This window comes from Halovenus halobia, from assembly GCF_051414135.1.
Taxonomy (GTDB): Archaea; Halobacteriota; Halobacteria; order Halobacteriales; family Haloarculaceae; genus Halovenus; species Halovenus halobia.
Genome location: NZ_JBLKOA010000007.1, coordinates 113204 through 168987, shown reverse-complemented (window position 1 = coordinate 168987; position 55784 = coordinate 113204). Strand labels below are relative to the sequence as shown.

Genomic DNA, 55784 nt, shown 5'->3' with positions numbered 1-55784 from the left:
GATTCTGTCCACGAACTCCCGAAGCTGCGTCGTCGCACCGCGGTGGGTCCCGGTCGGGACGTTCGTCTTCGTCGGCGCGGTGTCGAACGCCTGGTCGACCCGTGCCGGCGTCACTCCCGTATCGAGAACGAGTCGCTTCGCGTCCCACGAAGGGCTATGTTGGGGCGCGGCTAGCCACTTCTCGACGTGTGACTGCCAGTCCGTCCGAGGCCACTCCTCGCCGCGCAGTAGCCCGTCGCCGGAGACGAACTCGACGGCGTTGCCACAGGCCTCTCGGACGCGCTCGTCGCGGCGCAGTCCATATCTGCTGGTCGGTGTCGCCATCGTCCGAACCTGCCACCCGTGGTCGACGAACCGCGACAGCACAGCGACAGGGTCGCCGTAGGCGCAGGTCAGCCCTGGCTGGTCGGGGACAGACAGCGCCTGTACTGCGGCTGAGTTATCAGTAGTGTCGCCAAGAGACCCGGCAGACTCTGGCACATCTCGAACCATCGAGTCAGCGGGCGTGGTAGCGTAGAGTCGCGACAGACTCGTCACAGCTTCGTGGAGGAATCTGATGCGGGCGTCACAGGCGAGGCCGTCCTCGTAGAACGCGGGGTCGAAGACGAACAGCGGACAGACAACGTCGCCGTCGGCGACTGCCTCCGCCAGTGCCCGGTGGTCCTCGACCCGGAGATGTTTGCGGTGCCAGACGACGACGCCGGTCGCATCCGGTTCTGCAGTCACCTCCCCCGGTCTCGGGATATCAGCCGCGAACGGGACGGCTGTCGCGTCGCCGACAGTCGAGTTACGCTCCCCGCTGTGGCCGGTCATCTCTCCTGTTTACCTACGGCCGACAGGCGTTTCAATCCGTCGTAGACGCAGGCCGTCGAACGTGGAGCCAACACCCGGCGGCGTTCGAACTGGGTAGTCTGAGTCCTGTTAGTCGTCTTCGGCTGATGGGCTGGAGCGGCCGTCCACAGACGCTCCGGTCGTCGCTCCCGCCCAGTCGAACCTGCGCTGGAAATACAGCGCGACGTTGACCAGGGCCAGCAGGACCGGCACCTCGATGAGCGGGCCAACGACGGTTGCGAAGGCGACGCCGGAACCAACGCCAAACACCGCGACGGCTACGGCGATAGCGAGCTCGAAGTTGTTCGAGGCGGCGGTGAAGCCGATGGCCGTCGTCGTCGAGTAGTCCGCACCGATACCCCTGCCCATCCCGAAACTCACGAAGAACATCGCCACGAAGTAGATTGTGAGCGGCACGGCGATGAGCAACACATCGCCGGGAGAAGCGACGATGGCACCGCCCTGCGTTGCGAACATCACGACGACGGTAAACAGCAGTGCGACCAGCGTCAACGGGTCGATTTTCGGAATGAACTGCTCGTCGTACCACTCGACGCCTTTGGTCCGGGTGCCAACGTAGCGCGTGAGAAAGCCGCCGGCAAACGGAATGCCGAGGAAGATGACGATGGCCTCGAACACCTGCACCGGTGTCACGTTGAACGTCTCGATACCGGCGACGAGGGTCTCCATCCCCAGCAACGGCGGGAGGAAGAGTCCGAAAAACCAGACGTAGACGCCGTAGGTGACAATCTGGAAGAGACTGTTGAACGCGACGAGGCCGGTGACGTACTCTGTCGAGCCCTCGGCGAGTTCGTTCCAGACCAGCACCATCGCGATACAGCGGGCCATCCCGATGAACACGAGGCCGAGGAAAAACTCCGGCCGCGCCGGCAATCCCGGGACGAGCCCGCTGAAGAAGAACACGGCGAGTCCGAACATGAGTGTCGGCCCGATGAGCCAGTTCTGGACGAGGCTCAACCCGAGCACTCGCCAGTTGCTGAACACCGCACGGAGCTGTGAGTAGTCGGCTTTCGCCAGCGGCGGATACATCATCGCGACGAGACCGATTTCGACGAGGTGGAACTGCTGAATCGGCTGGGTGACTGACGGCGCGACGAACCCGAGTCCCACGCCGACTGCCATCGCCCCGAATATCCAGACGGTGAGATACTTGTCGAGGAAATCCATCGACTGCGGGTCTCCACAGCTCTCACAGCCGCAGTTCGGCCCATGTTCGTGGACGGTTGCGTCACTCATCGGTCTTCTCCAGAGATGGGCTCGCTCACGTCGAGACCCTGTCCTGTCCGTGCGTCAGTCTCGAACGCTCTGACACATGTGGGTGTGTCAGGCACTGGTGGTCACCTCTGCTTCGATTTCGTCGAACAGCGCACTGACACGCTCGCTGACTTCGTCGCGAATCTCCCGAACCCGCTCCATATCCTGTCCGTCGGGGTCCTCCAGTGCCCAGTCTCGAATCTCGACACTGGTTGCGTCGAGTTCGAGCGTCGAACAGCCCATGGTAGCGACGTACGCACAGGATTCGAGTTCTGCCGTCGATACCTTTCGAGGCGTCTTGTCAGACAGGTCGATTCCAGTTTCGTCCATCACCGTCACAACCTCCTCGTGGACGTGGTCCGCGGGGCGAGTTCCGCCGGTGATGACCTCAACCTGGTCGGTGAGTCCGCGCTGCTGGCGTTCGCGTTCGGCGAATGCCGCCGACATCTGCGACCGGCCGGCGTTCTGCACACAGACGAAGCCGACCCGAAGCGGTTCGTCGGTCATTGTCCATCCTCACGAGTCTCGTCGAGTGCACCAATCAGGGCTTCGGCGCGGTCGGTCACGTCGTAGTACCGCCACGTCCCGTCTTTGCGACGAGTAACGAGGCCAGCATCCTGCAGGTCCGAGAGTGCGTGGCTAATCGCACTGTCGCTGATGTCGACGATGGCTGTAATCTCACAGACGCAGAGTTCCCGGTCTGCAGCGTCTAGCAGCCGAACGATGGTGTGGCGGGTATCGTTACCCAGCGTTTTGAGGGCGGTGAGGTCGGCGTCGGGGTTCGACGGGCCTTCTGACTGGTAGGTCCTGAGTGTGTCGAGTCGCTGTTCGACATCACCGTCACAACACTCCCCGAGTTCGTCGGCGATGAGTCGTTCGAGTCGCTCTGTCTGCTGGCTCATACTTGCACGATTGAACATCTCTGCAGATAGTTGTTGCGGTGGCGAGCTGCTGACCGGTGAGCGGACAGTCTACTGACACAACGCGGCGAGCTGTCCTGTCTCAGTTCGACACAGTCACGCCCCGCTGCCTGACTCGTAATCGGGGTTCTCGTCGCCGAGTCGGGCCACGACGACGCCGGCGACGAAACAGAGAGCGCCAACGGTAAACAGCCCAATTCTCAGCCACGTCTGCGAAACCAGCACACCAGCCCCGACGAAGACGGCAAAGGCGATGTGCAGTACTGCGGTCCAGTTCATAGCCGACCGTTGGCGAGCGCCGACAAAAACCCCGCGAGACTGTGCTCGCTCGACTGGCTGTGACCACCAGACCGTTTAATAGCGACTGTGCGGTAGCCTACCTGTGACAACTGCTGTCCCGCCAACAGAATTTAGTGCTCGAATTCAGGCAGTCCGCGAACGACTTGAGAACAGCGAGGCTGACGCTGTTGTCTGGTTCGACGCAACGAGTATCGAGTACATCACTGGCTTCCAGCATATCCAGACTGAACGACCGGTTGTACTCGCACTCACCCGTGACCGGATTTCGATTACCGTGCCACGGTTAGAGGTCGACCGGGTTGGAGGCAACGAGCGCATCGACGATGTGCATAGCTACTTCGACTATCCCGGCGGCGAGCCAATCGCGACGATTGCCGAGATGCTCGATGGAATGGACGCCGACTCCGTCCTCGCGGATATGGACGGTGCCCCGGGTGTGATGGGCTACGAGGGGCCGCCGCTGAGTGAGTTCCTCGATGTCGATACCCAGGAGTGGGTGCCGGAGATGCGCGAGGCGAAAAGCGACGCCGAAATCGACCTTATCAGGGAATCGGCGAAGTGGGCAAATCTCGGCCACCAGTATCTGGCCGACTTCACGGAGGTTGGTGCCCATCCGACGACAGTCAGCCAGCGCGCCTCGATGGAAGCCTCACGGGCGATGCTCGATACGCTGGGCTCTGAGTACGCTGTCCGAGAGCGTGGCGACGGCCCGGTTCATGCTGGCTACATCAGCGGCGAGGAGACGGCGCTGCCCCACGGCCACACGCCAAACGAGCGACTCTCTCGCGGGGATGTGCTCATCACCGGCGCGACGGCAAACGTCGACGGCTACTACTCCGAACTCGAACGGACGATGTTCGTCGGTCGGGTGACCGACGAGCAAGAACACTACTTCGAGTTGATGCTCGAAGCCCAGGAGACTGCCTTCGAGGCAATGGGGCCGGGCGTTCCCGTCAGTGATGTGGACCAGGCCGTCTGGGACTACTTCGAGAAACAGGGAATTACCGACCTCGCACAGCACCACGTCGGGCACAATATTGGCCTCGGTGCGCACGAACCGCCCTACATCGACCGCGGGAGCGAGGCGACGATGGAACCGGGCAACGTCTACACAATCGAACCCGGACTCTACACCGACGAAGCGGGCTATCGACACTCGGACACTGTCGCAATCACCGAGGATGGGCTGGACTTTCTCACCTACTTCCCGCGGGACTTAGAGTCGAATATCATCACCGGCGACGCGTAAATTCCCCATTCTATCCGTCGGCCGACTGCGGCGACTGCGCCACGTCCTCGACAGCAACTGTCCCGGAGAGGCTGTGCTGTGTGGTCGTACTGAGGTCGATTCCAGCCCGCTCACAGCGCTCTTTCACGTCGCGGATGTACGCCGACCGCGTCGCAGAGAAATCCTCGCGGTCAGGGTCAGAGATCCAGATGCGAGACTGGAGCAGGACTGCCGTATCACCGAGGTCGATAATCCGGACGCTCGGTCCGGGGTCGTCCAGGATTCCCTCGGACTCCTCGGCGGCCGAGTGCAGAATGTCCGTTGTTTTATCGATGTCGTCTCCGTAGCCAATCCCGAAGATGTAGGAGATACGGAGCCGTTCGTTACTCATTCGGTTCGTAACTGCGGTGGTCGCGAGTTCGGTGTTCGGCACTGTCACCGTCTCGTTGTCGAACGTTCGGACGCGGGTAACTCTGAAGCCGATGTCGTCGATGAATCCCGCACGGTCGTCCCACTCGATCCAGTCGCCGATGTTGAAGTTCTTGTCCTGGACGATAAACACGCCAGCGACAAAATTCGAGAGCACGTCCTGTGCGGCGAAGCCGACTGCAAGCGTCAGCGCCGCAACGATCAGTGCACCGCCACCGAGAATGCCACTGAACCCGGCCGCGCCGAAACCAATTGCGACCGCTCCGACGACAACCGCCAACCGTAGCACCTTTTCGATGGCGCGTTCGAGCGTTGGCTCGAACTTCCGGCGGGCAAACAGCCACTGCGCTGCTGGCAGCAACACGAACCGTCCGAACAGGTACACGACGAGCGTGACGACGACAAACTCGGTTACCTGCCCGACCAACTGTCCGTACTTTGAGGTGAGGCCCGGAAACCGCGGAAGCGCTGTCATCACGCCAGCCATATCGGCCGCGCCGATAAAATCCTCCTGGTTACTCGAATTCTGGTTCTCTGTCTTCGACGAAGGCAGCCATTCCCTCACGCTGGTCGGGCGTGCCGAACAGACTTGCGAAAGCGCGTTTTTCGTAGTCCAGCCCCGCGTTCTGACTCGCTTCGTACCCCTGTGCAATCGACTGCTTTGCCGTCTGGAGCGCAAATGCTGGCTTGCTAGCTACTTCTTCTGCGAGTTCTGTGGCTCGGGCGTCAAGTTCGTCGTCAGGGACAACCTCACCGACGAGGCCAACCTCCCGTGCACGCTCGGCGTCCAGTCGCTGGCCGAGGTAGATCATCCGGCGGGCTGTCTCGTCACCGACCAGCCGCGGCAGTCGCTGTGTCGCGCCCCAGCCGGGAATAATCCCGAGGTCGATTTCCGTGTTTCCGATGACGGCTGACTCGCTGGCAATCCGTAGGTCACAGGCAATGGCCATCTCACAGCCACCGCCGAAGGCAAAGCCGTTGACCGCAGCGATAGTCACGCCCGGAAACTCCGCCAGTGAGTCTGCGACTGCGTGCCCGAGTGCGCCCCACTCCTGGGCCGCTTCTGTCCCGAGGTCTTTCATGTACTTGATATCCGCACCGGCGATGAAGGCGTCCTCACCTGCCCCCGTAACGACCAGCGCACGGACGCCTGCGTCCTGCGCTTCGGTCACTGCTTGGCCCATCGCTTCCAGCGTTTCGACGTTCAGCGCATTCAGTGCCTCCGGCCGGTCGACCGTGAGTGTCCCGACATTGCCATCTACCTCCAGACTGACTAGTTCTGACTCCATACCCAGATTCTCTACTGGAACGCCAATAAAATCCGGTGGCCAGTTCTGAGTGGGTGTGAGGGTGTATCACGACACTCGGAATACCAATATAGCGTGAGGCCGTACTATCTGAGAATGATGGCCACGACGCACGCGCTGGTGGGGATGGTACTCCTCAGCGCGACGGGACTGTTCGCCCCGGAGTATCTGCCTGTAGCCGTGGCTGGCGCGGCTGTTGGCGGCATCGTCCCGGACCTGGACCTGCTCGGGAACCACCGCCGCACGCTTCACTTCCCAGTGCTTTACTCGGCTGGAGCGCTCGCGCTAGTCGCTATCGCGGCCACAATACCGACAATTCTGACGGTTGGCCTTGCTGCTGTTCTGCTGTCGGCCGCGCTCCACTCGGCAATGGACGCCCTCGGTGGTGGCCTCGAAGTCAAGCCATGGAAAGGAACCTCCGACCGGGCGGTCTACAGCCACTACCACGACCGCTGGATTCGGCCGCGTCGCTGGATTCGCTACGATGGCGCGCCGGAAGATGTCGCCCTTGCTGCGGGACTTGCTGGCGTCCTCATCGTGTTCTTTAGCGGCTGGATACAGACAGTCGCGCTCGCTTTCCTCGTCATCTCGGTGCTCTACGGCCTCAGCCGGAAACCACTCGTCGTGGCGGGTGAGTATCTCGTCGAGCGTCTTCCTGCGCACGTGCTCGACCGGATTCCGTTTCAGTTCACCGAGGACCTCTCCTAACAGCCCTCGCAGTCACAGTACGTCTCACAGACTTGATTCGAACAATCCGGGTCTCGGGCCGAGCAGTAGGTTCGGCCGTGGCGGATGAGGAGCACGTGCAGCGGGTAGGTCAGTTCGTCCGGCACGAGGTCACCGAGCACGTCGTGTGCGCGCTGATTGCTCGCCGACGCGGGGACGAGTCCGAACCGCTTGGAGACGCGTTCGACGTGGGTGTCGACAGCCATCGTTGGCTTGCCGAAGGTGAAGTTGAGGACGACGCTTGCGGTTTTCGGTCCGATGCCCTTGATATCGGTCAGCCACGTCTTCGCCTCGTCGGTGCTCATCGCGTCCAGAAACGCCAGTGAGTACGCTCCACCAGTTTCCTCACGGATGGCCGCGAGCGCCCGCTGGATGCGCTCAGCTTTCTGATTCGGAAGGCCGGCAACACGAATTACTTCGACCAGTTCGTCGGTGTCGGCGGCTTCGATTGCGGCGAAGTCCTCGTAGGTCTCGAACAGCGATTCCGACGCTCGGCGTGTGTTCTCGTCGGCGACGTTCTGTGAGAGAATCGTCGTCACGAGTTGGCGGACGCCCTCGCCGGGGTCCGGGTCGCCGTCGGTGCCGTGGGCACTGGTCGATTCGACTGCCTCGTGCAGGGAAACGAGGTCATCGTGCAACTGTCGGACGCGCGATTCGTCCCACTCCGCGTGTGTCGACATACTCGCCCCAGGGACTGTCTACACTTCAAGACCGCGGGACTGAGTTGTGGTGGCTCTCCGTCAGCGACCGATTGTCCCCTGCCGCGTGACTGGTGCCTCGCCGTTGATTGCAAACACGACAACGGTCGAGTCTTCGGTTGCAGTGACGGAGACATCGTCGTCGGTCACGAGTGCGCTCTCGGTGTACCCGACAGTCTCGTCGCCAACGGTAACCGACCCCTCGAAGACGTACAGATAGCTGTCCCAGCCATCTCGTCCGGGGAGGGTGGTCGTCGTGCCGGCACTGAGTCGGCAGTCGTAGAAATCAACGTCGTTGCGGACAGACAGCGGCGCGTGGGTTCCAGTCGGCCCGAACAGGTGGCGCCATTCGTTGGGGGTTGGCTCGGGAATCGGTTCGTGCTGGATATTTGGCTCCAGGTCGAGACTGTGTGGTCGGACGAAAATCTGGAGCATCCGCAGCGGTGGGTCGTCTGCTAGCGTCTCCTCGGCGTGCCAGAAGCCACTGCCAGCACCCATCACCATCAGGTGCTCGGGGTCAGTGACCAGTTCGTTTCCCTGCCGGTCGTCGTGGCGCATCACGCCCTCGGGTACCCACGAGATGATTTCCTCGTTGCGGTGCTGGTGCATCCGAATCAGCGTTCCGGGGTCCATGAACGATTCGACGACAGTCGCCAGCGGGCCGTAGCCGTGGTCGTCGTGGCCGGGCACTGCTCGTCCGGGGAAGTTGAGATGAATCCGGAATTTTCCCTGGTTCTGGGACACGTCTGTTCGTGGTGCCGTGTAGATACCTGACCCAGTCTGGGTCGGTGAGGAATCGCTCATTGGATCTCTGTACTCGGTCAGCGGCTAAATGGGTTCTGCGGGGTCGTTCTCCGGTACGGCGTGAACTCTACGACTCCCACGATGGCTCGTAGTCCTCAGTTCGGTCCTCGATACGGTACAGCCAGTACACGCCGCCTTGCTCTGGCCGGCGGCCAAACAACAGGAAAATAGCCCAGGCTCCGGTCCAGAACCAGAACGGATAGGCAAGCGGGAAAAAGACGGCAAGCAGCACGCTTTTCGTCGTCACAACCGGCAATATCCCGCGGACAGGGAGGTTTCCAACCGTACCGACGAGGAGCGACACCCAGAATACACCGACGACCAGAATACCGAGAAACAGGAACCAGTCTTCGTTCCGACTGGCGAGCCATCGCCGGTAGATGACTGCGGCTATCATGCCACAGACGAACACCACCGGCGCGTCGACGGGGCTGACGAGACTCATGCAATTACACCTCGCTCCTTGCACCACGTAATGTACTCCCAGAGGCCACGCCGGGGGTCACGATACGTAAACTCAAATCCCAACTCGCGGATTTTTTTGTTGGAGTACCACATGTTATTGGAGAGATATTGCGTAATTGGGGCGTCAATTTTCGGTCGCTTGTCTCGCTCCTGTGCAATTTTGTGAATCCGTCGTGAGTGGATTTCGGCATATTTCGACCAGAGTTTGTACACACGATACGGCGTTGGCAGACGAATGCGGGGCACTCCGAGTGATTCTCCAAGAAAAGACAGTAGCTCGTCTTGATTGATGCAGTCACTCACTGCATTGTACGTCTCACCGATGGATTGCGCACGCTTTTCGGTCAGGAACAGCGCGATTCGGGACAAGTCCTCGACGTGGATGCTCGGAAACCTGAACTGCTTCGAGCGTGGGTAGATCCGATAGATAGGTGCAAACCCAAGCTTCGAAACGACGAGGAGGACGTGGTAGACGCCGTATTGATTTCCCGGACCATAGATCGGTGCTGGACGGATAATCGTCAGCGGGAGGTCCTGTTCGTCACGAACTGAGTGCAATACTCGCTCCTGTTCGACTTTGGACTCACAGTACTCGTTGTGTGGGTTATACGATTCGTCTTCAGATTTCGGCTCATCGAACCCCGCCGCGCCGAGAACGCCAAGTGTGCTGAAGTGAACGAACTGGTCAACTCCGGCCGCTGCCGCTAATTCGGCAACGTTTCGTGCCCCCTCGACGTTCACCGCATGGAGTTGGTCCCAGTCGGCGAAGTAATCGAACAACGACGCGGGATGAAAGACAACGTCGAACTCGTGAGACTCGAAAATTGGCTCTAGCGTTTCTCGTTCGGTAATATCCGCCGGATAGAACGGCACTTCCTCCTGCTCGTTGACGAACGTGGGGTCATACGCTGGGTGTGGCGCGTTGTCGGTTTCAGTGTAGAACTGTCCACGGTCAGCCTCTGTAAGGTCAGTTGCGACCACATCCCAGTTTGCCTCAAGCAATTGCTCGACAAGTTTCGTTCCAGTAAACCCGCAGGCACCGGTGACCAGTGCTCTCTCCGACATAGCCGGTACGTTCGAAGAGCGGTAATAATGTATCTTGGGCTTGGATAGCTGGGTTATAAAAAGAGATTGACAACCGGTATCAACAGCGGCACAGCGTTTCCAGAAATCAAACTCAACATCTTATTCACATCTAATGGCCACGTTGGGGCGTCGCGAAAGGCTCCCCACGCGGGGCCTTTACACTCCTCGAAGTCATCGATGGTGTCCCCAGTCGACGGCGTTCGGTCGAGTTCCCAGTTCCCTCGTTCGCCCTGAAAACGCCTCGCTAACAGCTGTTTGTCGCGTTCCATTTTCACATGCATCGACCAAAACGAGTAGTACCCCCACGCGGCAGCACCGGCTGCGTACGCCATGACGGGCCCGAGAAAGCTGATAAACCAGATTGTGAGCACAAGCGGGTCTGTAAACCCAGCAAGTCCCTCGGATGGAAACTCGAGCCCCCCGATAATGTACAACCGATAGGGGAGATACAGTCCTGCGAGTGTGAGAATAATATTGATTCGGGTGGCGAACAGTCCGAAGTCACGGAAACCGCCGTACCCATCGATATGAAACGGCTCGTAGTGGAGGCCAATCTCTCGATATGCTTGCTTCTCGTTCATCAGCATGTTGAAATATCTGACCAGAATGAAGAATTTGAAGACCACCGTCACGAGGATGGCATTCAACAAAAAGTTCACAACCAGTCCGACTGAGTAGTTCAGGTTCTGCGGCCCGGCTCCAAGTATCCACACGATGAGAAACTGGAGCGCGAATACTGTGCCGAATAGTCGTGAGGGACGAACGAGGCCAAGAATCGGGGTTTCAGTTATCGCGTCGTTCAGGTCGGTCAAAAACCGCCGGTACTCCTCTTGATTGTCGATGATGTCGCCGTCACGTTCACCGGCTGCCACGAACAGATGTTCGATACGGAGCGTCGCTTCGTACAGCATCATCCCACCGACCAGAAGCGTAAGGAGATATCCCGACGTGAGGACGACATTTGGTTCCACCTCACTCGGGTGGTCGGCAGTCGCGACGAGAAATAGCGAAATCAGGATGCCGAGCCCGAGAAAACTCACCAATCCATAGACTGCGCCTGCGCTGGGCACTTCCCGAATCTCGATCACGTCGACGTTAGTTAGCAGCCAAAGCAACACTGGGACGATAGCGAGAAACAGGCCGAACAGGGCAGCGTTGCTGCCGTTGAACTGTGGGAGTAGCGCTGACAACCCGGCAACGTCTGAACCGGGGATGAGTTCCGGACCGGCAAACATAACAATCGTCGAAAGCAGGACCAGCAGCGGCACGTGGCGCAGTAACTGTCGCGGCAACCCACTCACGAACTGAAATTGCACTTCGGTCTCTCCGGCCGTTTCTGTCCCGTCACGAACCGTGTCGAAAGTAGGTGGGTGCTCTCCTTCTTGAGTCGGATGGATGAACGGCCACGACCGAGAGAACTTGACCTGGGGAACAACTTCACAGACGCGATGAAAGTGCAGGTCAGACCCTCCGTCGGTCCACCGTATCCACAACGAATCGAGTGACGCTGGATCTTCTGGCCGATCGGCGTCCCATCCCTCCGCTGTCTTGAATCTCCCAACACTACTCGATGAGTCAGACCCACTTGTGTCGTCTTGATTTGTCCCCGATTTAGTCATCCAACTTGTGGCGATATTCCGTCCACTGATAAAAAATTATCTACGGTATCTCACCCACAAAGGGGGTCCGACGCTTCTGGTGTAACAATTACAACAGCTTCTGGGAATCGAAGTAATGTGCGATAACATAGCCGCCTAGGAAGAGGCCACTCCCGACATTTCCGAGGAGATGGTTCTCCTGGCGAACGTACCAGGCTAGGATTGCGATGCCGCTGACAAGAATGGCGATCCCGAGCACGAACCCGACGGCTCGTTTGGTGTCTTCTGGCGCAATTGACCGGAGTTTTGACAGCGCCATAGAGAGCGACCCATCCGACCCTGGGCTGTCTCCAGTCTGGTTGCCATCTTCGGTGGTTTCAACCTCTGCGGTAGGACCAGCAACATCGTCGACGAACACGCCCGTGGCTGCTTTGTGTGCAATCAGGTATCCTGTCCAGGACAGAAAGCCAGCGACGTAGACGAGTGGGAGTCGCCCCTGTGACGCCCAGATGAATCCCGAAGACATCGACATCGCCGTTATCGCCAGCCCGACGACGACGCCAAGCAACTGTCCAACGGCTGGACTCGTCTGTGTCTCTGACATCGTACTCATCTCAGAGCAACACCCCGTTGAGACCGATGTGGCCGAAAATGTACCCGCTGATGCAGACGACCCCAGAGAGAAAGCCCAGTGCCGGGTCCCACGACGCGATGGTCATCGCGAACAGTCGCATTCCAGCGCCGAGTCCGAGCACGCCAAGACTCACAAAGACTCCACTCACCACCACAACGGCCGTCGCCCGTTCTGAGCCGCTTGATGGCTGTGTCTCCGAATCAGGAGAGCCCGACGGGAGCAGTGACTCGTCTGGGTCTCGATAGGTCCCCGCCTGCGTGATGTGATAGCCAGCGAAGAAAAACGCGAAGCCAATCGAGACAATGATCGTTCTCAGCACGAAATGTGGCTCACCGAGTACCGGAAATGAGGGTGCAAACGCAGCGAGCGTTGCGGTCCCTGCACCAAACCCCACGACAATGTTACCGAGCAGTGCCCAGAATCCTTCTCGCCTCCAGTTGACCATACCGGGTGCTGTCACGGTCTGTGTTGATAAAAGTAGGGAGAAACTGCTCCGGTGGTGCGGTCATCGCTGTTCTGTGACAGTATTTGAGTCCGGCGAGTCACTTCTGTGGGTGGATTCGAACCGCCGTCAGTCACGAACTCGTGGCTCGCCGGTCGGCTCGCCACAGAATTAGTAGTTCCGGGCGTCCGCGTGAGCGAAGCGAGCGCGGGCTCGGAAGCGAAGCTTCCGGCGGATTCGAACCACGGTCACTTCGCTCCCTGCTTCGAATCCGGCCGTGGGACTATTACTGCTCGCTATCGCTCGCAGAAAGTAGTCCCGGGCGAACTGGATGGCTGAGGTTGGGAGTCCAGCGCCCGTCAGCACCGGTCAACGACGGCACGAGGTGACATCTCAGCGGATGGTCTATTCAATCTTGTCGACCCAATCTGTTAACGGCTGCGGAGCACCCGCACCTCACGCCGATTGCCATGAGGTCAGTTCTCCGGCTTTATTGAAGCCCTCCTCCAGTGATAGGTTTCAGCCACCGTGGTGAATACAGCGCGCGTATCGGTCACCGTGTGGTGTCGGAATCAGTGCTGTTCGAATCGGTCGATACAGGGCGCGTACGCTGCAATCGGTCGAAAACTGAGTAGCGTCTTACATACTGCCTTCGTCAGTGTTTGTCGGCGATTTTCTCAACTGCGACGACGAACCGATAGAACAGATACAGTGTGAACAGCCCTATGCCGGTACTAATGGTACCGAACACTATAGCTCCGAGCGGGAGCGCGTCTCCACCGTAGACTAATGTGTAGAGAGCGCCTGCGGTAACAAGGGAGACGATCACTGCGGCAATCCATGTCGGGACTTCAAACTCAGCGTTGCTTGTCGCCATACAAACTTCTTGAATACGTAAGGCATTAAACGGATCTTTGGCTCAAAGAGATATTTGATTAACCATCAGAAACATTTAATCAGTCCAGAATGTTGCAAGCTTAGTTCGTCCGCATGCAGGTAATACGGTGATAGACTCACCCTCTATATTCAGCACGCCGGAACTGACAGTGGTTGAGGGCTTCAATAGAGGTAATCAAACCTGTTGCGGATTACACACCGATTATGTTTGCCAGCAATGATTTCAATAACGCCAGTTCTCCCTGTCAGCAGATGCAGTCGTGTACCCGACCGGCAAGTTTCGGGACGTGGTCATGCATACACTCGGCGTACGCCAGCATCGCCTCGGCCTGCTCGGCAGTCGCACGCTCCTGCTGGTAGTATGTCCCGTTGCGGTAGTTCTGCCAGAGTTCGACCAGTTCGTCTTTCGTCGCCTCGGAGAACACGCCAGCCTGCACTCCGTACTCGAATGTGTCCTCGTGGTTCATCAGCTCCTCTGTCTCTGCCAGCCCTCGGTCGACCACGTAGAACTGTACCGTCCGCTCGAGCGCCGCGAACGACCCCTCGACGACCAGCGTGTAGTGCCGATCGATGTCTCGCAACGCCCGAATGCCATCTAAGATGCGACACGCCTTCCGCAACTGGAGGAGCGCGTCGCCTTCCACGTCCAGTCCCGGTTCCACGGTGCCGCGCTGGGTGAACGCCGCCACGGCGGCGCTCAACTCGTCGCTACATGGATCCTCGTCACTCATCGTCGATCACCTCCGCGGCGTCGACACCGCCCAGCACTACGTCTTTCACGCGCCCCAACGCGTCGGAACCGTCGATCACGACGCCCTCGGCCAGCACCTCGTCGATGCCGTCCTCGGCCTCTCCGTGGCTCACCGCCGACTCCACGGACTCGACCAGCACCTCGAACTCATACCGGTTGCCCTCGTCACCGAACCGCTGCTCGCCGAGGTCGACGGCGATGTCAGTCGCCACGCGCCGCGCCTGCAGGAGGTCGTCGCCGTCGTCGACCAGTATCCAGACGTCAATGTCACTGCGGCGATCGGCCTCGCCGCGGGCGACGCTCCCGAACACGACCAGCGCCGAAAACGACGGAACCTCTTCGCGAGCGCGTTCGGCGAACGCTCGTACCGGTTCGCGGAACTCGTCCTGCGGCAGCGCGAAAAGTGGCTCGTCCGGGATTGTCACCCGCTCGCGGTTCAGGCGCACGCGCTTGCTGCGCCCGCTCTCGTCGACGCGGACGAGTTCCAGCTGCTGGAGCAGGTCGACCGCACGTGATGTCGTCTTCGAGCCGTTGTCCGTGATGTCACGGAGTTGACGCACGGCGAATTCCCTGAACGGGTTTCGAATCAGGAGTTCAAGCACGTCCTCCATCGCCCCGTACCGGAACACCTGCTCCTCACCGAAGGGGAAGGGCACATGCAGTCTGATAGAGTGTTCACCAGTAGTGACCATATACACTCTAAGTGTCCAAAAGCCCGAAAATATTTCGCTCTCTCGAGTCTTCCCGTCGGCACTCCTGACACCAGTATCCGGACATGCCGACATGTGGTCTATCCGTCCTTCTCCCACCGTCTTGTGCGATAATCGATGGCGTTTCCTCTCTCTCTCGTTACAGGTTCCAGTGCGCCAGATAGTAGTCTCCCTGACTGTTTCCGTCGTCCGTCAGGAACACAGCGAACCAGCTTTTCCCGGCCCGGTCCACACCGACGTACATACTTCGCCATCACAGGGATGTGACTTACAGATTGAGGGGTGCGAGCGCACAAAAAGTTGGACTACAAACCTCTGGTGGATAGTCCCGGGCGTCCGCGTGAGCGAAGTGAGCGCGGGCTCGGAAGCGAAGCTTCCGGCGGATTCGAACCACGGTCACTTCGCTCCCTGCTTCGAATCCGGCCGTGGGACTATTACTGCTCGCTATCGCTCGCAGAAAGTAGTCCCGGGCGGATTCGAACCGCCGTCAGAGGCTCCAAAGGCCCCTATGATTGGCCACTACACCACGGGACTACATCTTCTCATTGCTGGGTGCCCTACAAGTGTCTTACTGTCGGTCTCGACGCGTCAAAGAAACGCCTCGGCTGGGTGACCAGCCGACTACTGGCTTAGAATTCGCCGTCTTCTTCGAGCGCTTCCATGATGTCGTCGACGAACGACTCGACGTCATCGTATGGGAAGTCGCCGCCGCTGACGGTCTGGTTAAGCTCCATGGCCGTCATGGAGAAATCGCCAGACTCGAAGGACGTGGACGGACCGTTCGGCAGAGCCGGAACGAGGTCCATTGGGCTGTTGATCGGGTAGTCTGCACCTTCGAACGCGTTGGTGAACTGCTCGCGCAGGTCGTCTTTGTCGACCATACCAGCCTGTTTGTAAGTTAGTACAAAAAGAGTGGTGGTTTCGACTCGAGAAAGATTCGCACACCTCGGGGTGATGGCCGGCCGCCGCGGGCCCGTTACCGGTGGGCCACACTGTCGAGTTCATACCATACGTGTTAGCATATATTTTATTATATAGATCGAACGATATGATATACGTATGTCACAGGACCCAGTCGATAGTCCCCAGCGGCGCAGACTTCTTGCAGGCCTCGGTACAGGAGTCGTCGCCTACGGAGCAGGCGTCAGCGCAACAGCAGCCCAGAGCGACGAATTTGACGAAATCTCTGTGAGATTGAACAATATCGCCACAAACGCGTGGGAGGTTACGGAGGCGAGCGACGACGAGTTCGCCGAGACAGGCGTCGGGAATCCCGAGCTAACCTTCCGCGTCGGCAGCCGATACACGATACAGAACAACGGCTGGAGTGCCCACCCACTCGAATTTCGAGATAGTGACGGTGATCCGCTGTTGAGCCAATCCGCTCAGGGTTCGTACGAGGGCGATTCGGAGACGAACTGGGTCGACAACGAAACCTCCGTCTCGTTCACGGTGACGAGCGAACTGGCTGCCGAACTCAGCAGCTACATCTGCACCGTCCACTCTTCGATGGAAGGAACGATTCGGACCATCGACCAGACTGGCACCGATGGACCGGCAGACGTGACGATGAGCGACCAGTCGACCGACGGCACCTCGGTCGTTGTCGACTCTGTTCGTCTCGACGAAGGTGGGTTCGTTACAATCCACGATAGCAGCCTCACCAACGGCGCAACCCTCGAAAGCGTCCGCGGCACCTCCGAGTACCTCGAGGTTGGATCCGTTCAGGACCTCGAAGTCGAACTCGACGACCCACTCACGAGTGGTGACACGCTCATCGCGATGGCCCACCGTGACTCGAACGACAACGAGACCTACGACTTCGTCTCCTCGGGCGGCAACGCCGACGGCCCGTACTCATTCGATGGGAACGCTGTCATCGACGACGCTGACGTCCAGATTAACACCTCCGCGGCAGTCAAAATCGACGACCAGCAGAGCGACGGCACGTCGGTAACTGTTGACTTTGCCCGCCTCGACGATGGCGGATTCGTCACCATCCACGACAGCACCCTCCTCGATGGCGACGCCCTCGGCAGCGTGCGCGGGACGAGCCAGTACTTCGACTCCGGCACACAAGAAGAGTTCACCGTCGAACTCGACGAGGCGCTGACCGAAACCGAGACGGTAATCGCGATGCCCCACCGCGACACGAACGGCAACCAGACCTACGACTTCGTCTCCTCTGAAGCGAACAACGATGGCCCGTACACGGATGATGACGGGGCTATCACAGATAGCGCCGAGGTCCAAGTTGGCGACGCTGTCGAGGCCTCAGTCACCTTCCCCCGACAGGCAACAGCCTCGCCGACGTTCACGCAGGACGAAGCCACCTCGCCTGGCGTTTCAGTCGCCGTAAGCTCGAATGTCGAAAGCGCCGTCGTCGTCACATACGAAGACGGCGAAAATCTCGTCATCGCGGGACTCGGCGTGTTCGGTGCCGACGAACTCGGCGGCGAGAACCCGGTAACGATTGCCGTCGAAGACGCCGGTGGCTTCCCCGGGTCACACACTGCTCACGCCATCCCAACGAGTGACCTCAGCGGCGAGTACGCACCTGGTGACACCGTCTCGATGGACACGGCCGGTGCGGTTGCCGACAACGACACTGCGGTGGTCCACCAGGCAACGCTTACGTTCGAGGACCAGACTTCCGACAGCCCAGTCGAGAGCGGTGACACGGTCGCGACGGTCGACTCTTCGCTCACTGGCGACGTTACCTACACCGTCGACGTCCACGTGACCGACGACGAAGGTGGACTCGTCGCAGCCGAATGGATCGGCTCGACGAACGTCCTCAGCGGCGACAACGAAGGCTCGGAGATTATTGCCGAGCGAACCCCGAGTGACGGCGAGTTCAACGAACTGCCATTTTCCGGCACCGACACCTTCGTCGCGATGATTCACCTCGCGACAGACGCGAGTGCTGGCGATGCTGCCACCCCCGGCACAGGTCCGGTCGTGCCCAACATCGACGGCGAGTCCGGTGCCGTCCCCGGCGGTATCACTGCCACGGCAGAACTCACCGCCGAGATGGACGATGGCGGCGACGACGGTGGAATGGACGGCGGCGACGACGGTGGAATGGACGGTGGCTCCGACGATGGTGACAGCGGTGGGTCGGACGACGGAAGTTCGGATGACGGCGGTCCCGGATTCGGTCCGATTGCCGGTGTCGCAGGCCTCGGTGGCCTCGCGACCTACGCCTACCGAAAGCTGAATCTCGATAGCGAGCCAGCAACGCCAGAAGACGACGGCCTCGACGAAGACGACGAGTAACGAACTCGGTCGGTTACCGCGTTGCTTTTCGCCACTTCTTTCGGTCGACAACCTCGCCGTCAAGCATCTCCGCCGGTGCTTCTGTGGCGGCCCAGAGGAACTGTGCGGCGACATCCTCGGGGTCGTGGCCCTGTTTTTGGCCAGAGAGTTCTGTTGCCACCTGTCCCGGGTCGACAACACCAATCACTTGCTCCGTATCGGCCCCAAATCCTCTGGCGACCGCTTCGGCGGCGGCTTTCGAGACAGCGTAGGAGCCATACCCTGGGTACGGTTCGCGTGCAACAGAGCCAGAGGCAACCAGAATCCGTGCCTCAGGTGCGAGGTGCGGGATTGCCTCGCGAATCGTGGCAAAGGCCCCGCGAGCGTTCGTTCGCATGTGGTCGTCGAAGGCAGAATAGCTTTCTTCGGCCAACGGCGTTGACCCGGCTTCACCGTGGTAGACGGCGGCGTTCGCGACGACGTGGTCGATTGCACCGCCAATTTCGGCGGCCATCTCCATCAGTCGCTCGACGTCGAACTCGTCGCGGACATCTGTTCGGACTGTCGTCGCCTCGCCGCCGTTGGCGTCGATTTCCTCTGCAACGGTTTCGAGTTCGTTCGTACTCCGCGCGCAGATGACAACGTGTGCCCCCGCCTCCGCGAAGGCGTGTGCAACAGCCTTCCCGATTCCACGGCTCGCTCCTGTCACGACAGCAGTATCTCCGTCCATACCGGCTGTTCGGCCCGCTGTCCCTTAATTCCGACCCCCGTCAGTCGAGTCCCAGCACACTGCGAAGCCCCCCGTTCCCCCGGCGTCGCATCCGGCCACGAACCATCGGCGTGACACCGTCGCGGTGCTCGTAGGACAGCAACTCGAAGCGGTCGTCCTCTCGGAACAGCACGCCGGTTTCACGGTTGAGATGGCAGCCGCCGGCGACGGTGTGCCACGCAGGTGCGAGCAGGTCGTGGGCGTGGCCGAGTGCACCATCTGCGCGGACGTGCTCGAGGAAGCGAAACTCACCGCCTGGTTTGAGGACACGAGCAACCTCGGAGAGTGCGGCCTTGTGGTCGGGAATCGTACAAAACACCAGCGACGCGACCACTGCGTCGAAGGAGTCGTCGTCGTACGGCAGCGATTCCGCGCTGGCGTCCGAAAATTCGACGGGAACGCCGAGCTCTGTTGCCCGCTCGCTCGCCTGGCTGCGCATGTGTGGGTCTGGCTCGACAGCGTGCAACTCGACTCCCTCGTTGTAGTAGGAAAACATCGCGCCGGTGCCAGCGCCGATTTCGAGCACTCGGCCGGAGAGTCCGCCCGCAAGTGCCTCTCGGTGCTCCGGAAGCATGGTTCGCTCCGGCACTGCCATCACGGTATCGTACAGCTTCGCCACCACTGGATGTCCATCGGTCATGCCGTCTCTTCGACGAGCGCGATGAAAAGCAGTCCGGCCTCGCGCTCAGCTGAAGACGGCCGGCGCTATTGAAATTCTCAAACGGTGGTCTGTTTTGGGGACGTGCTGAATACAGGGCGCGTATCCCGCACAGAATCCCCCCAGATTCAATCAGATTGGGTCGGTCAGTACAGGTGAGTCACACTGCAATTTGAAACCGTCAGCCGGAGTATACCAAGACCGTAGCTTCCGACAAAGATTTTACCGACAGAGAAGCGAATTAGAATTAATGAATCGTAGACAGTATTTCTCATCCCTGCTTCTTACGGTACCTCTTTCTGGTTGTACGTTGATTTCCCGTACGAACAATCAGAGTCAGACAAGTGATCCGGGCCCATCTGAAGACATTTTCATATTTATCGCCAATGAGCGAGCAGAGCAGATCACAGTTTCACTCACGGTAATGAACAACGACCGATCAGTCATTGGTGAAGAGAGTACTACACTTAGTTCTAAAGAGACCATCAAGGTATATACTGGCATAACTGAGACCGGTGACTACCCATATGTGTTTTCTCTCAATGGACAACAGCAATTCGAGTACACATACAATGTTGATGACTTTCGGCTTCAAAATGGACTTGATATAGACATCTCAGTAGAGGAAAACGACATACAAGTTAGTGCTGAGGATTAGCCGAACTCAGTATGATTTCTGGTGAAAGGATGGCTACTATAAATTCCTGAATCAATCAATAAGCATCTCTACGCGCCGGTGTATTCAGCCAGTTCTACGATGAAAACAACCTCCGTGTGAATCGGTCTATGACATCTTCGTACACGAAGGTACGGAGCCGACGCTCAGTGACTGGGCAATCAAACAGGGCCTGAAAACACTGGGACAAGCGGTGGCTGACGACGCCGACTGCGTTACTGCCGCTCTGCGACCGCAGCAGCGTAGACGACACCACGGTCACCGTCGACAGTGACTGTCGTCCCGTCTGCAAGCGATTCGGTGATTCCGCCAACGACTGGCACGTCGAGTTCCCGGCCAACCATCGCCGGATAGCCGGTTACTTCATCGCTAGCCGTCACGATAGCGGCGACCGCAGAGAGATTTCCAGAGAGTTCCCCGTCGAACTCCTCAGGGAGGACAACGACGGCATTCTCGGGACAGTCAGTAAGATTGCCGTTCAGGGAAATAAACAGCTCGCCAGCCGCCCGTCCGGAGTGGACGCCACGCCCGCTGGCCAGCACTTCGGCAGCGAGATGGACTTTCAGCGTGTTCGTCGTGTTCGCTCCTTCGAGGTCAGTCATCATCCCCGCGAGTACCAGTACCGTGTCACCGCTTTCGGTGATACCGGCGTCGGTTGCGGCTGTCGCGGAGTCCTCGATAAGTCGTGCCGCACCACCCTCTGGAGAGGGCTGGTAGCGGGGAGTGACTCCCCACAGCAGGGCGAGGCGGTTACGGACTCGCTCGTCAGGCGTCACTGCAACGATGGGGACCTCGGGCCGGTACTTGGCGACTCTGTGTGCCGTGTAGCCGGATTCGGTGACCGTGACAACTGCCTCGGCACCCACGTCCCGAGCGAGATACCGAGCAGAGCGGGCAATAGCGTCGGTTCGCGAGCCCGACGGCGGCGGGACCCTGTGCTCGCGTGACTCGGCGTACTCCTCGCTTGCCTCCACGTCGTCGATAATTCGCGCCATCGTCTCGACGACGCGAACTGGGTGGTCACCGACGGCCGTCTCACCCGAGAGCATCACCGCGTCGGTGCCGTCGAGCACCGCGTTGGCGACATCAGACGTTTCTGCGCGGGTGGGTCGACGCTCCGTAATCATCGAATCCAGCATTTCCGTCGCCGTAATCACGGGGACGCTTGCCTGCCGTGCCTCGCGGATGATTTGTTTCTGGATGAGCGGGACCCGTTCGAGCGGGCACTCGACGCCGAGGTCACCGCGAGCGACCATCACGCCGTCGGCGGCCTCCAGTATCTCGGCAAGATTCTCGACGGCGTCGGCGCGTTCAATCTTGGCGATGACGGGAATGTCTCCGCCGCCGCAGGATTCCAGCACTTCGTTGACCGCGTAGACATCGGCGGCCGAGCCGACGAAACTCGCGGCGACGTACTCCACATCCATCTCGGCGGCGAGTTCCAGTTCCGCCCGGTCAGCCTCGTTGACGACCTCAAGTCCGATATCGACGCCCGGGACGTTGACACCCTTCCGGCCTCCGAGAGAGCCACCAGAGTCGACGGTCGCGTATACATCGTCGCCCGCCACCCGATCGACCGTCAGTTCGATACGACCGTCATCGAGGAGGATACGGTCGCCGGGGGTGACCTCCGACAGTGAGGCAGAGAGGCCGATAACCTCGTCATCGACGCGCTCTCCCTCTACGAGGCGGCGCTGGCTTCCCGTCGGCAGTTCGACTTCTTGTTCGAGTGGCGCAGTCCGAACCTCCGGCCCAGGCACGTCGAGTATGGTCGCGACGGGGACTCCCGTCTGCCGGCTCACGTCTCGGACACGTTCGATAACCGTTGCTCGGTGCTCTGTCGAGCCGTGGCTGGCGTTCAGCCGCGCAACTGACATGCCAGCATCGACGAGGTCCCGAATCGTATTGCGGTCGTCAGACGCCGGTCCGAGCGTACAGACCACTTTGGCTCGAGCCATCTACAGGATGATGCTCTTTTGCTCGACGAACGCCTCGATGGTGTGGCCGATTCCTTCGCGGCCAATACCCGAATCTTTCACGCCACCGAAGGGGATGTCGCCGAGTCCGTGGCTTGGCGCGCCGTTGATGCGAACCCCGCCAGCGCGCAACTGGTCGGCCAGGCGCATCGCTCGGTCGTAATCACTCGTGAAGACAGCGGCGTCGAGGCCGAGGTCACCGCCGTTGGCAATCGAGAGCGCCTCTTCCTCGTCGCCGAAGGTGGTGACCGCGACCACGGGACCGAACTGCTCTTCGTGGACGATTCGGGCGTCATCGGGGACGTCGGCGAGCAGGGTTGGCTCGAAGAATCGACCCTCGTGGCTGCCGCCTCGGACCAACGTTGCCCCCTTCTCGACGGCGTCGTCGACGAGTTCTTGTACCCACTCGGCTTGGGAAGTGGAGATGACCGGACCGAGCGCAGTGTCGGGGTCGAACAGATCCCCAGCCTCCCAGTCGTCCATTTCCTCGTCAATGCGCGCCACCATCTCGTCGTGAATACCCTCGTGGGCAAGGACGCGAGAGACGGCAGAACAGCGCTGTCCGGCGTACTTCAGTGAGCCCGCCGTGGCGGCTTCGGCCGCCGAATCGAGGTCAGCGTCCGGGAACACCAGTTCCGGTGCGTTCCCGCCCAGTTCCATGTGGAGTTCGACCATGCCGCTGACCGAAGCGACGTGTTTTCCGGCACCAGAGGAGCCAGTCATCGCAATTGCACCGAGTCTGTCGTCGCCCGCGAGGACGTCGCCGATCTCGCTGGCCGGACCGGGCATGAAACTGAACGCACCGTCCGGGAGCTCTGGAGCGGCCTCGACGATGATTTCGGCGAGAATCGCGCCAGAAACCGGCGTCTTTGTCGCGGGTTTCAGGATGACAGCATTGCCAGCAGCGAGTGCCGGCGCAACCTGCAGTGCCGTCGTCGAGAGTGGGTAGTTGTACGGCGTGATGCAGAGCACAGTTCCAACAGGTTCCTTGCGGACGATGGCTCGCCAGCCCTCGTGGCCGTCGGTCGTTCCTTCGAGGTACTCACCGTCGAGTGACCGGGCCTCCTCGGCGGCGCGGCGGAACCGCTCTGCTGCGGCTTCGACTTCACCGCGAGCGCTGCTGATTGGCTTGCCAGCCTCACGGACGATGACCGTCGCGAGTTCCTCAGCGCGCTCTTCGATTCCCTCCGCAATCGCCAGCGCCCAGTCAGCACGCTGGACAACTGTCGTCTCGCGCATCGCCGCCTCGGCGTCCTGTGCCGCAGCGAGTGCATCCTCGGCGTCCGCTGGCGTCGCCGCAGCGACACGTGCGAATGTGCCGCCCTCGGCGAGGTCGGTTACCTCGATCGTGTCGGTTGCCGCCGTCCACTGCCCCTCGATGTACAGGTTCTCGTAGTTCGTAGCAGATTTGGCCATACCAGACGTAGACGGCCGCCACACAAAAAATTTACTCAACACCGAATAAAGGTTCAGAAACCCAAATTTGGCCGTAATCGGCCCTGAAAGTGGCGATACCGGAGTCCAACAGTGAATTCGGTACAGCGAGTCGAACGAGAGATTACCAACAGCGGTGGCTCGCAGGATTGACTCTCTCCGTGGAGAAGTCCTCGGTCGGCGATGGAGCGGACTGGTTCAGCAATGAGACGGCGACGGATTCAGGCTGAGTCGATGCCGGGCGGGCCATCTCGTCCAACGACGAGTTCGTATGCCTCGATATCTTCGAGGGCCGCAGCCTGCCCGCCGACATCGACGTGTTCGCCGTCGACTGCCAGCGTGAGCGCGGCAGTTTCGCGGGTGGTGGTGATACCGATATCGACCACCTCACCATCGATAGTCCGAACCTCACCAGTCTCGACGTCGCGCCCGCGAACCGAGGCGTAGAACTCGCCATCCCCCTCCGTGAGGTCACGAACGCAGCGACGGATAGTGGCGTACCGCCGGGGATACGGTCGGTCAGATTCACGCTCGGCAAGTGTCGTCGACGACGGCCAGACGACCGTGTTGAGAAAGCCCAGAACCAGAAAGCCGAGTTCGGAGCGGTTGAAGATGACACCGTAGTTATCGTCCGAGTCGAGCGCCGTCCGGGTCGTGTAGACGGAGTATGCGCCGTCGGCGACGGCGACGATGGGCGTCGTAAGCCCTCGGCGGACCCGAGTGACCGTGGCGACACCCTCGTAGTCGAACTCGTCGGCGTCGGGAACCTCGGCCTCCGGCGAGAGCAGCAACTCGATTGTCACGCCGGCTTCCTGCTGTGTTCGGAGCTGGTCCTCGAACCGGCCGAGCAGGTCTGGCGTCAGCGAGAGCACGAGTTCGTACTCGGCGCTGCTGATGACATCTTCGAGATAGCGGAGGATGGTCTGACGGGAGGAGACCAGCGAGACAGCCTCGGCCTCGCGCGATGGTGCCGTGTAGGCCTGCTCCAGTCCGTCGACGAGGTCGTCGAGCGACGCTCGGACATCGTCGAAGGCCTCGGTCGGGTTGATTGCGAGTACTTCCAGCGGCCGGGAATCCCGGAGTTCGACGAAACCGTTGTCGGCGAGACTCCGGACAGTATCGTACACCCGAGGCTGTGGGATATCTGTCTTGTCGGCAATCTCGGCGGCAGTGAGTTTCCCGTGTTTCAGAACGACGAGATACGCGTCAATCTCGTAGTCACCAAAGTCGAATCGCTCTCCGAACGTGAGAAGATGGTCCGGAAGATCCGAATCGGTCATATGCAGTACTCAGACCGGTGCGTAATGAGTCTGTCTTCTGGCCGGAAGCCAATCGAGCGATAACTCATAGTGTATCGAATTCCACTGCGGTCTTGATTGCTGTGTCGTCGGGATTGAACGCCTCGTGGAACGAGTCGAGCGGGCTGACGGTCGTGACGTACTCCTCGAAGAACCACGCCGGGAGTTCGGAGAGACGGTCGACGGCGGCCCGGAAGTGACGCGGGCCGGAGTTGACGCTGCCGACGATAGCCTTGTTCTGCATGACGAGTTCCTCGTGGAACCGACCCAGGTCGACCTCGGCCGTCCAGGAGTCGGGCACGCCCAACAGCGCCGCGACGCCGTTCGGGGCAAGCGCCTCGACGCTGCTAACGGCGTGTTTCGGGTATCCGGTCGCCTCGTAGACGAGGTCGACAGGTTCGTGCGCGGTCGGCATCTCCGGAACTGGCGTCTCCCGGGAATCGATGTACGTGGCGCCGAGTTGGTCGAGCAGTTCGATGGTGGGGTCGGGTCGGCCCGTGCGCCCGAGACAGTAGACCTCAATGTCGTCGAGCATCGCCACCGTGAGCAGGCCGAGCGAACCGTTGCCGAGAACGAGCGCCCTCTCAAGATTCCACGTGAACGACGAGCGCGACGCTCGGGCGAGTTCCAGTGCTTTTTCGGAGATACTGATCGGCTCGACCAGAAACCCCCACTCGGCGAACTCGTCTGGCATCTCGATGAGAAACTCGGCGGGACTGGTGAAGTATTCGCTCATAAACCCGTGAGCGCCGTCGATGCCCCGTTCGAGTGTCGCGTCGGGCGGTGCCATATCGGCTTCACCGCGCTCGAAATACTCGTTGCTGCCCGATGGTGGTGGCCGCCGGACTGTCGGGACAACCACGTCACCTCGGTCGAACTCGGTTCCGTTCGGGTCCTCGACGACGCCAACCGCCTCGTGGCCCATCACGAGATGCGATTCGCCGGCCGGGAATCCTCCGTGGTTCCCAGCGATAACCTCGTGGTCAGTGCCGTCGACACCGACCCGGAGCGTACGGACGAGTGCCTCCCCTGTCGCCGGTTCGGGCCGTGGAACGTCGAGTACGACTGGCTCGCTTGCCCCCTCCCTGATAGCGATGGCGTCCATACTCCATACTCCTCCCGCATTATTGAAATATTTACCGCGGTTCGAGTAAACAACATCGCCCTCAGTGCTCGCCGAGATACGCCGTCCACCCCCGAAAAATATAAACACAATACCGAGTGAATATCTACAGAACAGTGTATAGTCGACGAAATATATCCGCCTCTGAACCCTCGATTGAATACAGATGTCACAGACCGACTCGGTAGACTCTCTCGACCTCGCTGGTGTCGTCCCACCCACCGTAACAGCATTCGACGAGACTGGAGATGTCGACCTAGATGGGACTGCCGCACACGCGCAGTTCGTCGTTGAGGGCGGGGCCAGCGCCGTCTTTCCGCTGGGAACGAACGGCGAGTTTGCGCTGTTGACTGGCGAAGAACGCCGTCGAGTCGTCGAGTGCGTAACTGACGCCGTCGACGTCCCGGTTATTGCGGGCGTCGGCGCGCCGAGCACGCGAGCGACAGTCGCACACGCCGACCACGCCGCGTCGGTCGGTGCTGACGGGGTCGTCGTGGTGACGCCGTACTACTATCCCCTCGACGACGAGGGCGCACTCACTCATTACCGGGCCGTTGCGGAGGCCGTCGACGTGCCCGTCTACGTCTACCATATCCCGAGCAGGACTGGCAACAGGCTGTCCCTGGAGACGGTCGAGCAGCTGGCTGCTATCGACGGCATCGCTGGCCTGAAGGACTCATCAAAGGACGTGCCGTGGCTCACGCAGGCAATCGACGCCGCTCCGGAACTCGACTTTCTCGTGGGGTCGGACTCCCTGTTGGTCGTGGGACTCGAACTGAGCTGTACGGGACTGGTCAGCGCTGTCGCCAACGTCTACCCAGAACTCGTCGTCGACCTGTACGACGCCCACGTCCGTGGGGACGACGCCGAAGCAAAGCGCTTGCAATCGCGCGTGCTCGACGTCCGGTCGGCACTCAAGCGCGGCCCGTATCTGGCAGGCGTCAAGACTGCTCTCTCGCTTCGTGATGTCGCCTTCGACGTGGGCGGCCTCCGTGAGCCGCTGCGTACGATGAACGACGACGACCACGCGGCGCTGGAGCGTGACCTCCGTGCGCTCGACCTTCTCGATTAAAACAACTCGTTTTTGAATAAATCCTCAAGAGATAAGTTAGTTGCTCTGGAACGGGAGGTATGGGCAGGGATTACGGCTCGTTACACGACCCCAACGCGACCTACACCATGCGGAATCTTTCCGGCGATGCAATGGGTCTCGACAGCGACCGGGGGCCGCGTGACGTTTCTATTACCGACGTACAGACGACAATGGTCGACGGGAACTTTCCGTGGACACTGGTCCGGGTATACACTGACGCAGGAGTCACCGGAACGGGCGAGGCGTACTGGGGCGCGGGCGTCCCGGAACTCATCGAGCGCATGACACCGTTTCTCGTCGGCGAGAACCCGCTCGATATCGACCGCCTGTACGAACACCTCATCCAGAAGATGTCCGGCGAAGGCTCCGTCGAAGGTGTGACAGTCACCGCGATCTCGGGTGTCGAGGTGGCCCTGCACGACCTCGCGGGAAAGTTACTCGGCATCCCAGCATACCAGTTACTCGGCGGCAAGTACCGCGACGAGGCCCGGGTCTACTGTGACTGTCACACCGAAAGCGAGGCCGACCCCCAGGCCTGTGCAGACGAGGCCGAACGCGTCGTCGAAGACCTGGGCTACGACGCCCTGAAGTTCGACCTCGACGTGCCCTCGGGCCACGAGAAAGACCGGGCAAACAGACATCTTCGCCCCGGCGAGATTCGGCACAAGGTCGATATTGTCGAGGCCGTCACCGAGCGCGTCGGTGACCGTGCTGACGTCGCCTTCGACTGTCACTGGTCGTACTCAGGTGACGCTGCCCGACGCCTCGCTCACGCCCTCGAAGAGTACGACGTGTGGTGGCTCGAAGACCCTGTCCCGCCCGAGAACATCGACGTTCAGGAGAGAGTCACCACCGAGACGATGACACCAATCGGTGCCGGGGAGAACCGCTATCGCGTCACCGAACAGCGCCGTCTCGTCGAGAGCGGTGTCGTCGACATCATCACGCCGGATTTGCCGAAGGTCGGCGGCATGCGCGAGACGCGTAAAATTGCTGACGTGGCCAACCAGTACTACGTGCCCGTGGCACTCCACAACGTCTCCTCGCCAGTTGGGACGATGGCAAGCGCACAGGTCAGCGCTGCTATCCCGAACTCACTGGCCGTCGAATTCCATTCCTACGAACTGGGCTGGTGGAGCGGCCTGGTCGAAGAACCCGTCATCGAAGACGGACACATCGAAATTCCGGAACAACCCGGGCTCGGTCTCACGCTCGATATGGACGCTGTTGCCGAGCATATGGTTGAGGGCGAGACTCTGTTTGACGAATCATGAGTAAACTCGTTACCTTCGGCGAGACGATGCTTCGACTGTCACCTCCAGGGGGCCAGCGTCTCTCCCGGGTCGACAACTTCGACGTCCACGTCGGCGGCGCAGAGAGCAACGTCGCCGTCGCGGCCGCAAACCTCGAGGTCGAGTCCACGTGGCTGTCTGCGCTTCCTGACACTGCTCTCGGAGACCGCGTTGTCCACGCACTCCGCGGCGAAGGAATCGAGACGGAGGTCACCTGGACCGATATCGGTCGCGTTGGGACCTACTACCTCGAACGTGGGGGGTCGCCGCGGGGGGACTCCGTCGTGTACGACCGCGACAACACGCCGCTACGGAACGCGACGCCAGATGACCTCCAGACAGCGCCGCTCCGGGCGGCTGAGTACGTCTTCACCTCGGGTATTACACCCGCGCTCTCCGCCCAGTCGGCAGCGACGACGACGGCGCTGCTCGAAACCGCACAGGAATCCGGCGCAACGACTGTCGTCGACCTCAACTACCGCTCGAAGCTCTGGACCCCAAGCGAGGCCCGCCAGACGCTGACAGACCTCTTTGCCGGAGTCGACGTTCTGTTCGTCGCCGAGCGCGACGCACAGATAGTGTTAGGCTACGACGGAGAAGGTGCGGCTATCGCTCGCTCGCTCGCAGACCGATACGACTTCGAGACGGTCGTGCTTACTCGCGGCGACGCTGGTGCGCTCGCAATCGGGGATGACCTCGTCGAACAGCCAGCGTTCGAGACTGACACCGTCGATGCCGTCGGCTCTGGCGACGCCTTCGTCGGTGGCTTTCTCGCACGCCGACTCGATGGCGCAGGCCTCGACGACGCGCTCGCAACTGGGGCCGCCGCTGCTGCGCTGAAACGGACGGTCGTGGGTGACATGGCACAGTTCGACTCAGCAGATATCGCTGCCGTCCTCGACAACGACGACGCTACTATCGACCGGTAGTCGGGCCAGAGGTCGCCCACGAGCGTCACTAAACAGAGTCGACACTGTTTACCGGCAGGTTGGCTATCACTGCTTTGCTGGCTGCTTCGGGGTGACAATTGAGTCAGAACTGCGCTGTTGATGTGTGGTAACATCAGAAAGCGTAACGAACTTCGACGCGCGATAATCGTATGCAGTGAGTTCTCGTCCGTGGACACAGCCAGTGTCGAGGCCAACAGCCCATGGCGTTTCGAATGGCTCAGAGAGAACAGTGTGCCCGAAGAACACTCGTGGTCCCCTGGGGCGAGTCTCGAACCAGTACGGACGGTTGTACCCTCCTTCTTCGGCCAGTGACCGCATATTCAACAACTCGGTGACGGTATGCTCGGAGAGTGGCTTTCGGTGGTTGATACCCCCGTGGACGACAGCAACATCGTCCCAGGAGAGAACGACAGGCAATGACTCGATATAGGACAGATGCTCGTGGTCCAGTTCGGGAAGGTCGGCGTCACCACGGAGTAGCTTCTGTTCGTTGTTGCCCCGAACGGTACGTACATTCGGACGGTTCATAACGAACTCCAGCACCTCGCGGCTGTCTGGGCCCTTCCTGACCAGGTCGCCAACGAAAACGACAAGGTCCTGTTGACCGACCGATAGCTCATCGAGCAACCGCGCTACCGGCGAGAAACAGCCGTGAACGTCGCCAACGATGTAGATGTCGTTCCACTGGTCGGCGTCGATGCGCTGATGGTGGTCGTCTAACTGGTCGCCGAGGTCTGTTGTTATTGACATACATTCCACCATCGATTAGCCCGGGATGAGCCAGTCATCGTGTGAACGGAGGGGCGCCCGGGTTTACAGGTTTTATAATTGTTGTATATACGGCTACATAGAACAGAACAGTCGGAGTTGTGGGATACTCGGGAGTCACCACGGCAACACGCGCAGAGAGCTGTGAGAAAATCTCCGACGAATCTCGTGGTTATTCGTCTGCGTCCTCGCTGTTCTCGTCTGGAATGATGGTCCACTCGAGCTCGACTTCGACCTCGACTTGGTCGTACTCGCCTTTGATTTCGTGTTCAGCTTCGAGTTCTGTCTTGATATCTTCAGTAGAGCCGGGCACAGTTATCGACGCGTTGTTGCCTTCGACTGTTATCTCGTCACCAGACACGATTTCGTCGGCAATCTGACGAAGCATCTCTGCGGCGTCTTTTCGAGACTGTTTCGACTCTACTTCGAGTTCAGTTTTTTCCGCCATAGCTATCGTTGGGTCTGGCCCACAAAAACGAATTCGGTCGGACGCGAAACTGCCCGGATGACACAGCAGTGCAGCATGGACGCTATTTTCGGTCCCAGACCCCGTCCAAGGTCTGTTGCATGAATACTGACTGCGCCCGTATCTCCTCGGCCTCGCCGGGCGTCCGCTGGGTGTAGCTTCCATCAGAGTGCATCTCCCAGCAATCCCGGTTGTCCGTAAGACAGATTTCCAGTATTTCGTCGAGGCGGTTCTGGAGATACGTGTCGTGGATTGGCGTCACGGCCTCGACACGGTTGTCGAGGTTTCGCTCCATCCAATCAGCGGAGCCGATATAGTACCGCTCGTCGCCACTATTGTAGAAGTAGAAGACCCTCGAATGTTCCAGGAATCGCCCGACGATACTGACCACGTCGATGTTCTCACTCACATTCTCGAGGTTCGGTCGCAGTCGACAGATATCTCTGACAATCAGGTCAATATCGACGCCGGCACGCGAGGCACGGTAGAGTTCTCTGATGACCTCCGGGTCTTCGAGTCGATTCAGCTTTGCAACGATTCGAGCCTCGTGTCCCGCACGAGCGTGTTCAGCCTCGCGCTGGATCAAGTCGACGAACTGCTCACGCATATTGCCTGGCGCGATTAACAGTTCCCGGTAATCCTCGTGCAACGAGTGGCCGGTAAAGTAGTTGAACAGTTTCACCAGGTCTCTCCCGATATCTGAATCCGCAGTCAGTAGGCCCAGATCTTCGTAGTGTTTGGCTGTTTCGGAGTGATAGTTCCCTGTGCCGACGTGTGAGTACAGCTCGACCCCATCGTCTTCCTCACGGACGACGAGTGTCGTTTTCGTATGCGTCTTGTACCCGATTGTACCGTAGGCAACGTGAATGCCGTTCTCCTCCAGCGTTTTGGCCCACTCGAGGTTGTCTTCTTCGTCGAAGCGGGCCTTGAGTTCGACCATCACTGCGACCTGCTTGCCATTGTCGGCCGCTTCGATGAGACTCTGGATAATCTTCGACTCGCTCGCAGTACGGTATATTGCGGCCTTTATCGCGAGAACATTGGGGTCGTGCGCTGCTTCGCTGATAAACCGCTGGACTGTATCAGAAAAGGAGTGGTACGGATGATGGACCAGAATATCCTCGCGTCGGATGTCTTTGAAGATGTTTCCTTGCTCGTCTCTGTGACTCGTCAGCCGTGGATGCGGTTGGGGTGTCCACTCTGGAACCGTTAGCTCCGGTCGGTCGAGGTCGGTAAGTTGCTTAAATTCGCGGAAGTCCAACGGCGGCTGTAGTTCGTACACCTCACGTTGGCTCACGTCGAGCTGTGTCGTCAGCAGATCCCGTATCTGGTCGGACATATCCGTCTCGACTTCCAGTCGAACGACCGTGGCGAACCGGCGCTCCTCGATGACCTCCTCCACCAGCCCGATGAGGTCTTCGGCGATATCCTCGTTCCGCCGTACCTCAGCGTTACGCGTCACCCGGAACGTCGAGTGTTCGATGATCTCTGAGTCAGGAAACAATCTGTCGAGGTTCGCAGCGATGATCTCTTCGAGCAGAACATACCGGGTATCGTCTCCGATTTGGATCAGACGAGGTCGGTTCTGAGGAATCTTCACCCGGGAGAACATCGTCTCACTCTCACTGTCCTGCTTCGTCAGCACCGCCATCGACAGCGACAGATTCGAGATATGTGGAAACGGGTGTGCCGGGTCGAAGGTGAGTGGGGTCAGTGTTGGAAACACAGACTCCTCGAAGTAGGTTGTGAGGGTCGCCTGTTCGTCGGCGTCGAGATCGTCATAATCCACAATGTCGACTCCAGCCTCCGAGAGAGCGGGTTTGATTGCTTCGTGATAGCAGTTGGCCTGGGCCTCGAACATGGGATATGCTTTCTCCATCACCTGCTCCCACTGCTGTTGTGGCGTGCTGCCGTCCGGTGTCCGCTCTGTGACGTTTGCTGCGATCTGTTGTTTCAACCCACCGACTCGCTTCATGAAGAATTCGTCCATATTCTGGGTAAAAATCGAGAGAAACCGCACCCGCTTGAGAAGTGGGTTCCGCTCATCTCGTGCCTCGTGGAGGACCCGGTTGTTGAATTCCAGTTTGCTCAGCTCGCGGTTCAGATAATACGTGGGGTTGGTCAGGTCGATATCGTCGTCGGTTGTTTCGGTATCAGACATACAATCCGTCACTCAGATCCGCAACGAGGAGTTGCCACAGTTCGGACACGCGAAGCCACCCTGTCGGTCGTCACCTGTTTTGCCCTCCGTCTCTATCGAGCTGAGAGCGACCTCCGAGGAGCAGTTGGAACAGATCAACACACAATGAGTCATATGTGAAACAGCGAGTATACCTTCTTAAAAGCTTCTAGCAGGCATATGGTCCAGTATATATGAATAAATATTGATATCGCGCCGCGGAACCGTTACAACCCCTCGCTCATCCTTCCGGCCACACCACTCACGTGGATTATCTCTCGGGTGCCTACTGAAACGTACCGTATCCGTACTTTGTGCAGAACAAGAGAATAACGTGATGGGTGTACGCAGCCACCACTCAATCAGTTAGATGTCTCAGCGTTCCGCGCAACCTGTTCAATGCCGACTTCAGCGATATTTGCGCCGTATTCGGCAGTCCGTCGGACACTGTCGAGCATGAGCCCCACAACGTACGCCTCAGTTGGGTCTTCGTGTGCGTACAGTTCTTTGTCCAGATTTTCGAGTTCCGTCCGAAGCTTGTCCCGTTCTGTGAGCGCGTCGAGAGCCGCTTCGAACCCACCACTGGCGAGAATCACGTCTGCAGCAGTATCGATAACGTCTCTCGAACGTGAGGCGAGCGTTTCGAGGCGGTCCTCCATGCTGGTTGGAACAGTCACGTCCGGGTCCACCACGAACCGAGAAATCTTTTCAGCGTGGTCAGCGATCCGCTCGAACTGTCGACTCATGTAGTAGTACTCGAAGAGTTCGTCGCGGCTTGTCTGGAGTTTCTCGACCTCCTGAAGGTCTGTCAGTGCCCGTCGGAAATGGCGGGTTACCATCGCAAATAGCTTATCAGCCTCTTGTTCACGGTCGATGACCCGTTCGGCCAGCGACTCGTCGTCAGTCAGCACTGCCGTCACAGCGTCACGGTGCATACCGAGAACGACCAACCGGAGTCGGAGAGCAGACTTCCGCACGTCAACGTTGTCAGCGTCGATAAGATTTGTCAACCGAATTCTGGTATCGCCTGCCTCTAACATTTCGAATCCAGACAGGCCGCTGAGTGTCTCCTCGATACCACTGCGTCGCTCGGCCGAGTGACCTGCTCTGTCCAGTAGCGTTACCTCGTCGAAACCGACGGCGTGGAACGCCCGGATGCGCTGTCGGACGGCGTCGTCCGAGTCGGTCGAGATATCGACCGTCGTCGTCCGCGTCTCGGCAGACCGGTCTGCCTTCGTCTCGACCAGCAACGAGCCATCACCGTTCGGGTACAGAGTAAGCGTTGAGCCGGCTTCGATACTGTGCTCCTGGGCCCAGGACTTCGGTAAAGAGACCGTGTAGGTGGTTCCACCAGACAGCTGAACCTTGCGCGTTTCCATACTGGGATGGTAATGGAGGAATCTGGTATGGTATTTTATATGAGTGGACTGTTCCTGTACGTCGTCGTACATATTCGTACGTGCCACTCCTGATGGTGGTTCTGTCTGTGCGTCCGAAGATGGGGTCACAATGGTATATAGCCGTCCAGACAGTCTGTGCATCACTGCTAACAGTGGGTGTCGAGATTGTCACGTATGTCCCGTCGAACGTTCCAGCGCTCGCTGGCAGCTGGACAACACGGTCGTGACGCAACCCGAGCACAGGTTGTCGAGGCAATTGACAGAACCACTCCCGAGACCAAAAGAGAACTGGCAGAGACAGTTGGACTCTCCGAGCAGTACCTCTCAGAGATACTGCAAGAACTCAAAGCGGAGGACATAATCAGCAAAAGCTATGTTGTCGACGACCCGGCACTGTATGAGAATTCGGAGTACATCTCGAATTTGTCTGAGTCAGAGAGTGGACCCGAAAACCGGGGAACCGCCGTCCTAACACTACTCGACCGGCTGGAGTCGGTGACAACACAACAGTACGAAGCCGCCCAGGCGGCGTTCATGGGTGAGGAGACGGACCAACCGGCCGGGACGCTGGAGCAACTCACAAACGAGCGGTACTCGGCGGTGCTCTCAGAGCTCAAATCCTACACGTTGACGACAGACTGGCCGGGAAACCGGATCGCTGCAGACCTTTCGACTATCGCCACGAATCTCGAAATCGTCGGTGACCGGGCCTGCTTTATTGCCGATGTGGTCGACGCCGAGAAAATGACTGCAACTGGCGTTGTCAGCGACCGAATGGCAGACATCTTCGCGTCTGGCGCACAGATCAACGCGTACTTTTGCCGGATTCTGTTCGACGGTGAACTGGGCGTCCACCAGCAGCTCCGAGAAACAGAGGAAACGGTCCACCGGGACCTGAACGAACTATTCGAGCTGGTGACGGCATACGACCCCGACATATACGGCTACCTCGCCTCGGTCACCCGCGCGCTCGAACGAGCTATCTACTACTGGGTTGATTCCGCAGAGTTGGCAGTCACACTCCATACCGGAGTTATCCCCGACCACGCCGAGATTTAGCAACGTACTATTCTGCTGGTCTTGTCTCAGGGTCCTCCGGTGCGTACTGGGTGAGAAACGTCTCCAGATCACGAAAGGCTTCCAGTCGTGAAGCGAGCGTTTCGTGATCCCAGTCCCACCACTCCGTAGCTTCGATTCGTGCCGCAATTTCCGCGGAAAACCGGCGGCGGATCGGTTCGGCAGGTACCCCGGCGACGATGGTGTAGGGTGGCACGTCGTTAGTGACGACGGCACCTGCACCGACGACCGCGCCGTTTCCGACCGTAACACCCGGAAGAACGATCGCACCGTGGCCGATCCACACGTCGTGGCCGACCGTCACGGGCTGGTCAGCGCGCCACTCGAAAATGGTCTCGTCGTCATCGCCCACGTTGTACTGCTCTGCTCGGTACGTGAAGTGGTGGGCAGTCGGACGGTCGATGGGATGATTCGTCGGTCCGAGTCTGGCAGCGGCGGCGACACTGCCGAATTTCCCGATGGTAGTGTAATCCAACTGGACGTGGCCCATCAGGTAGGTGAAATCCCCGACAGTCGAATTGTTCACCCGCGTGTGAGGGTGGACCTCCGTCCACGCTCCGATCTCACTGTCGCTGACCGAAACCGGGTCGTGCAACGTTGGTTCCGGACCGAGCGTCCGGGCCCGGTCGGATCGGTACTCCTCGTAGTAGGTCATCGTCAGCGTCGACCCATCGTGGAGCCGATAATATTTCTGGGAACGTTTGCGAACGTCTCGATGATACCGGTCTTCTCGACATTGTCGTCCTCACGCAGCATCGACCGGACGCGCTGGCTGAGGAGTTCGACGGAGCCGGCAAGCAGGAAGATGAGGATGATACAGGCCATCATCTCCGTGTAGTTGAACGTCTGTCGCTGGACGTACAGCTCCAGCCCGAGGCCGCCTGCACCGATAATACCCAGCCCGATCGCCGCCCGGACGTTGTGTTCGAGGTCGAAGGCGATCCACGCGATGAACTGCCGGAACACCTGACTCAGCATACCGAAAGTGACGATCTGTGAACTGCTCGCGCCGGTCGACCGGATTCCTTCGATTGGTCCGTCTTCGATCTCTTCGAGTTCGTCGGTGAACAGCCGTCCGAGATAGCCGGTCGTGTCGACCATGATCGCTAGAGCACCGGTAAAAGGTGTAACGCCCGCCAGCGGAATGAGGATCAGGAACCAGACGAGCCCCGGAATCGCGCGGATGAGGCTCATCGTCCCTCGGAAGAGGAAGTTGAACGGATACGGAATCACTCGTTCGCTGGACATCACACCGAAAAACAACGCCAGCGGGAGACCGAGTACCGTTCCGGCGAAGGCGACACCCATCGTGATGAACATCGCACCCCAGACGATCTGGCCGCCCTCAACCGCGAGGATGAGGTTCTCCGCCCTGATGAAACTCCAGTACGCACCGACGTCGACGAAGGGGATTCCGAAGTACGTCGTCGGCGGGAAATACTCTGTCATCGCCTCGACAAACTGATCGAACTGTCCGACGAGTTCAGACAGCCTGAACTCGATAAGGAGGAGACTCCAGTAAAACAGGGCCCACGTGGTGACGAGCCCCAGGAGTGTCCAGAGCCGGCGTTTGGTCTTGCGGCGCTTCATATCCTGCAGCTTCTGTTCGGCCGGCGAATCACCAATTTCGCCGAAGCCGAAATAGACCGCGAGCGAGTTACCCTTCGATGGCGGCGTACTCATGCTTCGATCTCCTGTTCGATATCGGCAGGCTCGGCTCCCTCTTGCTGGCCGTTCTGTTTGGGGTCGGGTTTGCTCGCCTGCTTGGCGAGGCTGACCGTCTCGACGCTGCCATAGAGGTCGTCGATCAGTTCCGGAGTGAGTTCTCCGCGCCCGACATCGAACAGCTTCTTTCCATTACGTAGTCCAATAAAGCGGTCACCGAAGTGGGCCGCGACGTTCACCTGATGGAGGCTCACGAGTGCAGTCACGTCGTGTTCCGAGGCAGCCTTCCGGAGATAGCCCATGACCGATTCGGCACTGGAGGGGTCCAGACTCGCAACCGGTTCGTCAGCGAGCAACAATCGTGGGTCCTGCACGAGTGCTCTCGCAATCCCGACACGCTGTTGTTGGCCACCGGACATCCGGGAGACCTTCTGGTGTGCCTCGTCGAGCAGACCGACCGTCTCGAGCGCTTCGAGCGCGCGGACCTTGTCCTCTTGAGACTGCCACTGGAGCATACTCCGGAGCATCGAGACGCGGTTGAGCGAGCCCGTAAGCGCGTTGAGATACGCCGAGACGCCCTCGACGAGGTTGTGCTGCTGGAAGATCATCCCGATGTCCGTCTGCGAGCCCGAGATATCCTCGCCGTCGAGGGTGATCGATCCCTCGGTCGGTTCGGTGAGGCCGTTGACACACCGCAGCAGCGTCGACTTTCCAGCGCCCGATTCTCCGAGCAGGACGACGAACTCGTCTTCGATTTCGAAGGAAACGTCTTCGAGTGCGACCACATCGCCATACTGCTTCGACAGATTTTCGACTTTGAGTGTACTCATTAGTCTGATACCTTTCGTAATTACGCACTGGGGTCGATACCGACAGATCTCATCCGCTCGATAATCGGCTGGTAATCGTCTATCGACGTGTCGGTGAGTGTTGTGAACGGTAGCTCATCTTCGTTGTAGTCCTCTGGGTAGTGCTGTTCGATTTGGTCTTGGGTAGAGCCTCGAAGCACTTCTCCGACCTCTGTTTTCACATCTGATTCCCACGTTTTGCGTGCGTACATCGGCTGTTTCGGGATGGGAAACGACCACCAGACGGCCTTGAACTCCGGCGATTCGGTGCCCATTGTGTCCAAGAAAGAACTTTTTTCGTCGACACGGTCGGGAACCTCCGTTCCCTCGGGAAGGTGAGGAATCCCGTTGCCACCCCAGGTCGTTGCCCCGGCAGCTTGACCCTCCCCAACCCGTTGGAGCGCCTGGTCGTGGTCAGTCCAGCTACCCTCGAAGTCGACCGGGTCGCCTTTCGGCGCGTCACCGATATCGAGCCCCGCATCCTGGATCGCGTACAGGGCAAAGATGGAACCGCTGGTCGAGAGACGGTCGGCGAACGCCCACGTCCTCCCCTCGACGTCTGCGGGCCCCCCGATATCATTTTCTTCCGGTGGGACGACCATCAGCGAGAAATAAAAGGCTGATCCACCAGTCACGGTCGTGCCGTAGATATCCATCTTGTCCGGATTCGCCAGCACTGTCACGTCGTCCATCCCAATTTCGGCCTGCTCGCTTTCGAGGGCTGGGAGAATTGCTGAGTAGTCTGTTGGGACCGTCATCTCGAATTCGGTACCGTCAATTTCGGCGTTAAGGAGGTTCTGGACGGGTTTGTACCGACGGCGGGCGTCTGCCGGTGTCCCCGGTGTCAACAACATCGTGACGACGTTGCCGTCTTCGGTCCCTCCGAGAACGCCGCCACAGCCCGCGAGACTCACCGAAGCCGCGGTCGCTACGCCGCCGGCGACGAAGCCACGCCGGCTGATGGAGCTAGACGAACTGTCGTTGTTCGGCGTCGATTCGTCAGAATTGGAATCGCCAAATCGATCTGACATCAACTGGACTCTGGAAAACAGGTGAAATAACTGTTGAGTGGGGAGAGTCCGAAGCATCCATTCGGAGTAGTTTCCGGCTCGGATGGCTACCGCACTCGGAACCGTCGGTACAGACTAGTCCAGACGTCGTTCAGTGACCGGTGGGAACAACCCCGACGACCGACGAGACATAGAGAGTACTGAGCGAATTCTTATGCGGTCATTGTGGTGTGTTTCGACTGAGTGCATGGCTGATCCACGTGAGAGAAGCGACCGATTCGAACTGATTGCTGCCTGCGAGGCGGAGACACTCGCCGGGTTTGCAAACAAAATCCTCGAAGAGGACCCGCCGCTGTCAGTTCGGCAGGAACCGCGACCACAGCTTCTGATGCAGCAGGTCCGCGAACCTGTCGAACGCCGACCGTTCAATCTCGGCGAGGTGCTCGTCACGCCCGCTGAAGTGAAACTGGCAGACGCACACGGGTTCGCGATGGCCCCCGGAAAGGCAGAACGTGCCGCCCTCTCCGGGGCGATTGTCGACGCGGCTGTGGCTGGCGGTCACGAACTGACGCCGACTATCGTTGAGAAACTGAAAGAGACCGACGCCAGAAAGCGCGAACAGCGCCGGAAGGAGTGGGCCGAGAGCAAGCATACTGCCGTGGAGTTCAACACGATGGAGGACCAGCAGTGAGAGCTCTCGGTATCGACCCGGTCGACGACACGCGCCAAACCTTCGATGGACTCCTCGACGCGATGAGTCGACCGGGGACAGTCCAGACTGTTCCATCACCTGCCGACCACGCTGTCGTCGCAACACTCGTCGACCACGAGGTAACGGTCGCCACCGAAGACGAGACGCTTCGGAGTGCGCTGTCGGGACAGGGCCGGTTCGAGCCCGCCGACCCAGCGTCTGCCGATATTGTCCACGTACGCGAGCAGGACGCTGTGGATGTTCGGGAGTGCAAACGCGGCTCGCTTGTCGAACCCAGCGACGGAGCGACCATCATCTACCGAGTCGAGACGATTGCTGGCGGAGAAACCGACGAGTCGACGGTGACGCTGCAGGGGCCGGGTGTCGATGGCGAGGCTGTCCTGTCAGTCTCTCTCCCAGACGTAGCGCTGTCAGAGCTGGCGGAGGCCCAGCAAGATTACCCGCGCGGAGTCGACGCCATCTTCGCGGCGGCGGACCGTGTTGCGGCCGTTCCGCGGTCTGTGAGTCTGGAGGTGGCCTGAATGGGCTACGTTGCCGTCACCGCCGGCGAGGAAGTCATCGAACGTGCCGAACAGTTATTCGAGAAACAGCGGGTCAGCGGAGACTCCGACAGCCTCGACGTTGCACAACTGGACGGCCAGCTGAGCCGCCTGACCGGGCAAGCGATGAGCGAAGGAGGACTCTACGCACCGCGACTGGCCGCACTCGCAGTCAAGCAGGCACAGGGGGACACCGTCGAAGCTGCCTTCTTGCTCCGGGCGTATCGCTCGACACTCGAGCGATTCGACGAGACACGCACGACCGACCCAGGTGAGATGATCGCAAGCCGGCGCGTCTCGCCGGCATTCAAAGATGTCCCAGGCGGGCAGATCCTCGGCGCGACGAAAGACTACACGCAGCGACTGCTCGATTTCGACGACAGCGACTCTCAAGACCCGACCGAAGAGTGGGACCTCGACGACGAGGGCGAGCCCGAACGACTGACGAACGTCACGGAACTGCTACGGGAAGAAGGGCTGTTGCACGAACCAGACGAGCCGGATATCAACGAGCCATCGGATACGACCCGGCAGTCGGTCACCCACCCGCCTGACCGGGACGAAGTCCTCCAAGAACTCGCTCGCGGTGAGACCGGTGCCGTGACCGCACTCGCCTATTCGGCGTTGCGGGGCTACGGCGAAGTTCATCCAACCCTTGCAGAGGTTCGCGTCGGTCAGCTTCCTGTCCAGATTGAACATCCATACACCGGCGACGAAGTGACGGTCACGCACGTCGACGTGACCGAGTCTGAGGCGGTCGTCCCTGTCTACGAGAAGCGCGACGACCCGCAGTTTGCCTTCGGGTACGGGCTGACGTTCGGCCGTAACGAGCGGAAGGCGATCGGGATGACGGTGCTGGACGCGTCGATCCAACTCGACAGCGACGACGCACCAGCCGAGAATCCGGAATTTGTGCTCGATACGGTCGACGGGATGGACTCCTTCGGGTTCATCGAGCATCTCAAACTCCCGCACTACGTCACGTTCCAGTCGATCCTCGACCGCATCCGGTCCATCCGCGAGCGAGGGGCTGGCGAGGCGGAGCCAGACGCTGAAACGCACGCCAACAAGCAGGCTGTCGCGGAGGTGAACGACGATGACTGAACCAGACCCAGACCGGACAGCCAAGAGCAACGGAGGCACAGCCGTACCGACTGAGTCGGTCTCTGCTGCGCTGGCGGCTGTCGAAACAGATGGGCTGGCGGGGTACAATTACGCGTATCTCGACGAGCACACGAAGCGGGAAGTTCGGCGGTCGATGCTCAAAGCCGTCGCGATTCCCGGCCATCAGGTCCCGTACGCCTCGCGGCCGATGCCGCTGGCTCGCGGCTGGGGGACCGGCGGTATTCAGGCCTCACTGTCGATTCTGGGACCGACAGACACGTTCAAAGTGATCGACCAGGGTGCAGACGAGAGCGTCAATGCTGCGAACATCCGTCGACTCGCAGAGAACACCGCCAACGTCCCGACCACGACAGACACGACTGAGGCAGACCTCATCCAGAGCCGGCACCGCATTCCCGAGGAGGTACTGACGGCGGAGCAACGGTTGGTGTTGCAGGTCCCGATCACCGACGCGCTCCGGAAAGTCGACCCCTCCGACACGGCCAACCGCCGGCGGCATGCCCACAAAAATTACGGGAAGATGTGGGTCCATCTCTACGAGAACGTCGTCGAATACGGCGAGATCAACATTGCCTCGCGCTATCCGACACTGGTTGCCGGGCGGTACCTGATGGACCCCTCGCCGATCCCTCGATGGGATGTCCCGAAACTCGACGACGCAGACCATCTCACAGTGCTGGCGGCCGGGCGTGAGGCACGTATCTACGCGGTTCCGCCGCACACGTCGGTCGAACCACTGGCCTTCGAGGACCGCGAGTTCACCGTCGAGCGGTTCCCAGAAGAGGCGTGTCACGCCTGCGGGTCGACGGACACGTATCTCGTCGAGGTTTCCGAGGAATCCGAGCCCGAGCATGGCGACGACACGGATGGATTCGAGACTCGTTACGCCTGCAACGATTCGAGCTTCTGTGCCAAACGGCGCGAAACCCCCACGCTTTCCAAAGCCCACCACCTCGACCGGGAGGCGGTCGATTGGGGGCCGACGATGCCAGACACAGGAGGTGACGAGCCGTGACCTTGCTCGAAGCGTCCGGAATCGAGGTCCTCTACGGTTCAGGATGTCCGGAGTGTCTCGACTGCACCGGTGACCGTGCCGGGACGAATCAGTGTCCACACTGCGGCACTGTCGTCGCCTGCGCGGACGCTGACCTCAGTGTCCAGGCTGGCGAAGTACTGGGCATTGTCGGTGAATCCGGCTCGGGGAAATCGAGTCTCGCAGAGGCGCTTGCACTGGAACTCGATTCCGAAGCCTCCCTCGATGGCGAGGTGAGCTACGGAGACCACGATGGCAACCTCCTGTCGGTCGACTACCAGACCCGCCACGACCTCCGCACCGGCGAAATTTCTTTCGTCCACCAGCACATTCGCGACGGACTCGACCTCGACTTCACCGGCGGTGGAAACGTCGCCGAAAAACTCCTCTCTGCCGGCTGGCGCTCCTACGAGGATGTCCGCACGCGTGTCCGAGACCTGTTCGAGGAGACGGAGATTCCCGTCGCACGGATGGACGACCCGACACGGACCTACTCCGGTGGGATGCAGCGACGCGTTCAGATCGCTCGTGCGTTGGCAACCGACCCGGACCTGGTCGTCCTCGACGAGCCAACGACTGGACTCGATGTGAGTGTCCAGGCTCGTGTGCTGGATACATTCCGACGTATCCAGCGCGAGGAGGGCGTCGCCGCTGTCGTTGTGTCACACGACCTGAGCGTCGTCCGTCTGCTGGCCGACCGAACTGTCGTGATGCGCAACGGGCGGATTGTCGAATCCGGTCTGACTGACCGCGTCATGGAAGACCCGCATCACGAATACACGCAAACACTCATCAACTCAGTAATATGACTGTCCTCTCTATCGAAGGGCTCAGCAAAACCTTCGACATGCACGTGCTCGGTGACACGAGAGTCACCGGACTCGACGACGTATCGTTCGACGTTCACGAGGGAGAGTTCCTCGCTATCGTCGGAGAATCAGGCAGTGGCAAATCCTCGCTGCTCAAGTGCCTCTACCGGACCTACGACCCAACTGCCGGTCGTGTCATCTATCACGACGGCGACGAGGAGTTCGACCTCGCCTCGTGTGGTGACCGTGTCGTAATGGGCCTCCGGGGAGACCGCATCGGGTACACCTCGCAGTTCCTCGATGAGATTCCACGGGTGCCTGCCGTCGACGTGGTTGCGCGGCCACTGGTCGAGCAGGGCACGGCTGTGGAGGAGGCACGGGAGCAAGCACGAGGGCTGCTCGACGCACTGCACGTTCCGGCGGAACTCTGGGACGCCTATCCAGCGACGTTCTCTGGCGGCGAGCGCCAGCGCGTCAACCTCGCTCAGGCGCTGGCCCCGAAGCCAGACCTGTTGTTGCTCGATGAACCGACGAGTGCACTCGACCCCGAGACACGGCAGGCAGCTATCGACCTGCTGGAGTCGTATCTCGACGACGAGACCACTGTTGTTGGTGTCTTCCACAACACCGACGTAGTCGCGCAGATCGCTGACCGGGTCGTGACACTGGACGACGGCCGCCTCCAGTCAGTCGTGCCAGTCACTGAGTACGACCAGGAGGTGAGCCGATGAGTTCAACCACACAGACCCCAGAGGCAACCGTTGCCGTCGTTGGCGGCCGCCTCGTCACACCCGACAGCGTCATCGAGGGCGGAGTCCGAATTGACGGACAGGAAATCGCCGAGGTTGGCGACATCGACGCCGACGCCGAAACCGTAATCGACGCAGATGGACAGCTCGTGTTACCGGGGCTGGTCGACCTCCACGGTGACGATATCGAGCAACATCTGCAGCCGCGCTCGGGGGCACGGATGGACGCCTCGATGGCGCTGGCTTCAGCCGACCGGGCGAACGTCGCCGCCGGGATTACGACAAAGTTCCACGCCATTTCCTTCGAGTTAGACGAAGAGACCGACCGCTCACCTGAACTCGCAGCGACGATGACCGACGCAATCGTCGACGCGACGGACCTGCTCGTCGACCACCGTCTCCACGCTCGCTGTGAGGTGACACAGAAGCGGTGTGTCGACGCTGTTCTCGATGTGCTCGACAACGGAGACGCCGACCTAGTTTCGGTGATGAGCCACATCCCCGGGAAAGGGCAGTTCCGCGACATGGCGGCGTTCCGGTCCTACTACGAAAACTCGTCCAATCACACTGCCGAGGAAGCTCAGGAGATGATCGAGGAACGAATGTCGATCCCGATGGAAACGATCAGAGACCGGATCAATCGTATCCTCGACCGGGCCCACGAGCGTGGCGTCGTAACAGCGTCACACGACGACGAGAACCCACGGGAAGTCGAACGTCTCGCCGAGTCAGGAGTCGACATCACCGAATACCCGATCACACTCGAAACCGCGCAGCGAGCGTCAGAAGTTGGGATGACGACAGCGATGGGCGCACCGAACCTCGTCCGCGGTGAGAGCCAGTGGGGCAACCTCGCAACCATCGACGGCATCGAGGAAGGTGTCGTCGACACGCTGGTCGCCGACTATCATCCGCCGTCGCTACTCGCTGCAGTGTTCGTCGAGACTGGAGAGTCACTTCCGGAACGAGTGAAACGAGTCAGTGCTGCGCCGGCCGACGCTGCTGGGTTCACCGAGAGAGGGCGAATCCAACCGGACAAGCGCGCCGACCTCATCGTCGTCGACCCCGAACCGACACCGACGGTGACCGAGGCAGTCGTCGCTGGCCAGCCAGTGTACCGTGCCGACGCGACGACGGGGGAGTCCCAATGAGTGACGCCCGTCTCGGAGCGGCGATGGATATCCGCTTCGGCGCGACCGTCGAGGAGTTTATGCGCTACGTCACCGAGTTAGGGCTGGACCACGTCGAATTCAAGCGCGAGTATCTGGCCGGCCATCCCAACACACCCAACCCCGAGCAGGTCCGGAAACTCGCCGACACGTACGACGTGAGCGTCACCTATCACGCACCCTTCCGGGACTGGAACCCGGCCAGCTACGACGAGACCGTCCGTCAGGACTCCGTCGAGCGAGTCAAACGAACACTCGACGACGCTGCCGCCGCCGGTGCAACTGGTGTCGTCGTCCACGGCGGTGCTGTCCCGCGCCGCTATCCGGAGTGGGTACGCGACGACGCTCGCGAGAGCGCAGTTCGGTCACTCGCGGAGTGTGCCGAATACGCCCAACTTGTCGGCGTCCCGCTATGCATAGAGAACCAGCCGATTGATGAACAGAAGCGCCGGTACACCACGTCGCCGACGGCGCTTGCCGAGATGGTCGATACCGTCGATGTCCCACCACAATACCTCGGTGTCACACTGGACGTGGGCCACGCGAAGGTCAACGACCACGACTGGCGTGCCTTCGTGGATGAGTTTGGGTCCCGTATCCGGGTCTGTCATCTCCACGACAACGATGGGACCGCCGACCAGCACAATGCGTTCCCGGGGTACGAGTCAGTTGTCGAATCGGTTCCGGCAGATTGCTTCGTCTTCGAGATGAAATCCGTCGCCGACATTGCAGCCTGTCTCGGTACCGATACCAAACCCCCGAAAACGGAGTTGTCTACCAGTGATTGACGAGTACGACGCCGTCATCTTCGACAACGATGGAGTCCTGGTCGAACCGACAGACACCGATGTGATTGTCGACGCTGTCGTCGAGTCGTTCGCAGCGTTCGATGCGGATGTCGACCGGTCGACCGCCAAACAGACCGTTGACGACGGAGCTGTTCCGGTCGACATCGCCCGTGACCACGGCGTCGACCCAGAGGCGTTCTGGCACTACCGTGAACTGAGTGCGAGTCTCGCCCAGCAGACGCACGTTCGCAACGGCGGAAAACCAGTCTACAAAGACGTTGCTGCACTCGACAGGCTCGATGTCCCGCTCGGAGTCGTCAGCAACAACCAGCACGCGACGATCGAGTTCCTGCTCGCTCACCACGACCTTCCGCGGTTCGAGACTGTATACGGACGCAACCCAACGCTCGTCGGCGCAGCGAACCGAAAGCCCGAACCGGAGTATCTCGACCAGGCACTGACGGACCTTGGTGCCGACCGAGCACTCTACGTCGGCGATTCAGAGACTGATATCGTCGCCGCAGACCGCGCCGGTATCGACTCGGCGTTTCTCCGCCGCGACCACGTCAGCGACTGTGACCTCTCGGCCACGCCGACCTTCGAGGTAGCTACCCTCCGAGAACTGGTCGAACTCCTGACATCCACGGAACAGCCCCATAAGCCGTAATACACTGGTTCAGTCGGAACCACACGAACGACCGTCGCAGCGGCGTGGCGACATCACGGACAGGTCCGGACTTTACGGACGATACAATGACAGTCGGGATACTCACAGTCAAAGTATGCACCGACGAACTGTTCTCGGGAGTTTTGCTGCGGGCGTGGGTATTTTGATTGCAGGCTGTTCTCGGTCGAGTGTCGATGGGACGGTTGTCTCGAACGAGACGCCGCTCACGTTCACCCACGAGTATGCGACCCAGGCGACACCGTCGGGAACCAGAATCGTCGTCGAAGTGACTATCGAAAACGATGGCAGCCAGCCGATTACGCCCGAGGGACGTGTTCCCCGGATAACCTGCACGTTCCTGGACAACTCAGGTGAGCGGCTCTATCAGTCGGGTCTCGAACCTGTGGAGCCGATTGGCGTCGGCGAAACAACCACAATGGAGTTCCCGCTGGCGGTGAACGTCGACGACGTGACGCGATACGAACTCCGGAGCAAGTGGACAGACGAGTGAACGGCGGAGCCGCCAACCACGCGTGTCACGTCGTGACGCGAATTATCGGTCGAACATGTAGGGGCATACTGATTCAGGAGTGCCGAACGAACACCTGACAATGAGTACCTGCCGGCTCTGTGACCTTCCGACACCGGACCCCCCAGTGACGGAGTCGACAGTCGAGGGCGAGTTCTGCTGTCGTGGCTGTCTGGAGGTTGCCCGGTCGCTCGACGACCTGCCATCTGAAGAGGCGGGTGTTGACACACCAAGAGAGGCTTCGACAGCGGAGACTGTCCCATCGGACGCGGAAACAGCCTATCTGTCGGTCGATGGGATGCACTGCACGAGTTGTGAGACGTTCCTGGGATTGCACGGCGATACCATAGACGGAGTCTACGCAGTCGACGCAAACTACGGGCTCGAAACTGCACGCGTGTTCTACGACCCCGAGACGATCACAGAAAGCGCGCTTTCCGAGGCCCTCTCGGGGCAAACCTACCAGTTTCGGCATCCGGACGAGACTGATGAGTCCGGGCAGCGCAGCCGCCAGTTCGAGACAGTCCAACGCCTCGTCGTCGGTGCGTTTCTGTCGATGCTGGTGATGCCGTGGTACTTCGTCTATCTCTATCCACGGTATCTGGGCGTACAGACAGGAATTCTCGACGTCGACGCGACGACGCAACTCACGTTCACGGTCCCAATGGCGGTTATCGGGGTCGTCACGTCAGGTGTGCTCTTCTACACAGGAGCGCCAATCATCCGTGGCGCGTGGGTGAGTCTTCGGACACGGCGGCCGAACATGGATTTGCTGGTCGCCGTCGCTGCACTCTCCGCGTTCGTCTACAGCAGTGTAGCACTCGCTGCTGGGCGGACACATCTCTATTACGACGTGAGCGTTGCCATCATCATGATCGTCACCCTCGGCCGGTACTACGAGGAGTCGATTCGGTCCCAGGCGATGTCGATGCTCTCGGATATTACGGCCGCCCGAACGAGCGAAGCGACGCGACTCACCGACGATGGTCGCGAAACAGTTCCAATCGATTCACTCGAACCGGGAGACGAAATCGTCGTCACGCCGGGTGAACGAGTCCCCGTCGATGGCACTGTCCAGGAGGGGATAGCCGACGTCGACGAGTCTGTTGTCACGGGCGAATCGATGCCGGTAACCAAACGACCAGGCGACGATGTTGTCGGTGGCTCTGTCGTGACCGACGACGCACTTGTCGTGTCTGTCGGACCGAGAGTCGAAAGTACGGCGGACAGAATTGCCACGGCACTCTGGGAGATACAGAGTGCAACACCCGGCGTTCAGCGACTCGCCGACGCGCTCGCAACAGTCTTTGTTCCACTGGTATTGACGCTCGGGGTGGCAGTCGCGTCGTGGCATCTGGCGACAGGAAGTTCGGTCGCAACTGCGGTGTTGTCTGGACTTGTCGTGCTGGTCGTCTCCTGTCCGTGTGCGATGGGGCTGGCGACGCCGCTGGCTATCTCAGCGGGCCTGCGAGATGGACTCAAACAGGGTGTCATCATCGCCAACGAGGCGGTCTTCGAGGTTGCACCAGACGCTGAGACGTTGATTTTCGACAAAACTGGCACGTTGACAACTGGTGAGATGACGGTGTCAACAGTCGTCGGGGACGACCAGACACTCGAATACGCGGCTGCAGTCGAGCGGTTCGCCAGCCACCCAGTGGCCGACGCAATCCTCGACGCTAACGCTTGCAACGACACCGAAGCAGTCCCCGATGGTGGCACAGTCCCCGAGTCGGAGGGCGTCGAGACGGGTATCGAGGCCGACCACCCGACCACCACGGAGTTTACGCGCTATCCCGGCGAGGGTGTCTCCGGTGTTGTCGACTCACGAGCGGTGGTCGTCGGAACACCAGGACTGGTCAGAGAGCGCGTCGGGCCAATTTCAGAGTCCCTCCAGAACCACATCGAAACGTTCGAGTCTGACGGACAGCTTCCGGTCGTCGTCGGCTGGGACGGTCAGGCACAGGGTGTGGTCGCTGTCGGTGATTCCGCCCGTGACGAGTGGGAGGACGCACTCGAACAGTTCGAGAACCACGAGATTGCGGTGTTGACAGGCGACGATGGGCCGAGCGCAGCGGTGTTTCGCGAGCATCCAGCCGTCGACACAGTCTTCGCTGGTGTGCCGCCAGATGGGAAAGTCGAGACGGTTCGTCGACTCTCAGCACAGGGCAACACAGTGATGGTTGGTGATGGCACCAACGACGCGCCGGCCCTCGCAGCAGCAGACCTTGGCATCGCCATGGGAGACGGAACTGCCCGGGCCATCGACGCAGCAGATGTCGTCGTCACTGACAACGACCTCACAGCCGTGAAAACTGTCTTCGAGTTCGTTCGGGGGACGCGCAGACGCATTCGTGAAAATATCGCGTGGGCGTTTCTCTACAATGCAGTCGCCATTCCGCTTGCAATAGTTGGTGCGCTCAATCCGCTCTTTGCAGCGGTTGCAATGGCTGCCAGCAGTCTTATTGTCGTGATGAACTCCAAACGGCCAGTACTGTAAGCCACCTAACTGCAAGCGTACCGAAAAAATCATCGAGACGTACATATTCGGCACAACAGTTTAGGGGGTTTCTCTTGGATTGAGGAGCATGTTAGACACCAGCCGGTTCACAGACTCACTCGACGACTCGACGTTCGATATCGGTCCCAATCCGACGAAAGAAGAGCTTCGGACGGTGGTCACCGAGCTCAAGGCAGAGGGTCTGTGTGGCCGGCGGATTGCAGAACACCGGCTCGGTCCGTACTTCATCACCAGCCCGGCGCACGGGCAGGACGAAATCGAACTGCTCGACGAAGTTATCCAAGAAGAGTACGCAGAGACCGGCCTCTGTATCGAGACTCGACAGTCTGAATGTAGTCGATTCCGTGGCGGCTGCAAGGGCGAGCAGAACACCGACTGAGTATTGGTCTGAAACCACCACTCACCTCGGTCGAGGAGGAGAGTGGTCGGTAGACCCTACCACTGACTTGATAAACTGACGAGACGACGTCTCGATTCGGGTATATTCCCCCGACTGTGAACTAGGTCGAAAAAATACCGATAGTTAGAAGCTTCTGATGAGACGCTGGCGGAGCTGTCCGTTCTCGTCACGGTATTCGACGACGAGTTCCTGTCCCGTCGGTGACTCTTTGAGATTGCTTCGGTCGACGGTGAACGTGAACGGAGACCCATCGACGCGTTTGAGCTGTTCTCCGCCAGAAAGCACCACGACGTGGTCGATGCCCTGTGGGTCGACAATTTCACACGAGACCGTCTGTTCGCCGCCGTCACAGACGAGGTCACCGCTGACACTCTGTGCACCCGTTCCTGTCGACGGCGAGAACTCGAGAAGCATCACGCCAGGGGCGAGCGTTGCGAGTGAGATGACACACAGCGCGAAGATGGTGAGGTTGATCTTCCCGGAGTTGCGCGAGAAGGTTCGTCCGACTGCTGTCGAAGCGTTCCGACGCAGTCGGACCGTAAGCGGAACGAGCACCATGTGGGTAAATGGTCCCCAGACGATGAGTAAGAAGCCGTAGGCCATCACATACAGAACTGGTCGCCAGTCGGTGACCGAGTGAACGGCGGACCCACCGGCCCACAGACCGAACCCGAGAAACAGCAACGCCCCGCTTTTGAGCCAGCGCCAGATTGGCGTGTTCGCATAGTAGATACTGAGAAGGTCGCGCCAGAACTGCTGTCCGTAGCCACGAACGGTCGTGACAATCGATTCGTGAATCATGGTTGGTCAATCAGGCCCCGATAGACCAGAGGCGCGTGAGCAGGAACCAGTTCAACAGGTACAGTGCCACGAACGTCGCCATGAAGATGAGACACAGCGCGAACGTCCCGCGCATCTCCGTCTTGTGAATCGGGTCGACACCGCCGTCGGGCACGAGTCCACCCTGTGGGAGCAGGGCCTGTGAGTCTTCCTTGGTCGTGCGAGAGCCAAAGAGAACCGACCCGACGGACACGAGCACGAACACCGCGCCGACAATGATGGCGAGCAACGTCATCGGCCCGAGTATCATGAACAGCGGCTGTGCCGCCGAGAGACTGAACTCCGAGCCGATGATATTGGTGACGACCTGCGAGGTTCGGCGTGGGACACCGTAGAGAATGCCGATGTAGACCATCAACAGCGAGGCAAGTCCCATCGCCGCTGCGTATCCATAGGGGACGACGAGCGCGAGTCGACTGGAGATGAAGTTCCGACGGAACATCGTCTTGATGAGGAAAAACACCAGCCCGAAGAAGGCGAGTGTCGTTCCCAGTGCGACCGTCGCGTGGAAGTGGCCCACAGTCGCGTAGGTGTTGTGCCAGGTCATGTTCAACTGCATCTGGCCCATCAACACACCCGTAATCCCGCCGAGGAATCCAAAGAGGATGATGCTGAAGATGGTCGAGACGAAGATGGGATTTTTCCACGGTGCAGAGGTCAGCCAGCCAAACAGCCCACCGCCAAGCCCGCGCTGTCGGCGACCGGCTTCGAGTCCTGCAGGGATTGCGAAGGCGTGAATCATGCTCGCGAATGCGGCGCCGTAGAACGCGTACGACGTGTTGAAGATACGCCAGCCTGCGGAGAGGCCTGGGTCAACCATCAGGTGGTGTGCTGCGCCGAGGTTGATGAAGAACATATACATGATAAATGCCGTCCGCGAGACTTTCTCCGAGGCGACGACAGCCCCACCGACCACGTGCGTGAGGAAGTACCAGACGGTGATCATCGCGAGCAGATTTATCTGCTGGGTCCCGTGACCAACGATCCAGTATAGTTGGCGGTAAACACCAGCGTTTATCGAGTCGATAATCCCCATCTGCCAAATAGCAGCGTAGCTGAACGCAGCAATTCCGCCGAGGATTGCCTGCACTGCAATGACGAACGTCACAAACGCTCCGAACGCGACAAGTGGAAGTGTGCCGTTCCAGTCCTCACGTTTTTCGAGGATAATGCTCACCAGGAACGGAAGTGCGGCGATGGTTGCACCGACGAGGAAGACAACCGCACCGATGTAGAAACCGAGTGGGACATCGAGAGGGACATAGGCAGTCAACAGTGGGGCGTCCGACCCGCCGCTGAGTGTCCAGATGAAGTAGTTTACCGAGAGTGCGCCGGCAACCATGATTGCCCAGCCAGCCTTCGCGACTTTCGTCAGCGGTAGCTTCCGACCGAGGACGATAGGGCCGCCGACGTAGAGAACGGCGATCTCCATGAACACCATCCAGAAGATGAGGATGTTCCAGGCGTGCATGCTGAGGTGACGGTAGTAGCCACCGAACTCACCGATGAGACCAATCGTCTCCCAGCGAGTCATCGCAACGGTGAACGCGAAACTGCCGCCGATCATCAGCGCAACAAGTGCCGTCAATCCAAACAGTTTGACGTGGACTTCCGCCGAGCGGTGAATGTCCAGTCCCGTCACGGAGCAGGTTCGAAATCCATCCTCGTCGTAGTCGTTCGCAAGTAGTCCTGTGATTTTTCCAAACATTGTTACTCACCCGTCACCGTATCGTAGTTCTCAGAGTCGACAACGTAGAACGTACCAGACATCGAAGCGTGTCCCTGCCCACAGAACTCGTTGCAGATGACCTGATACGTTCCCGGTTCATCGAACGTCATCGGGACAATCCACTCAGTCCCGGGGAACACCTGCAGGTTGATTTGCTGGCTCAAGTTCTGTTCTGGCCGGACCGAAAAGCCATGCTGGACGTCTCGTGAACCGAGGTGAATGTCGTACTCGGTTCCTGCTTCGAGGACAACCGGGAGGCCACCCCACCGGAATCGTTGGCCGAGCACGTACGCCGAGGTGTCAGGGGGGACAATGACGTTCTGTCGCTCCTCCTCGGTGGGCGCGCGGTTTTCTTCGATTGCGGCCACCGACGTCTGGCCCGCCTTCTCTTCGTAGTCACTGACCACCTCTGCGTAGGCTTCTGGCTCGACCTCGTAGGTTTCACCGACTGGATTCTGGTCACCAAACTGGGTAAACCCGCTCATCCAACCGAAGATACCCAGCGACCACAGACCCGCGATACCGAGCCAGATACTCTCGCGTCTATTGACCGCTTCATCCCACCAGTTGCCATCCGGTGTGTCGAGTGGACTTGACATACTAGATCACCTCACTGGCACCGACAGGATATCGATCAGTCCCCATCCCAGGTACACGAGGAAAAAGAACACGAGGGAGGCGACTGCTAACAGGAATATGCGGTTGTATAGCAGTTGCATTGTCGGCATCTCTTCTGAGCTCATTTGTAACTCACGTCCAGATTTTCTTGAATCACTCCCCTGAATGTTATCGCGCACATATTCGGGTTGGTTGGCGTCATGTCAGTAAAGTAAACGTACTAGTCAATGACCCGTGCAGGACTGTTGTGCCGAACACATTCTGAGAGTGACCCGAATGACCGCGAAGAGTACGACTACCGCTCCGTCGAACAGCAACAGCAACCAATCTTCGCCTGGGGCAAGAAATCGACAAGCAGCTCAGTTGCCGAACAGGCGGACATGTTCGGGAGTATCCCTGAGTAGAGTGGGACGTATGTTCCAGTATCAGCACGCTCTCGATTATGACTCTCTTGAAATCAACGAGACAGCGATTTACATCACTGCTCGCTGTCACGACGTTTGCGGTGTACGTACTCGTCACGACAGGAACCACCCTCGCCGCAACTGGAACGCAGGCCTGTTCGCAGTGGCCAATCTGTGCGCCGGGGCCAGGCGACCTCACACCGATTGTGCTCGTCGGACTCGGCCACAGAGCGATGACAGCCGTTGTCGGTCTGTTAATCGCTGTGGTACTCCTGTGGTCCCGGTCGCTCTCGCTCGACTGGCGGGCCCGGATTTCGTTGTACAGTGTCGCGGTTGCGTTTCCGATACAGATAGCCCTCGGCGGTGTTGTCGTCCTGACCGACGTACAGTACGTTCCCGAGATACATCTCGTGCTGGGGACGGCGGTGTTTATGCTGTTGTTGACCGCGCTCGCCTGGACACTTGAATCGGAGACAGCAACCGAAGAGACGAACGCTGGAAGCACATCACCCAAAAACCCAGACCCTGTCACGGAGAGCCCAGCAGACCACCCAGCGTCGACTGAGTCCTCAGCGCAAGAACGTATCGAACCGTCCGAAGAAGACTCTGCACCCGGAACGCTATCGATGGCGGACCGTCTGCGTCGATATCTGGAACTGACGAAACCACGCCTGATGTGGTTGCTCTGTTTGCTCGCACTCGCGGGCATGGCACTGGCGACGACGACTGGGCAGTGGCCAAGCGGTTCCGCCGTCGCGGCAACGCTCGGGGGAGGGATTCTGGCAATCGGCGCGAGCGGGACGTTCAATCATCTCTACGAGCGTGACCGAGACCAGAAAATGGAGCGAACGGCCGATAGACCGGTTGCAACGAACGAAATTCCAGTGCGGAATGCCGCAGTGTTCGGGGCTGCTCAGGTGGTGCTCTCGATGGCGCTGTTCGTCGTGTTCGTCAACATGTTTGCGGCCGCGCTGACGTTCGTCGCTATCGTCTACTACAGTGTGGTCTACACGGTCGTTCTCAAACCAAATACCAGCTGGAACATCGCAATCGGCGGTGGGTCCGGCGCGTTGCCCGCGCTCATCGGCTGGGTCGCAGTTACCGGTTCAGTCGGGCTTGGCGGAGTGCTGTTGGCCGCACTGGTTGTCATCTGGACGCCGCCGCATTTCTACAATCTCGCAATCGCGTACAAGGACGATTACGCCCGTGCTGGCTACCCGATGTTCCCGGTCGTTGCCGGGGTGTCGGCCGCTCGCCGCCGGATTTTGCTCACGCTCGGCGCAACACTGATCGTGAGTATCAGTCTCGTCGCCTGGACGCCGCTGACGTGGCTGTTTGCCGGTGCGTCCATAGTTGCCGGAGGTGTGTTCTTTGCGAGTGCTGTCTCGCAGTGTCGACTCCATACCCGTGAGGCGACGATGCAGACGTTTTTCGCCTCGATCGCGTACCTCGGCATCGTTCTCGGCGCAGTCGTCCTCGAAACCGTCGTTGTCATTCCCTGACCAATGAGTAAGACAAACACAGCGCCACTCCGTGTCTGGTCCGGTCTTGCCAGCCAGTTCCCGACGACGCCAACAGCAGTTGCCCTCCTCCTCGTGGACCTGATAGCACTGTTCGGATTTCTCGCAGTCGGGCAGTACAAACACGGCTATCTGTTCTGGGAGAATCCATCTCGAACGCTCCTGCTTCTCTCGCCAATTCTCTGTCTCTGGGTCATACTCGCACTCCCAACTGGACTGTTCACTGAGTCGTCGCTCCAGAGCTCCCCCAGCACTGCGGCGAAACTGGTCTCTGTCTGGGTCGTTGTGGCGATTCTCAACGGACTGCTGCGGCGGACGGACTACATCACTGGAACTGCGCCTGAGTCGTTTTTTATTGTGAGTATCGTCTTCGGAGTGCTCTTTCTGTTTGGGGGGCGACTACTCGTGATGACACTCGTCAGGATATCGTAGTCCCAGAAGGCGATTCTCGGCTCCGACGGTGTGGACATCGGTTGCCGTACTTTCCGCGAGCACTCTTGGGCTCGCCGTTCGGCTGTGTTAACCCCTGAGCGACACCGTGTCTAAGGGTCCCAGCGAGAGACTGGGCCGGTATCTGGAGTGGTCTGACCT

Annotated in this window: 59 protein-coding genes and 1 tRNA gene (2 of these 60 running past the window's edge); 23 read left to right on the top strand and 37 right to left on the bottom strand. The window is 59.7% G+C overall.

What is annotated here, in order from left to right; all coding sequences use genetic code 11:
- From ACMGFM_RS15140 to ACMGFM_RS15120, 5 genes are all read right to left on the bottom strand, one after another.
- A protein-coding gene (locus ACMGFM_RS15140; RefSeq protein WP_436903499.1) for a cryptochrome/deoxyribodipyrimidine photo-lyase family protein crosses the window boundary here: on the bottom strand, positions 1-813 show its beginning. Its footprint begins 1119 nt before the window's first position; the window shows 813 of its 1932 coding nt (coding positions 1-813); the start codon lies at positions 811-813; its stop codon lies beyond the left edge, outside the window.
- Positions 814-921: 108 nt separating this feature from the next.
- Positions 922-2088, bottom strand: a complete 1167-nt coding sequence (gene arsB, locus ACMGFM_RS15135) for an ACR3 family arsenite efflux transporter (RefSeq protein ID WP_436903498.1) — start codon at positions 2086-2088, stop codon at positions 922-924.
- A gap of 87 nt (positions 2089-2175) precedes the next feature.
- On the bottom strand, positions 2176-2613 hold the full coding sequence (locus tag ACMGFM_RS15130; RefSeq protein ID WP_436903497.1) for a low molecular weight phosphatase family protein: 438 nt from the start codon (positions 2611-2613) through the stop codon (positions 2176-2178).
- Complete coding sequence (locus ACMGFM_RS15125) at positions 2610-3008, bottom strand: ArsR/SmtB family transcription factor (protein WP_436903496.1); 399 nt, start codon at positions 3006-3008, stop codon at positions 2610-2612. The genes ACMGFM_RS15130 and ACMGFM_RS15125 overlap by 4 nt, the downstream gene beginning before the upstream one ends.
- 114 nt (positions 3009-3122) lie before the next feature.
- Positions 3123-3305, bottom strand: coding sequence for a hypothetical protein (locus tag ACMGFM_RS15120; protein ID WP_436903495.1), 183 nt, complete (start codon positions 3303-3305; stop codon positions 3123-3125).
- Between the two features lie 103 nt (positions 3306-3408).
- On the opposite strand from ACMGFM_RS15120, the gene ACMGFM_RS15115 reads away from it, so the two are divergent.
- Positions 3409-4575 (top strand): M24 family metallopeptidase, encoded by a 1167-nt coding sequence (locus ACMGFM_RS15115; RefSeq protein WP_436903494.1) that lies wholly within the window; start codon positions 3409-3411, stop codon positions 4573-4575.
- Between the two features lie 10 nt (positions 4576-4585).
- Here the strand turns inward: ACMGFM_RS15115 and ACMGFM_RS15110 are convergent, their stop codons facing one another.
- Positions 4586-5458, bottom strand: coding sequence for a mechanosensitive ion channel family protein (locus tag ACMGFM_RS15110; RefSeq protein WP_436903493.1), 873 nt, complete (start codon positions 5456-5458; stop codon positions 4586-4588).
- Positions 5459-5498: 40 nt separating this feature from the next.
- Positions 5499-6272: an enoyl-CoA hydratase/isomerase family protein gene (locus ACMGFM_RS15105; RefSeq protein WP_436903492.1), complete on the bottom strand. Its 774-nt coding sequence runs from the start codon at positions 6270-6272 to the stop codon at positions 5499-5501.
- A gap of 114 nt (positions 6273-6386) precedes the next feature.
- Here ACMGFM_RS15105 and ACMGFM_RS15100 point away from each other — a divergent pair, with 114 nt between their 5' ends.
- A complete protein-coding gene (locus ACMGFM_RS15100) occupies positions 6387-6998 on the top strand; it encodes a metal-dependent hydrolase (RefSeq protein ID WP_436903491.1) in 612 nt (203 codons plus the stop codon).
- Here ACMGFM_RS15100 and ACMGFM_RS15095 read toward each other — a convergent pair.
- The 12 genes from ACMGFM_RS15095 to ACMGFM_RS15040 form a co-directional block, all read right to left on the bottom strand.
- Positions 6995-7696: an endonuclease III domain-containing protein gene (locus ACMGFM_RS15095; RefSeq protein WP_436903490.1), complete on the bottom strand. Its 702-nt coding sequence runs from the start codon at positions 7694-7696 to the stop codon at positions 6995-6997. The two genes, ACMGFM_RS15100 and ACMGFM_RS15095, sit on opposite strands and share 4 nt — an antisense overlap.
- A gap of 60 nt (positions 7697-7756) precedes the next feature.
- Positions 7757-8518 (bottom strand): pirin family protein, encoded by a 762-nt coding sequence (locus tag ACMGFM_RS15090; RefSeq protein WP_436903489.1) that lies wholly within the window; start codon positions 8516-8518, stop codon positions 7757-7759.
- 67 nt (positions 8519-8585) lie between these two features.
- Positions 8586-8963: a hypothetical protein gene (locus ACMGFM_RS15085; protein WP_436903488.1), complete on the bottom strand. Its 378-nt coding sequence runs from the start codon at positions 8961-8963 to the stop codon at positions 8586-8588.
- Complete coding sequence (locus ACMGFM_RS15080; RefSeq protein WP_436903487.1) at positions 8960-10048, bottom strand: NAD-dependent epimerase/dehydratase family protein; 1089 nt, start codon at positions 10046-10048, stop codon at positions 8960-8962. The genes ACMGFM_RS15085 and ACMGFM_RS15080 overlap by 4 nt, the downstream gene beginning before the upstream one ends.
- A 53-nt stretch (positions 10049-10101) precedes the next feature.
- Positions 10102-11385 carry a hypothetical protein gene (locus tag ACMGFM_RS15075; protein ID WP_436903486.1) on the bottom strand — a complete coding sequence of 428 codons (1284 nt, stop codon included), beginning with the start codon at positions 11383-11385 and terminating at the stop codon, positions 10102-10104.
- Positions 11386-11776: 391 nt separating this feature from the next.
- Entirely contained in the window at positions 11777-12280 is a 504-nt protein-coding gene (locus ACMGFM_RS15070) for a hypothetical protein (RefSeq protein WP_436903485.1), read from the bottom strand.
- A 1-nt stretch (position 12281) separates the two neighbouring features.
- Complete coding sequence (locus ACMGFM_RS15065) at positions 12282-12746, bottom strand: hypothetical protein (RefSeq protein ID WP_436903484.1); 465 nt, start codon at positions 12744-12746, stop codon at positions 12282-12284.
- 652 nt (positions 12747-13398) lie between these two features.
- The gene (locus ACMGFM_RS15060; RefSeq protein ID WP_436903483.1) at positions 13399-13620 is read right to left on the bottom strand and encodes a DUF8066 domain-containing protein; all 222 of its coding nucleotides are present in this window, start codon (positions 13618-13620) and stop codon (positions 13399-13401) included.
- Positions 13621-13885: 265 nt separating this feature from the next.
- Entirely contained in the window at positions 13886-14371 is a 486-nt protein-coding gene (locus ACMGFM_RS15055) for a DUF8154 family protein (protein ID WP_436903482.1), read from the bottom strand.
- Positions 14364-15083 (bottom strand): nucleotidyltransferase domain-containing protein, encoded by a 720-nt coding sequence (locus tag ACMGFM_RS15050; RefSeq protein WP_436903481.1) that lies wholly within the window; start codon positions 15081-15083, stop codon positions 14364-14366. Before ACMGFM_RS15050 ends, ACMGFM_RS15055 begins: the two co-directional genes overlap by 8 nt.
- Positions 15084-15562: 479 nt before the next feature.
- Positions 15563-15635 (bottom strand) — tRNA-Gln (locus tag ACMGFM_RS15045).
- Positions 15636-15730: 95 nt separating this feature from the next.
- Positions 15731-15982, bottom strand: a complete 252-nt coding sequence (locus ACMGFM_RS15040) for an MTH865 family protein (protein ID WP_436903480.1) — start codon at positions 15980-15982, stop codon at positions 15731-15733.
- Between the two features lie 178 nt (positions 15983-16160).
- Between ACMGFM_RS15040 and ACMGFM_RS15035 the strand changes: the two genes are divergently transcribed.
- Positions 16161-18380, top strand: coding sequence for a DUF7282 domain-containing protein (locus ACMGFM_RS15035; protein WP_436903479.1), 2220 nt, complete (start codon positions 16161-16163; stop codon positions 18378-18380).
- Between the two features lie 13 nt (positions 18381-18393).
- Here ACMGFM_RS15035 and ACMGFM_RS15030 read toward each other — a convergent pair whose 3' ends face one another.
- Complete coding sequence (locus tag ACMGFM_RS15030; protein ID WP_436903478.1) at positions 18394-19089, bottom strand: SDR family NAD(P)-dependent oxidoreductase; 696 nt, start codon at positions 19087-19089, stop codon at positions 18394-18396.
- A 40-nt stretch (positions 19090-19129) separates the two neighbouring features.
- On the bottom strand, positions 19130-19768 hold the full coding sequence (locus tag ACMGFM_RS15025) for a class I SAM-dependent methyltransferase (RefSeq protein WP_436903477.1): 639 nt from the start codon (positions 19766-19768) through the stop codon (positions 19130-19132).
- 268 nt (positions 19769-20036) lie between these two features.
- Between ACMGFM_RS15025 and ACMGFM_RS15020 the strand changes: the two genes are divergently transcribed.
- The gene (locus ACMGFM_RS15020; protein ID WP_436903476.1) at positions 20037-20444 is read left to right on the top strand and encodes a hypothetical protein; all 408 of its coding nucleotides are present in this window, start codon (positions 20037-20039) and stop codon (positions 20442-20444) included.
- Between the two features lie 233 nt (positions 20445-20677).
- Here ACMGFM_RS15020 and pyk read toward each other — a convergent pair whose 3' ends face one another.
- The 4 genes from pyk to ACMGFM_RS15000 form a co-directional block, all read right to left on the bottom strand.
- Positions 20678-22420: a pyruvate kinase gene (pyk, locus tag ACMGFM_RS15015; protein ID WP_436903475.1), complete on the bottom strand. Its 1743-nt coding sequence runs from the start codon at positions 22418-22420 to the stop codon at positions 20678-20680.
- Positions 22421-23854 (bottom strand): aldehyde dehydrogenase family protein, encoded by a 1434-nt coding sequence (locus ACMGFM_RS15010; RefSeq protein ID WP_436903474.1) that lies wholly within the window; start codon positions 23852-23854, stop codon positions 22421-22423. It lies immediately after the preceding gene.
- Between the two features lie 239 nt (positions 23855-24093).
- Positions 24094-25152 (bottom strand): HTH-type sugar sensing transcriptional regulator TrmB, encoded by a 1059-nt coding sequence (gene trmB / locus ACMGFM_RS15005; protein ID WP_436903473.1) that lies wholly within the window; start codon positions 25150-25152, stop codon positions 24094-24096.
- 64 nt (positions 25153-25216) lie between these two features.
- Entirely contained in the window at positions 25217-26275 is a 1059-nt protein-coding gene (locus ACMGFM_RS15000) for a glucose 1-dehydrogenase (RefSeq protein ID WP_436903472.1), read from the bottom strand.
- 184 nt (positions 26276-26459) lie between these two features.
- Between ACMGFM_RS15000 and ACMGFM_RS14995 the strand changes: the two genes are divergently transcribed.
- From ACMGFM_RS14995 to kdgK1, 3 genes are read left to right on the top strand one after another with little or no spacing between them, the layout of a single operon-like run.
- Entirely contained in the window at positions 26460-27365 is a 906-nt protein-coding gene (locus tag ACMGFM_RS14995; RefSeq protein ID WP_436903471.1) for a dihydrodipicolinate synthase family protein, read from the top strand.
- A 59-nt stretch (positions 27366-27424) separates the two neighbouring features.
- Positions 27425-28660, top strand: a complete 1236-nt coding sequence (locus ACMGFM_RS14990) for a mandelate racemase/muconate lactonizing enzyme family protein (RefSeq protein ID WP_436903470.1) — start codon at positions 27425-27427, stop codon at positions 28658-28660.
- Positions 28657-29607 carry a bifunctional 2-dehydro-3-deoxygluconokinase/2-dehydro-3-deoxygalactonokinase gene (kdgK1, locus tag ACMGFM_RS14985; RefSeq protein WP_436903469.1) on the top strand — a complete coding sequence of 317 codons (951 nt, stop codon included), beginning with the start codon at positions 28657-28659 and terminating at the stop codon, positions 29605-29607. Before ACMGFM_RS14990 ends, kdgK1 begins: the two co-directional genes overlap by 4 nt.
- A 66-nt stretch (positions 29608-29673) precedes the next feature.
- Here kdgK1 and ACMGFM_RS14980 read toward each other — a convergent pair whose 3' ends face one another.
- From ACMGFM_RS14980 to ACMGFM_RS14965, 4 genes are all read right to left on the bottom strand, one after another.
- Entirely contained in the window at positions 29674-30378 is a 705-nt protein-coding gene (locus tag ACMGFM_RS14980; RefSeq protein WP_436903468.1) for a metallophosphoesterase family protein, read from the bottom strand.
- Positions 30379-30568: 190 nt separating this feature from the next.
- Positions 30569-30844 (bottom strand): amphi-Trp domain-containing protein, encoded by a 276-nt coding sequence (locus ACMGFM_RS14975; protein WP_436903467.1) that lies wholly within the window; start codon positions 30842-30844, stop codon positions 30569-30571.
- Positions 30845-30926: 82 nt separating this feature from the next.
- Positions 30927-33023, bottom strand: a complete 2097-nt coding sequence (gene ppk1 / locus ACMGFM_RS14970; protein WP_436903466.1) for a polyphosphate kinase 1 — start codon at positions 33021-33023, stop codon at positions 30927-30929.
- Positions 33024-33403: 380 nt separating this feature from the next.
- Positions 33404-34420 carry a PhoU domain-containing protein gene (locus ACMGFM_RS14965; RefSeq protein ID WP_436903465.1) on the bottom strand — a complete coding sequence of 339 codons (1017 nt, stop codon included), beginning with the start codon at positions 34418-34420 and terminating at the stop codon, positions 33404-33406.
- A gap of 195 nt (positions 34421-34615) precedes the next feature.
- On the opposite strand from ACMGFM_RS14965, the gene ACMGFM_RS14960 reads away from it, so the two are divergent.
- Complete coding sequence (locus ACMGFM_RS14960; protein ID WP_436903464.1) at positions 34616-35500, top strand: helix-turn-helix domain-containing protein; 885 nt, start codon at positions 34616-34618, stop codon at positions 35498-35500.
- A gap of 7 nt (positions 35501-35507) precedes the next feature.
- On the opposite strand, the gene ACMGFM_RS14955 is transcribed toward ACMGFM_RS14960, so the two are convergent.
- Genes ACMGFM_RS14955 through ACMGFM_RS14940 form a run of 4 tightly spaced genes read right to left on the bottom strand, consistent with a single transcriptional unit; the run spans position 35508 to position 39062 of the window.
- Positions 35508-36173 carry a DapH/DapD/GlmU-related protein gene (locus ACMGFM_RS14955; protein WP_436903463.1) on the bottom strand — a complete coding sequence of 222 codons (666 nt, stop codon included), beginning with the start codon at positions 36171-36173 and terminating at the stop codon, positions 35508-35510.
- Between the two features lie 2 nt (positions 36174-36175).
- Positions 36176-37201, bottom strand: coding sequence for a phosphonate ABC transporter, permease protein PhnE (gene phnE, locus ACMGFM_RS14950; RefSeq protein WP_436903462.1), 1026 nt, complete (start codon positions 37199-37201; stop codon positions 36176-36178).
- Positions 37198-38013 carry a phosphonate ABC transporter ATP-binding protein gene (locus ACMGFM_RS14945; RefSeq protein ID WP_436903461.1) on the bottom strand — a complete coding sequence of 272 codons (816 nt, stop codon included), beginning with the start codon at positions 38011-38013 and terminating at the stop codon, positions 37198-37200. Before ACMGFM_RS14945 ends, phnE begins: the two co-directional genes overlap by 4 nt.
- Before the next feature lie 20 nt (positions 38014-38033).
- A complete protein-coding gene (locus tag ACMGFM_RS14940) occupies positions 38034-39062 on the bottom strand; it encodes a PhnD/SsuA/transferrin family substrate-binding protein (protein ID WP_436903460.1) in 1029 nt (342 codons plus the stop codon).
- Between the two features lie 226 nt (positions 39063-39288).
- On the opposite strand from ACMGFM_RS14940, the gene phnG reads away from it, so the two are divergent.
- The 12 genes from phnG (at position 39289) to ACMGFM_RS14880 (ending at position 50061) form a co-directional block, all read left to right on the top strand.
- The gene (gene phnG, locus ACMGFM_RS14935) at positions 39289-39732 is read left to right on the top strand and encodes a phosphonate C-P lyase system protein PhnG (protein WP_436903459.1); all 444 of its coding nucleotides are present in this window, start codon (positions 39289-39291) and stop codon (positions 39730-39732) included.
- Positions 39729-40274, top strand: coding sequence for a phosphonate C-P lyase system protein PhnH (phnH, locus tag ACMGFM_RS14930; protein WP_436903458.1), 546 nt, complete (start codon positions 39729-39731; stop codon positions 40272-40274). The genes phnG and phnH overlap by 4 nt, the downstream gene beginning before the upstream one ends.
- Positions 40275-41396 carry a carbon-phosphorus lyase complex subunit PhnI gene (locus ACMGFM_RS14925; protein WP_436903457.1) on the top strand — a complete coding sequence of 374 codons (1122 nt, stop codon included), beginning with the start codon at positions 40275-40277 and terminating at the stop codon, positions 41394-41396.
- Positions 41389-42432 (top strand): alpha-D-ribose 1-methylphosphonate 5-phosphate C-P-lyase PhnJ, encoded by a 1044-nt coding sequence (locus tag ACMGFM_RS14920; protein ID WP_436903456.1) that lies wholly within the window; start codon positions 41389-41391, stop codon positions 42430-42432. The genes ACMGFM_RS14925 and ACMGFM_RS14920 overlap by 8 nt, the downstream gene beginning before the upstream one ends.
- Positions 42429-43259, top strand: a complete 831-nt coding sequence (locus tag ACMGFM_RS14915) for an ATP-binding cassette domain-containing protein (protein WP_436903455.1) — start codon at positions 42429-42431, stop codon at positions 43257-43259. Before ACMGFM_RS14920 ends, ACMGFM_RS14915 begins: the two co-directional genes overlap by 4 nt.
- Entirely contained in the window at positions 43256-43990 is a 735-nt protein-coding gene (locus tag ACMGFM_RS14910) for a phosphonate C-P lyase system protein PhnL (RefSeq protein ID WP_436903454.1), read from the top strand. The genes ACMGFM_RS14915 and ACMGFM_RS14910 overlap by 4 nt, the downstream gene beginning before the upstream one ends.
- Positions 43987-45159 carry an alpha-D-ribose 1-methylphosphonate 5-triphosphate diphosphatase gene (locus ACMGFM_RS14905; protein ID WP_436903453.1) on the top strand — a complete coding sequence of 391 codons (1173 nt, stop codon included), beginning with the start codon at positions 43987-43989 and terminating at the stop codon, positions 45157-45159. The genes ACMGFM_RS14910 and ACMGFM_RS14905 overlap by 4 nt, the downstream gene beginning before the upstream one ends.
- Positions 45156-45965, top strand: a complete 810-nt coding sequence (locus tag ACMGFM_RS14900) for a sugar phosphate isomerase/epimerase family protein (protein ID WP_436903452.1) — start codon at positions 45156-45158, stop codon at positions 45963-45965. Before ACMGFM_RS14905 ends, ACMGFM_RS14900 begins: the two co-directional genes overlap by 4 nt.
- Positions 45958-46632, top strand: coding sequence for an HAD family hydrolase (locus ACMGFM_RS14895; protein ID WP_436903451.1), 675 nt, complete (start codon positions 45958-45960; stop codon positions 46630-46632). Before ACMGFM_RS14900 ends, ACMGFM_RS14895 begins: the two co-directional genes overlap by 8 nt.
- 115 nt (positions 46633-46747) lie before the next feature.
- Complete coding sequence (locus ACMGFM_RS14890; RefSeq protein WP_436903450.1) at positions 46748-47143, top strand: hypothetical protein; 396 nt, start codon at positions 46748-46750, stop codon at positions 47141-47143.
- Positions 47144-47243: 100 nt separating this feature from the next.
- The gene (locus ACMGFM_RS14885) at positions 47244-49661 is read left to right on the top strand and encodes a heavy metal translocating P-type ATPase (RefSeq protein WP_436903449.1); all 2418 of its coding nucleotides are present in this window, start codon (positions 47244-47246) and stop codon (positions 49659-49661) included.
- Positions 49662-49749: 88 nt separating this feature from the next.
- Positions 49750-50061 (top strand): hypothetical protein, encoded by a 312-nt coding sequence (locus ACMGFM_RS14880; RefSeq protein WP_436903448.1) that lies wholly within the window; start codon positions 49750-49752, stop codon positions 50059-50061.
- A gap of 144 nt (positions 50062-50205) precedes the next feature.
- Here ACMGFM_RS14880 and ACMGFM_RS14875 read toward each other — a convergent pair whose 3' ends face one another.
- From ACMGFM_RS14875 to ACMGFM_RS14865, 3 genes are read right to left on the bottom strand one after another with little or no spacing between them, the layout of a single operon-like run.
- On the bottom strand, positions 50206-50883 hold the full coding sequence (locus ACMGFM_RS14875) for a hypothetical protein (RefSeq protein WP_436903447.1): 678 nt from the start codon (positions 50881-50883) through the stop codon (positions 50206-50208).
- A 10-nt stretch (positions 50884-50893) separates the two neighbouring features.
- Positions 50894-52630: a cbb3-type cytochrome c oxidase subunit I gene (locus tag ACMGFM_RS14870; protein WP_436903446.1), complete on the bottom strand. Its 1737-nt coding sequence runs from the start codon at positions 52628-52630 to the stop codon at positions 50894-50896.
- A 2-nt stretch (positions 52631-52632) separates the two neighbouring features.
- Positions 52633-53250, bottom strand: a complete 618-nt coding sequence (locus tag ACMGFM_RS14865; protein WP_436903445.1) for a cupredoxin domain-containing protein — start codon at positions 53248-53250, stop codon at positions 52633-52635.
- Positions 53251-53496: 246 nt separating this feature from the next.
- On the opposite strand from ACMGFM_RS14865, the gene ACMGFM_RS14860 reads away from it, so the two are divergent.
- From ACMGFM_RS14860 to ACMGFM_RS14850, 3 genes are read left to right on the top strand one after another with little or no spacing between them, the layout of a single operon-like run.
- A complete protein-coding gene (locus tag ACMGFM_RS14860) occupies positions 53497-53673 on the top strand; it encodes a hypothetical protein (protein ID WP_436903444.1) in 177 nt (58 codons plus the stop codon).
- Positions 53674-53711: 38 nt separating this feature from the next.
- Entirely contained in the window at positions 53712-55175 is a 1464-nt protein-coding gene (gene cyoE / locus ACMGFM_RS14855) for a heme o synthase (RefSeq protein ID WP_436903443.1), read from the top strand.
- A gap of 3 nt (positions 55176-55178) precedes the next feature.
- Positions 55179-55625 carry a DUF3054 family protein gene (locus ACMGFM_RS14850; protein WP_436903442.1) on the top strand — a complete coding sequence of 149 codons (447 nt, stop codon included), beginning with the start codon at positions 55179-55181 and terminating at the stop codon, positions 55623-55625.
- A gap of 110 nt (positions 55626-55735) precedes the next feature.
- Here ACMGFM_RS14850 and ACMGFM_RS14845 read toward each other — a convergent pair whose 3' ends face one another.
- A protein-coding gene (locus tag ACMGFM_RS14845) for a hypothetical protein (RefSeq protein WP_436903441.1) crosses the window boundary here: on the bottom strand, positions 55736-55784 show its final stretch. 221 nt of this gene lie beyond the right edge of the window; only the last 49 of its 270 coding nucleotides appear in the window; the start codon falls outside the window, past its right edge — the gene reads right to left on this strand; the stop codon is at positions 55736-55738.

Coding starts and splice junctions, on each gene's coding strand:
- ACMGFM_RS15095 (WP_436903490.1), bottom strand. CDS start 7,696: ATGTCGACACACGCGGAGTGGGACGAATCGCGCGTCCGACAGTTGCAC.
- ACMGFM_RS15055 (WP_436903482.1), bottom strand. CDS start 14,371: ATGAGTGACGAGGATCCATGTAGCGACGAGTTGAGCGCCGCCGTGGCG.
- ACMGFM_RS15110 (WP_436903493.1), bottom strand. CDS start 5,458: ATGACAGCGCTTCCGCGGTTTCCGGGCCTCACCTCAAAGTACGGACAG.
- ACMGFM_RS15080 (WP_436903487.1), bottom strand. CDS start 10,048: ATGTCGGAGAGAGCACTGGTCACCGGTGCCTGCGGGTTTACTGGAACG.
- trmB (WP_436903473.1), bottom strand. CDS start 25,152: ATGACCGATTCGGATCTTCCGGACCATCTTCTCACGTTCGGAGAGCGA.
- ACMGFM_RS15040 (WP_436903480.1), bottom strand. CDS start 15,982: ATGGTCGACAAAGACGACCTGCGCGAGCAGTTCACCAACGCGTTCGAA.
- pyk (WP_436903475.1), bottom strand. CDS start 22,420: ATGGCTCGAGCCAAAGTGGTCTGTACGCTCGGACCGGCGTCTGACGAC.
- phnG (WP_436903459.1), top strand. CDS start 39,289: ATGGCTGATCCACGTGAGAGAAGCGACCGATTCGAACTGATTGCTGCC.
- ACMGFM_RS14920 (WP_436903456.1), top strand. CDS start 41,389: ATGACTGAACCAGACCCAGACCGGACAGCCAAGAGCAACGGAGGCACA.
- ACMGFM_RS14850 (WP_436903442.1), top strand. CDS start 55,179: ATGAGTAAGACAAACACAGCGCCACTCCGTGTCTGGTCCGGTCTTGCC.
- ACMGFM_RS15060 (WP_436903483.1), bottom strand. CDS start 13,620: ATGGCGACAAGCAACGCTGAGTTTGAAGTCCCGACATGGATTGCCGCA.
- ACMGFM_RS15100 (WP_436903491.1), top strand. CDS start 6,387: ATGATGGCCACGACGCACGCGCTGGTGGGGATGGTACTCCTCAGCGCG.
- ACMGFM_RS14905 (WP_436903453.1), top strand. CDS start 43,987: ATGAGTTCAACCACACAGACCCCAGAGGCAACCGTTGCCGTCGTTGGC.
- ACMGFM_RS15070 (WP_436903485.1), bottom strand. CDS start 12,280: ATGAGTACGATGTCAGAGACACAGACGAGTCCAGCCGTTGGACAGTTG.
- ACMGFM_RS14870 (WP_436903446.1), bottom strand. CDS start 52,630: ATGTTTGGAAAAATCACAGGACTACTTGCGAACGACTACGACGAGGAT.
- ACMGFM_RS14945 (WP_436903461.1), bottom strand. CDS start 38,013: ATGAGTACACTCAAAGTCGAAAATCTGTCGAAGCAGTATGGCGATGTG.
- ACMGFM_RS15125 (WP_436903496.1), bottom strand. CDS start 3,008: ATGAGCCAGCAGACAGAGCGACTCGAACGACTCATCGCCGACGAACTC.
- ACMGFM_RS15010 (WP_436903474.1), bottom strand. CDS start 23,854: ATGGCCAAATCTGCTACGAACTACGAGAACCTGTACATCGAGGGGCAG.
- ACMGFM_RS14865 (WP_436903445.1), bottom strand. CDS start 53,250: ATGTCAAGTCCACTCGACACACCGGATGGCAACTGGTGGGATGAAGCG.
- ACMGFM_RS15050 (WP_436903481.1), bottom strand. CDS start 15,083: ATGGTCACTACTGGTGAACACTCTATCAGACTGCATGTGCCCTTCCCC.
- ACMGFM_RS14990 (WP_436903470.1), top strand. CDS start 27,425: ATGGGCAGGGATTACGGCTCGTTACACGACCCCAACGCGACCTACACC.
- arsB (WP_436903498.1), bottom strand. CDS start 2,088: ATGAGTGACGCAACCGTCCACGAACATGGGCCGAACTGCGGCTGTGAG.
- ACMGFM_RS14925 (WP_436903457.1), top strand. CDS start 40,275: ATGGGCTACGTTGCCGTCACCGCCGGCGAGGAAGTCATCGAACGTGCC.
- ACMGFM_RS14995 (WP_436903471.1), top strand. CDS start 26,460: ATGTCACAGACCGACTCGGTAGACTCTCTCGACCTCGCTGGTGTCGTC.
- ACMGFM_RS15000 (WP_436903472.1), bottom strand. CDS start 26,275: ATGGACGCCATCGCTATCAGGGAGGGGGCAAGCGAGCCAGTCGTACTC.
- ACMGFM_RS15025 (WP_436903477.1), bottom strand. CDS start 19,768: ATGACCGATGGACATCCAGTGGTGGCGAAGCTGTACGATACCGTGATG.
- ACMGFM_RS14890 (WP_436903450.1), top strand. CDS start 46,748: ATGCACCGACGAACTGTTCTCGGGAGTTTTGCTGCGGGCGTGGGTATT.
- ACMGFM_RS15020 (WP_436903476.1), top strand. CDS start 20,037: ATGAATCGTAGACAGTATTTCTCATCCCTGCTTCTTACGGTACCTCTT.
- ACMGFM_RS14880 (WP_436903448.1), top strand. CDS start 49,750: ATGTTAGACACCAGCCGGTTCACAGACTCACTCGACGACTCGACGTTC.
- ACMGFM_RS15085 (WP_436903488.1), bottom strand. CDS start 8,963: ATGAGTCTCGTCAGCCCCGTCGACGCGCCGGTGGTGTTCGTCTGTGGC.
- ACMGFM_RS14955 (WP_436903463.1), bottom strand. CDS start 36,173: ATGACCTACTACGAGGAGTACCGATCCGACCGGGCCCGGACGCTCGGT.
- ACMGFM_RS14875 (WP_436903447.1), bottom strand. CDS start 50,883: ATGATTCACGAATCGATTGTCACGACCGTTCGTGGCTACGGACAGCAG.
- ACMGFM_RS14975 (WP_436903467.1), bottom strand. CDS start 30,844: ATGGCGGAAAAAACTGAACTCGAAGTAGAGTCGAAACAGTCTCGAAAA.
- ACMGFM_RS14940 (WP_436903460.1), bottom strand. CDS start 39,062: ATGTCAGATCGATTTGGCGATTCCAATTCTGACGAATCGACGCCGAAC.
- ACMGFM_RS15065 (WP_436903484.1), bottom strand. CDS start 12,746: ATGGTCAACTGGAGGCGAGAAGGATTCTGGGCACTGCTCGGTAACATT.
- ACMGFM_RS15035 (WP_436903479.1), top strand. CDS start 16,161: ATGTCACAGGACCCAGTCGATAGTCCCCAGCGGCGCAGACTTCTTGCA.
- ACMGFM_RS14860 (WP_436903444.1), top strand. CDS start 53,497: ATGACCCGTGCAGGACTGTTGTGCCGAACACATTCTGAGAGTGACCCG.
- ACMGFM_RS14965 (WP_436903465.1), bottom strand. CDS start 34,420: ATGGAAACGCGCAAGGTTCAGCTGTCTGGTGGAACCACCTACACGGTC.
- ACMGFM_RS14980 (WP_436903468.1), bottom strand. CDS start 30,378: ATGTCAATAACAACAGACCTCGGCGACCAGTTAGACGACCACCATCAG.
- ppk1 (WP_436903466.1), bottom strand. CDS start 33,023: ATGTCTGATACCGAAACAACCGACGACGATATCGACCTGACCAACCCC.
- ACMGFM_RS15105 (WP_436903492.1), bottom strand. CDS start 6,272: ATGGAGTCAGAACTAGTCAGTCTGGAGGTAGATGGCAATGTCGGGACA.
- kdgK1 (WP_436903469.1), top strand. CDS start 28,657: ATGAGTAAACTCGTTACCTTCGGCGAGACGATGCTTCGACTGTCACCT.
- ACMGFM_RS14885 (WP_436903449.1), top strand. CDS start 47,244: ATGAGTACCTGCCGGCTCTGTGACCTTCCGACACCGGACCCCCCAGTG.
- ACMGFM_RS15090 (WP_436903489.1), bottom strand. CDS start 8,518: ATGAGCGATTCCTCACCGACCCAGACTGGGTCAGGTATCTACACGGCA.
- ACMGFM_RS15120 (WP_436903495.1), bottom strand. CDS start 3,305: ATGAACTGGACCGCAGTACTGCACATCGCCTTTGCCGTCTTCGTCGGG.
- ACMGFM_RS14960 (WP_436903464.1), top strand. CDS start 34,616: ATGTCCCGTCGAACGTTCCAGCGCTCGCTGGCAGCTGGACAACACGGT.
- ACMGFM_RS14900 (WP_436903452.1), top strand. CDS start 45,156: ATGAGTGACGCCCGTCTCGGAGCGGCGATGGATATCCGCTTCGGCGCG.
- ACMGFM_RS15130 (WP_436903497.1), bottom strand. CDS start 2,613: ATGACCGACGAACCGCTTCGGGTCGGCTTCGTCTGTGTGCAGAACGCC.
- cyoE (WP_436903443.1), top strand. CDS start 53,712: ATGACTCTCTTGAAATCAACGAGACAGCGATTTACATCACTGCTCGCT.
- ACMGFM_RS15030 (WP_436903478.1), bottom strand. CDS start 19,089: ATGGACGGAGATACTGCTGTCGTGACAGGAGCGAGCCGTGGAATCGGG.
- phnE (WP_436903462.1), bottom strand. CDS start 37,201: ATGAGTACGCCGCCATCGAAGGGTAACTCGCTCGCGGTCTATTTCGGC.
- ACMGFM_RS14910 (WP_436903454.1), top strand. CDS start 43,256: ATGACTGTCCTCTCTATCGAAGGGCTCAGCAAAACCTTCGACATGCAC.